This is a genomic window from Burkholderia sp. BCC1988 (genome assembly GCF_905339895.1).
Lineage (GTDB): Bacteria > Pseudomonadota > Gammaproteobacteria > Burkholderiales > Burkholderiaceae > Burkholderia.
Genome location: NZ_CAJPHA010000029.1, coordinates 1 through 57,671, shown reverse-complemented (window position 1 = coordinate 57,671; position 57,671 = coordinate 1). Strand labels below are relative to the sequence as shown.

General features: G+C 68.1%; 47 protein-coding genes (1 of these 47 running past the window's edge). 19 read left to right on the top strand and 28 right to left on the bottom strand.

Annotated features, from left to right (window positions below; all coding sequences use genetic code 11):
• On the top strand, positions 1-1,030 hold the 3' portion of the coding sequence (locus U4012_RS31445) for an MFS transporter (RefSeq protein ID WP_321803349.1). Its footprint begins 389 nt before the window's first position; the window shows 1,030 of its 1,419 coding nt (coding positions 390-1,419); its start codon lies beyond the left edge, outside the window; the stop codon is at positions 1,028-1,030.
• 328 nt (positions 1,031-1,358) lie between these two features.
• Complete coding sequence (locus U4012_RS31440; protein ID WP_321803347.1) at positions 1,359-2,720, top strand: hypothetical protein; 1,362 nt, start codon at positions 1,359-1,361, stop codon at positions 2,718-2,720.
• A gap of 120 nt (positions 2,721-2,840) precedes the next feature.
• Here the strand turns inward: U4012_RS31440 and U4012_RS31435 are convergent, their stop codons facing one another.
• The 3 genes from U4012_RS31435 to U4012_RS31425 form a co-directional block, all read right to left on the bottom strand.
• Positions 2,841-3,287: a nuclear transport factor 2 family protein gene (locus tag U4012_RS31435; protein WP_321803345.1), complete on the bottom strand. Its 447-nt coding sequence runs from the start codon at positions 3,285-3,287 to the stop codon at positions 2,841-2,843.
• Positions 3,288-3,385: 98 nt separating this feature from the next.
• Positions 3,386-5,584, bottom strand: coding sequence for a penicillin-binding protein 1A (locus U4012_RS31430; protein ID WP_321803343.1), 2,199 nt, complete (start codon positions 5,582-5,584; stop codon positions 3,386-3,388).
• Positions 5,585-5,681: 97 nt separating this feature from the next.
• Positions 5,682-7,235, bottom strand: a complete 1,554-nt coding sequence (locus U4012_RS31425) for a PLP-dependent aminotransferase family protein (RefSeq protein WP_321803341.1) — start codon at positions 7,233-7,235, stop codon at positions 5,682-5,684.
• A 126-nt stretch (positions 7,236-7,361) separates the two neighbouring features.
• Here U4012_RS31425 and U4012_RS31420 point away from each other — a divergent pair, with 126 nt between their 5' ends.
• The gene (locus U4012_RS31420; RefSeq protein WP_044847431.1) at positions 7,362-8,000 is read left to right on the top strand and encodes an FMN-binding negative transcriptional regulator; all 639 of its coding nucleotides are present in this window, start codon (positions 7,362-7,364) and stop codon (positions 7,998-8,000) included.
• A 49-nt stretch (positions 8,001-8,049) separates the two neighbouring features.
• On the opposite strand, the gene U4012_RS31415 is transcribed toward U4012_RS31420, so the two are convergent.
• Positions 8,050-8,640, bottom strand: coding sequence for a thioredoxin family protein (locus U4012_RS31415; RefSeq protein WP_321803338.1), 591 nt, complete (start codon positions 8,638-8,640; stop codon positions 8,050-8,052).
• 227 nt (positions 8,641-8,867) lie between these two features.
• Here U4012_RS31415 and U4012_RS31410 point away from each other — a divergent pair, with 227 nt between their 5' ends.
• Both U4012_RS31410 and U4012_RS31405 read left to right on the top strand, forming a co-directional pair.
• Positions 8,868-9,608, top strand: a complete 741-nt coding sequence (locus tag U4012_RS31410; RefSeq protein WP_044847429.1) for a response regulator — start codon at positions 8,868-8,870, stop codon at positions 9,606-9,608.
• Positions 9,605-10,927 carry an ATP-binding protein gene (locus tag U4012_RS31405; protein WP_044847428.1) on the top strand — a complete coding sequence of 441 codons (1,323 nt, stop codon included), beginning with the start codon at positions 9,605-9,607 and terminating at the stop codon, positions 10,925-10,927. The genes U4012_RS31410 and U4012_RS31405 overlap by 4 nt, the downstream gene beginning before the upstream one ends.
• 61 nt (positions 10,928-10,988) lie before the next feature.
• Here U4012_RS31405 and U4012_RS31400 read toward each other — a convergent pair whose 3' ends face one another.
• The 4 genes from U4012_RS31400 to U4012_RS31385 form a co-directional block, all read right to left on the bottom strand.
• On the bottom strand, positions 10,989-11,600 hold the full coding sequence (locus tag U4012_RS31400; protein WP_321803335.1) for an alpha/beta fold hydrolase: 612 nt from the start codon (positions 11,598-11,600) through the stop codon (positions 10,989-10,991).
• A 52-nt stretch (positions 11,601-11,652) separates the two neighbouring features.
• On the bottom strand, positions 11,653-12,387 hold the full coding sequence (locus tag U4012_RS31395; RefSeq protein ID WP_321803333.1) for a metallophosphoesterase family protein: 735 nt from the start codon (positions 12,385-12,387) through the stop codon (positions 11,653-11,655).
• Between the two features lie 99 nt (positions 12,388-12,486).
• Positions 12,487-13,023, bottom strand: a complete 537-nt coding sequence (locus tag U4012_RS31390) for a GNAT family protein (RefSeq protein WP_321803331.1) — start codon at positions 13,021-13,023, stop codon at positions 12,487-12,489.
• 195 nt (positions 13,024-13,218) lie between these two features.
• Complete coding sequence (locus U4012_RS31385; protein ID WP_124529968.1) at positions 13,219-13,851, bottom strand: LysE family translocator; 633 nt, start codon at positions 13,849-13,851, stop codon at positions 13,219-13,221.
• Between the two features lie 317 nt (positions 13,852-14,168).
• Here U4012_RS31385 and U4012_RS31380 point away from each other — a divergent pair, with 317 nt between their 5' ends.
• Together U4012_RS31380 and U4012_RS31375 are read left to right on the top strand one after the other, a co-directional pair.
• Positions 14,169-15,362, top strand: coding sequence for a porin (locus tag U4012_RS31380; protein WP_044847424.1), 1,194 nt, complete (start codon positions 14,169-14,171; stop codon positions 15,360-15,362).
• 656 nt (positions 15,363-16,018) lie between these two features.
• Positions 16,019-17,941, top strand: coding sequence for an SMP-30/gluconolactonase/LRE family protein (locus U4012_RS31375; RefSeq protein ID WP_321803327.1), 1,923 nt, complete (start codon positions 16,019-16,021; stop codon positions 17,939-17,941).
• Positions 17,942-17,975: 34 nt separating this feature from the next.
• Here U4012_RS31375 and U4012_RS31370 read toward each other — a convergent pair whose 3' ends face one another.
• The 6 genes from U4012_RS31370 to U4012_RS31345 form a co-directional block, all read right to left on the bottom strand.
• Positions 17,976-18,920 (bottom strand): c-type cytochrome, encoded by a 945-nt coding sequence (locus U4012_RS31370; RefSeq protein WP_321803325.1) that lies wholly within the window; start codon positions 18,918-18,920, stop codon positions 17,976-17,978.
• Positions 18,917-19,603, bottom strand: coding sequence for a c-type cytochrome (locus U4012_RS31365; protein WP_321803323.1), 687 nt, complete (start codon positions 19,601-19,603; stop codon positions 18,917-18,919). Before U4012_RS31365 ends, U4012_RS31370 begins: the two co-directional genes overlap by 4 nt.
• Positions 19,604-19,649: 46 nt before the next feature.
• Positions 19,650-20,702 (bottom strand): substrate-binding domain-containing protein, encoded by a 1,053-nt coding sequence (locus U4012_RS31360; RefSeq protein WP_321803321.1) that lies wholly within the window; start codon positions 20,700-20,702, stop codon positions 19,650-19,652.
• An 8-nt stretch (positions 20,703-20,710) separates the two neighbouring features.
• Positions 20,711-21,502: a transcriptional initiation protein Tat gene (locus U4012_RS31355; protein ID WP_321803319.1), complete on the bottom strand. Its 792-nt coding sequence runs from the start codon at positions 21,500-21,502 to the stop codon at positions 20,711-20,713.
• A 214-nt stretch (positions 21,503-21,716) separates the two neighbouring features.
• Entirely contained in the window at positions 21,717-23,012 is a 1,296-nt protein-coding gene (locus tag U4012_RS31350; RefSeq protein WP_124488660.1) for an MFS transporter, read from the bottom strand.
• A 134-nt stretch (positions 23,013-23,146) separates the two neighbouring features.
• Positions 23,147-24,610 carry a mannitol dehydrogenase family protein gene (locus tag U4012_RS31345; RefSeq protein ID WP_321803316.1) on the bottom strand — a complete coding sequence of 488 codons (1,464 nt, stop codon included), beginning with the start codon at positions 24,608-24,610 and terminating at the stop codon, positions 23,147-23,149.
• 157 nt (positions 24,611-24,767) lie between these two features.
• On the opposite strand from U4012_RS31345, the gene U4012_RS31340 reads away from it, so the two are divergent.
• The 3 genes from U4012_RS31340 to U4012_RS31330 are packed head-to-tail and all read left to right on the top strand — an operon-like array spanning position 24,768 to position 27,790.
• Positions 24,768-25,499, top strand: coding sequence for a GntR family transcriptional regulator (locus U4012_RS31340; RefSeq protein ID WP_257775278.1), 732 nt, complete (start codon positions 24,768-24,770; stop codon positions 25,497-25,499).
• Positions 25,500-25,520: 21 nt separating this feature from the next.
• The gene (gene manD, locus U4012_RS31335; RefSeq protein ID WP_321803313.1) at positions 25,521-26,729 is read left to right on the top strand and encodes a D-mannonate dehydratase ManD; all 1,209 of its coding nucleotides are present in this window, start codon (positions 25,521-25,523) and stop codon (positions 26,727-26,729) included.
• A 29-nt stretch (positions 26,730-26,758) separates the two neighbouring features.
• Positions 26,759-27,790, top strand: a complete 1,032-nt coding sequence (locus U4012_RS31330; protein WP_124921762.1) for a Zn-dependent oxidoreductase — start codon at positions 26,759-26,761, stop codon at positions 27,788-27,790.
• 69 nt (positions 27,791-27,859) lie between these two features.
• Here U4012_RS31330 and U4012_RS31325 read toward each other — a convergent pair whose 3' ends face one another.
• Complete coding sequence (locus U4012_RS31325; protein ID WP_321803310.1) at positions 27,860-30,046, bottom strand: TonB-dependent siderophore receptor; 2,187 nt, start codon at positions 30,044-30,046, stop codon at positions 27,860-27,862.
• 424 nt (positions 30,047-30,470) lie between these two features.
• Here U4012_RS31325 and U4012_RS31320 point away from each other — a divergent pair, with 424 nt between their 5' ends.
• Entirely contained in the window at positions 30,471-30,905 is a 435-nt protein-coding gene (locus U4012_RS31320) for a hypothetical protein (RefSeq protein WP_321803307.1), read from the top strand.
• 21 nt (positions 30,906-30,926) lie between these two features.
• Here the strand turns inward: U4012_RS31320 and U4012_RS31315 are convergent, their stop codons facing one another.
• The 5 genes from U4012_RS31315 to U4012_RS31295 all read right to left on the bottom strand — a co-directional run bounded on the left by U4012_RS31315 (position 30,927) and on the right by U4012_RS31295 (position 36,769).
• Positions 30,927-32,018: a porin gene (locus U4012_RS31315; RefSeq protein ID WP_059834828.1), complete on the bottom strand. Its 1,092-nt coding sequence runs from the start codon at positions 32,016-32,018 to the stop codon at positions 30,927-30,929.
• A gap of 102 nt (positions 32,019-32,120) precedes the next feature.
• Positions 32,121-33,464, bottom strand: a complete 1,344-nt coding sequence (locus U4012_RS31310; protein WP_321803304.1) for an MFS transporter — start codon at positions 33,462-33,464, stop codon at positions 32,121-32,123.
• Between the two features lie 156 nt (positions 33,465-33,620).
• Positions 33,621-34,679, bottom strand: a complete 1,059-nt coding sequence (locus U4012_RS31305) for an aromatic ring-hydroxylating dioxygenase subunit alpha (protein WP_321803302.1) — start codon at positions 34,677-34,679, stop codon at positions 33,621-33,623.
• Between the two features lie 48 nt (positions 34,680-34,727).
• On the bottom strand, positions 34,728-35,693 hold the full coding sequence (locus U4012_RS31300; RefSeq protein WP_321803300.1) for a PDR/VanB family oxidoreductase: 966 nt from the start codon (positions 35,691-35,693) through the stop codon (positions 34,728-34,730).
• Positions 35,690-36,769 (bottom strand): aromatic ring-hydroxylating oxygenase subunit alpha, encoded by a 1,080-nt coding sequence (locus tag U4012_RS31295; protein WP_044847437.1) that lies wholly within the window; start codon positions 36,767-36,769, stop codon positions 35,690-35,692. The genes U4012_RS31300 and U4012_RS31295 overlap by 4 nt, the downstream gene beginning before the upstream one ends.
• A gap of 198 nt (positions 36,770-36,967) precedes the next feature.
• Here U4012_RS31295 and U4012_RS31290 point away from each other — a divergent pair, with 198 nt between their 5' ends.
• Positions 36,968-37,456, top strand: a complete 489-nt coding sequence (locus U4012_RS31290) for a MarR family winged helix-turn-helix transcriptional regulator (protein ID WP_044847436.1) — start codon at positions 36,968-36,970, stop codon at positions 37,454-37,456.
• A gap of 69 nt (positions 37,457-37,525) precedes the next feature.
• On the opposite strand, the gene U4012_RS31285 is transcribed toward U4012_RS31290, so the two are convergent.
• Positions 37,526-38,272: a TetR/AcrR family transcriptional regulator gene (locus tag U4012_RS31285; protein WP_124488649.1), complete on the bottom strand. Its 747-nt coding sequence runs from the start codon at positions 38,270-38,272 to the stop codon at positions 37,526-37,528.
• 171 nt (positions 38,273-38,443) lie between these two features.
• Between U4012_RS31285 and U4012_RS31280 the strand changes: the two genes are divergently transcribed.
• From U4012_RS31280 to U4012_RS31250, 7 genes are all read left to right on the top strand, one after another.
• The gene (locus U4012_RS31280; protein WP_044847409.1) at positions 38,444-39,625 is read left to right on the top strand and encodes an isovaleryl-CoA dehydrogenase; all 1,182 of its coding nucleotides are present in this window, start codon (positions 38,444-38,446) and stop codon (positions 39,623-39,625) included.
• Positions 39,626-39,656: 31 nt separating this feature from the next.
• Positions 39,657-41,264, top strand: coding sequence for a carboxyl transferase domain-containing protein (locus U4012_RS31275; RefSeq protein WP_124488648.1), 1,608 nt, complete (start codon positions 39,657-39,659; stop codon positions 41,262-41,264).
• A 19-nt stretch (positions 41,265-41,283) separates the two neighbouring features.
• Entirely contained in the window at positions 41,284-42,069 is a 786-nt protein-coding gene (locus U4012_RS31270; protein ID WP_321803296.1) for an enoyl-CoA hydratase/isomerase family protein, read from the top strand.
• A 36-nt stretch (positions 42,070-42,105) separates the two neighbouring features.
• Positions 42,106-44,106, top strand: a complete 2,001-nt coding sequence (locus tag U4012_RS31265; RefSeq protein WP_321803295.1) for an acetyl/propionyl/methylcrotonyl-CoA carboxylase subunit alpha — start codon at positions 42,106-42,108, stop codon at positions 44,104-44,106.
• 254 nt (positions 44,107-44,360) lie between these two features.
• The gene (locus U4012_RS31260; protein WP_124488642.1) at positions 44,361-45,503 is read left to right on the top strand and encodes a DUF2827 domain-containing protein; all 1,143 of its coding nucleotides are present in this window, start codon (positions 44,361-44,363) and stop codon (positions 45,501-45,503) included.
• Positions 45,504-46,343: 840 nt separating this feature from the next.
• A complete protein-coding gene (locus U4012_RS31255; protein ID WP_044847404.1) occupies positions 46,344-47,147 on the top strand; it encodes an EAL domain-containing protein in 804 nt (267 codons plus the stop codon).
• A gap of 62 nt (positions 47,148-47,209) precedes the next feature.
• Positions 47,210-47,638 (top strand): hypothetical protein, encoded by a 429-nt coding sequence (locus U4012_RS31250; protein WP_321803293.1) that lies wholly within the window; start codon positions 47,210-47,212, stop codon positions 47,636-47,638.
• 86 nt (positions 47,639-47,724) lie between these two features.
• Here the strand turns inward: U4012_RS31250 and U4012_RS31245 are convergent, their stop codons facing one another.
• From U4012_RS31245 to U4012_RS31215, 7 genes are all read right to left on the bottom strand, one after another.
• The gene (locus U4012_RS31245) at positions 47,725-49,698 is read right to left on the bottom strand and encodes an FkbM family methyltransferase (protein ID WP_321803291.1); all 1,974 of its coding nucleotides are present in this window, start codon (positions 49,696-49,698) and stop codon (positions 47,725-47,727) included.
• A gap of 23 nt (positions 49,699-49,721) precedes the next feature.
• The gene (locus U4012_RS31240; protein ID WP_321803289.1) at positions 49,722-50,858 is read right to left on the bottom strand and encodes a DUF2827 family protein; all 1,137 of its coding nucleotides are present in this window, start codon (positions 50,856-50,858) and stop codon (positions 49,722-49,724) included.
• Positions 50,859-50,886: 28 nt separating this feature from the next.
• Positions 50,887-51,354: a DUF4019 domain-containing protein gene (locus tag U4012_RS31235; RefSeq protein WP_044847401.1), complete on the bottom strand. Its 468-nt coding sequence runs from the start codon at positions 51,352-51,354 to the stop codon at positions 50,887-50,889.
• A gap of 25 nt (positions 51,355-51,379) precedes the next feature.
• On the bottom strand, positions 51,380-52,534 hold the full coding sequence (locus U4012_RS31230) for a DUF2827 domain-containing protein (protein WP_124529996.1): 1,155 nt from the start codon (positions 52,532-52,534) through the stop codon (positions 51,380-51,382).
• Between the two features lie 14 nt (positions 52,535-52,548).
• Positions 52,549-53,694, bottom strand: coding sequence for a DUF2827 domain-containing protein (locus tag U4012_RS31225; RefSeq protein WP_321803286.1), 1,146 nt, complete (start codon positions 53,692-53,694; stop codon positions 52,549-52,551).
• Positions 53,695-54,093: 399 nt separating this feature from the next.
• Positions 54,094-54,756, bottom strand: a complete 663-nt coding sequence (locus tag U4012_RS31220) for an OmpA family protein (RefSeq protein WP_321803285.1) — start codon at positions 54,754-54,756, stop codon at positions 54,094-54,096.
• Between the two features lie 122 nt (positions 54,757-54,878).
• Positions 54,879-57,671: YadA family autotransporter adhesin (locus U4012_RS31215; RefSeq protein WP_321803283.1), on the bottom strand; the 2,793-nt coding region annotated here is incomplete at its 5' end.

Sequence of the window (57,671 nt, the reverse complement as noted above, 5' to 3'; positions counted from 1 at the left end):
GGACACGGCTGGCGGGCTGAACTTCTGGCGTTTCGTCGTCGGTCTCGGGCTCGGCGTCGAGATGGTGACGATCGGCACGTACATCTCCGAACTCGTGCCGAAGCAGATCCGCGGCCGCGCGTTCGCGTGCGAGCAGGCGGTCGGGTTCGTCGCGGTGCCGGTGGTCGCGTTCCTCGCGTACCTGCTCGTGCCGCACGCACCGTTCGGCCTCGACGGCTGGCGCTGGGTCGTGCTGATCGGCGCGCACGGCGCGCTGTTCGTGTGGTGGATTCGCCGCGCGCTGCCGGAGAGCCCGCGCTGGCTCGCGCAGCAGGGCCGCGTCGACGAAGCCGACCGCATCATGCGCGCGCTCGAGGCGAAGGTCGAAGCCGAATACGGCCGGCCGCTGCCGCCGCCGGCGCCCTCCGAGCCGGTGCCGCCGCGCGGCAGCTTCCGCGACATGTGGGTGCCGCCGTATCGCAGCCGCACGATCATGATGACGATCTTCAACGTGTTCCAGACGGTCGGCTTCTACGGCTTCGCGAACTGGGTGCCGACGCTGCTGATCAAGCAGGGCATCACGATCACGTCGAGTCTCATGTATTCGAGCGTGATCGCGCTCGCGGCGCCGCTCGGCCCGCTGATCGGCCTCGTGATCGCCGACCGCTTCGAGCGCAAGTCGGTGATCGTCGCGATGGCGGCGGCGATCGTCGTCTGCGGGCTGCTGTTCAGCCAGACGACGGTGGGCGCGTTCCTGATCGTGCTCGGCATCGGCCTCACGCTCGCGAGCAACATCATGTCGTATAGCTTCCACGCGTATCAGGCCGAGCTGTTCCCGACGTCGATCCGCGCGCGCGCGGTGGGCTTCGTCTACTCGTGGAGCCGCTTCTCGGCGATCTTCTCGTCGTTCGTGATCGCGGCCGTGCTGAAGGGTTTCGGCACGTTCGGCGTGTTCGCGTTCATCGCCGGCGCGATGGTGATCGTGATGGCCGCGATCGGGTTCATGGGGCCGCGCACCAAAGGCATCGCGCTCGAAACCATTTCGAAGTAGACGGGGGTTGCGCGCTCGCGTGCCGTATGCCGCACGCGCGTGAATTTCCGGGCGTTTCGTGTTGCCGGACACGCCCGGCGAAGCAACCTGCCATGCAGCGGCGCATCAAGCGGCAATGAGTTGAAACAAAGTGTGACGAAGCGCAAAACCGCGGCGAAACCGGGGAAGCGGCCCTGCCGATTCGTGTCCGCGCGGGTAGAATGAAAGACCTGACGACTCATTAGCCGCCATTGGACCGAACGCGTTGTACTGCGAACGACTCCACCGCGAAGAGGCGTCGGCGCCGGGCACATGCGTGCGGCCGGCGTGTCGATGGCTCGCGCGGGAGATGCGCCGTTCGCAACGTGCGGCGGCCGGTTCGGCCGATGGCTTCGATCGCATGATGCTCTCCGACCTGACGCGGCGGTTGTACAAGCCGCGTTGCCGTACCCTCGCGGTCGCCACGCATGTGTGGCTCGCGGCCGTTCTCCCGATCTCCGTGCTTGTCGCGCGGCCCGCCTTTGCCGCGTCCGACGTGCCGTCGGCAACTGCTATGTCATCCTCATCAACGGCTTCGGCCGCGCATTCGGCTTCGTCGGCGCATGGGTCGTCGGGAGTCGCGCCGTCGTCCGCGGCTTCGGCCGCGCGTTCGGCTTCGCCGGCGCATGGGTCGTCGGGCGTCGCGTCGTCATCCACGGCTTCGGCCGCGCATCCGGCTTCGCCGGCGCATGTGTCGTCCGGAGTCGCTCCGTCATCCGCGGCATCCGCCGCGCATCATGCGTCGCCTGCCAGCGGGGCATCCCCGGCTTCCGCCGCATCGGCAGCATCGGAGGCATCGCCTGCATCGGCAGCATCCGGCACGCCGGCAAGCGAAGCCGAAGCACCCGCACCGACGCCGCCGCGCCGGCACCCGCCGCTGTCGGCCGACGAAGCGAAGAGCGCAACCGCGCGTGCGATCGACATGCGCAAGCGCTTCACGCAGGAAGTCACGCGACGCCTGAACGTGCCCGCGAACGAGCAGCGCGCGTATGGCGTCCGCCTTCAGCAGGCGCTCGCCGATGCGGATCTCGGCGACCTGGCCGGCGAATATGTCGCGATCGTCGACCGCGCGCCGAACGTGCAGGCGCTGTTCATCTACTTCCGCGCGACGCCGACCAATGCGTGGCTGATGATCGGCGCGTCGCCGGTCGGCACCGGCTGGCCCGGAAAATACGATCACTTCCTGACGCCGCTCGGCGTGTTCCACCACTCGCCCGACAACATGGATTTCCGCGCGGAAGGCACGACGAACGACAACGGTATTCGCGGCTACGGCAAGCGCGACATGCGCATCTACGACTTCGGCTGGGTGGACGGCGAGCGCGGCTGGGGCAAGGGCGGCAAGTCGCCGATGCGCTTCCAGATGCACGCGACCGATCCCGATCGCCTCGAGCCGCTGCTCGGCATCCGGCACTCGAAAGGCTGCGTGCGGATTCCTGCTTCGCTGAACGCGTTCCTGGACCAGCACGGCATCCTCGACGACGACTACGAGGCGCGCGTCGAGGACGGCAAGTCGTTGTGGGTGCTGCGCCGCGATCGCGACGTCACGCCGATCGCCGGGCGCTACCTGGTCGTGATCGACAGCGCGCGCAAGACGCGTCCGGCATGGTCGCCGGCGCCGGGACGCAACGCATGGTCGAAGCTGCCGAAGAGCGGCGACACGGCGGACTGACGACAGCCGGTCCGCCGGCGCGACGAAGGCCGCGCGGCGTGGGCGCCGGAGTTCGACGCACTGGCCGCGACGCTCGCGGCGGCCTGAGCGCGTTGTCGGCCGCGTTCGCCGGCCGGCGCGTCAAGCGGCCGGCGCATCGTTCAGGTGGCGACGCAGGTCGCCCGCGAAATCGAACAGCGTGTAGTCGCGGAACGCGAAACGCCATGCGCCGTCGACGCGCTCGAACGCGTCGTGATAGCGGCCCGCCGCGATCGGCTGCAGCGCGAGGCCGTCGACGGCCTGCAGCACCGTGTAGTACGAGCGAGCCGTCGCGCGATGCGCGGCTTCGTCGATCTCGATGAGCGGATTCGTGATTACATGCTTCGTGCGCGGCGTGCCGCACGCGTAGCGCTTCACGCGCGCGTCGAACAGCGCGAGCAATTCATCGGCGCCGATCGTCGGCGCCGCTTCCTCGACCTTGATCCGCGCATGCCGGAACAGCGCCGCCATCCCCGGCAGGTCACCGGCGTCGAGCAGCTCCGCGTAGCGGTACAGCAGGTTCGCAATTTGGACAGCGCTGTGGGTCATGCGGCCTCCGGCATCGATGGACGGGTTGCGTCGATGATCCGCGGTGTGGGCCGGGATCGCTTCGTCCGGGTGGACGAAGCGTCTTAGTCGTGCCGCGCTCAGCGGAAAATCTTCAGCCAGTCGAACAGGCCCGGATGCGGACGCCGCCTCGGTGCCGGCGCCGGCGCGCTGCGCGGCCGGAAGTCGGGCGAGAACTGCACATGCGGGTCGATCGCACGCGCACGCAGCGCCGCATCGTAGAACGAGCCGACGATCGGCAGCGCGCTGTGCGCGCCTGCCCCCCAATAGTCGCTGCGCAGCGTCACGTTGCCGTCGTCGAAGCCGACCCACGCGCCGGCCACCAGTTGCGGATGCATCAGGATGAACCAGCCGTCCGTGTTGTCCTGCGTCGTGCCGGTCTTGCCCGCGACGTCGATGCGAATCCCGTAGCGCGAGCGGATGTCGGCACCAGTCCCGTAATCGACGACGCCACGCATCACGTCGACTAGCGTCTGTGCCGCGGCCACCGGCATCGCGCGTTCGGGCAGCGCGCTGCCGAACGCGGCGAGCACCTTGCCGTCGCGATCCTCGATGCGCGTGATCATCTGCGGCGCGACGTACACGCCGCGGTTCGCGATCGTCCCGTACGCGGACACCATTTCCTTCAGCGTGACGGGGCTCGTACCGAGCGCGAGCGACGGCACCGCGTCGAGCGGGCTTTCGCGCACGCCCATCGCACGTGCGAGCTGTGCGACCCTGGCCGCGCCTTCGCGCTGCATCACCTGCGCGGTGATGCGATTGCGCGACAGGGCGAGCGCGTCGCGCAGGGTCATCGGCGCGTCCGTCGGCGGTTCGGCATCGGTCGGGCGCCACACCGCGTGCGCGCCGATCGGGATCGCCACCGGGCGATCGACGAACGTATCGTCCGGCCGCATGCCGTCCGCGAACGCGGCGCCATAGACGAACGGCTTGAATGTCGAGCCCGGCTGGCGCCGCGCCTGCACGACGTGGTCGAACGGCTCGTTGCCGAAATCGGGGCTGCCGACCCACGCGCGAATCGCGCCGTTGCGCGGATCGAGCGCGACGAAGCCGGCCTGTACCTGCGTCTTGCGCTCGCACAACGCGCGCACGAACGCGCGATTCGCGCCGAGCTGCTTCAGCGCGGCCGCGTCGGCGAGCCCGGCGGCGCGCGCGTCGCGATAGTCGGGCGTCTGCCGGATGAAGCCGCGGAACAGGTCGTTGCGCAGCCCGCAGCCGGACGGGTTGTGCCACGCGTCATCGGCGATCGCCTGCAGGCGATCGGTTTGCTGCGTCAGCGCTTGCGTCGCCATGTCCTGCAGCTGCGCATCGAGCGTCGTGCGCACGACGAGGCCGTCCGAGTAGAGGTCGTAGTTGTTGCGGTCGGCCCAGGCGATCAGCCACTTGCGCAGCTGCACCGCGAAGTGCGGGGCCGGGCCGGGTTGCGCGGTCTGCGGCTCGAAGTCGACGCGCAGCGGGCGGCGCTGCAGTTGCGCGAGCTGCCGCGGCGACAGCATGCCCATCGCGGCCATCCGCGCGAGCACGATGTTGCGGCGCTGGACCGCGCGCTCCGGATTCAGCACCGGGTTGTAGTAGCTGTTGCCCTTCAGCATCCCGACGAGCGTCGCGCTTTCGACGATGTCGAGCTGGTCCGCCGATTTGCCGAAATAGGTGCGCGCGGCCATTTCGACGCCGTACGCGTTGTACAGGAACGGCACGGTGTTCAGGTAAGTCTCGAGAATCTCGTCCTTGCTATACACCGCCTCGATCTTGAACGCGGTAATCAGCTCCTTCACCTTGCGCGTGAGCGTCGGCGCGCGGCCGACTTCGTCCGGATACAGGTTGCGGGCGAGCTGCTGCGTGATCGTCGAGCCGCCCTGGCGGCTGCCCGAGAATGTATGCAGCCCGGCCGCGAGCGTGCGGCGCCAGTCGATGCCGTGATGCGCGTAGAAGCGGTGGTCCTCGGTCGCGATCAGCGCGTCGACCATGTGCGGCGAGATCTGCTTGAGCGGCACCCATTCGCGGTTCACGGGCCGGAACTCGGCGATCAGCTGGCCGTCGGCCGACAGCACGCGCGCCGGACGGTCGATGCGCGCCTTGCGGATGTCGCCGATGCTCGGCGTGAACGGCACGAACGCGAGCAGGACCAGCAGGCCGAGCACGGGGATTGCGGCGAGCGTCAGCGCGACGCCGCGGCGCGTCGGATGGCGCAGGCGATGCCACGCGCCGGCGCCGAGCGCGCGTGCGCCGGTACGGCAGCGAAGCCACAGATCTCGAAGATACGGCACGAAGCGATTCACGGCGGCAGGAGCGCGAGCGGAAAAGGCGCGATCCTAGCAAACCGTGCAGCGTCACCTGTGGCCAAAACGCCGGTTTTCCTGCAGGCGTTACAGACGATTACGTTTGTTGCCCGCGGACAACTTTTGGTCGCATGCGTCGCCGCGATTCCTCCGACGAATCGACGCCGGCCGCTTCGCCGACCACGTCCGCGAGCCGCTGCGCGGCCGCTTCCATCCGTGCGCGATCGAACCCGCCGAAGCCGAGCACGAGGCCGGGACGCGCGGTGCCCGGCGCGAACATCGGCGACACCGCGCGCACCGCCACGCCCGCCTGCGCGGCGCGCGCCACCACGTCGAGATCGTCGATCCCGTCCGCGAGCCACAGCACGACGTGCATCCCCTGATCGCCCGGCTGCACCCAGGCGCGCTCGCGCGGCAGCCGCGCGCCGAGCGTGTCGATCAGCAGCGCGCGCTGTTCCGCGTAGACGCCGCGCACGCGGCGGATGTGGCGGTCGAGATGGCCTTCCGCGATGAAGGCGGCGAGCACGTGCTGATCGGCGGTCGGCGCGTGGCGATCCATCAGCACGCGCGCGCCGCAGAACGCGGGCACGAGCTCGGCGGGCGCGATCACGTAGCCGAGCCGCAGCGACGGGAACAGGATCTTGCTGAACGTGCCGAGATAGATCACGTGTTCCGGATCCAGGCCTTGCAGCGACGGGAACGGATAGCCTTCGTAGCGCAGCTCGCTGTCGTAGTCGTCCTCGACCACCCATGCGCGATGTGCGCGCGCCCAGCCGAGCAGCGCGTTGCGGCGCGCCATGCTCATCGGCATCCCGAGCGGATACTGGTGCGACGGCGTGACGAACGCCGCGCGCGCGTCCGGCGCGAGACGGATGCCGGCCTCGACGTCGATGCCGTCCGCGTCGACCGGCACGCGGACCATCGCGTCGCGCCGCCCGGTGCTCTCGAGCAGCGCGGTGATGCCGCGATAGGCGGGATTCTCGACCCACGCGCGATCGTTCGGGCAGAGCAGGATCTGGCTCGCGAGGTGCAGGCCCTGTTGCGTGCCGCTCGTGATGACGACCTGCTCGGCGCTGCAGCGCACCGAGCGCGAGCGGCGCACGTAATCGGCGATCGCTTCGCGCAGCGGCAGCGCGCCTTGCGGATCCGCATAACCGGACGGCGCGCCGGCGCCGCGGGCGCGCAGGCGGTTGCCGAGCCGGCGCCAGATGTCGTCGGGCGCGGTGAGCCCGACCGGCACCGAGATCGCGAACGGCGCGGCCGGCAGCGGACGGAATTCGCGGGCGATCCGTGCAAACGTCGCGGCCGGTTCGGGCAGGCCGGCATGGGCGGCGCGCTGGCGGGCGGCGGGCGGTGCGCCAGCCGGCGGCGACGGCTCGGCCAGCGCGTTCGCGACCCGCGTGCCGGCGCCGCCGCGCGACTCCAGGAAGCCTTCGGCGACGAGTTGCGCATACGCGTCGACGACGGTCCCGCGCGCGACCTGGAGCGACGCCGCGAGCAGCCGCGTGGACGGCAGCGTGTCGCCGGGCCGCGCGTCGCCGCGGCGCACTGCGTCCCGCAACGCCTGCGCGAGCTGGCGGCTCAGGTCGCCGGCCGCGCGGTCGAGCGCGCCGAGCGACGGAATTTCGACGATCCGGGCGGTCCTGGCCATGATTCTGGTCTGCTGAAAATGTTCTAAACCGGCTCTACAGCATAAACCAGTTAGCGATCACAATCGGGGCATGACGGGCCGGTTCCGACCCGTTCCCTCCCAACCCTGTCCGACCGTGGAGCCGCCATGTATGTCCCCGCCGATTTCGCCGAATCCCGTCCCGACGTGCTGCGCGAACTGATCGTCCAGCATCCGTTCGGCACCCTCGTCACGCGCGGGAACAGCGGGCTCGACGCGAACCACCTTCCGTTCGAACTGCTGCCGGGCGACGGCGGCCTCGGCGAACTGCATGCGCACGTCGCGCGCGCGAATCCGCTCTGGCAGGACGTCGCGGACGGCGACGAGGTGCTCGTGATCTTCCGCGCCGGCGACGCGTACATCTCGCCGAACTGGTATCCGAGCAAGCACGTCGCGCATCGGCAGGTGCCGACGTGGAATTACGTGGTCGTGCATGCGCACGGCCGGATCACCGTGCGCGACGACGAGAAGTTCGTGCGCGGCGTGGTCGCGCGGCTGACGCGCACGCACGAGGCGTCGCAGCCGGCGCCGTGGAAGATGGCCGACGCGCCGAAGGACTATCTCGACACGATGCTGCAGTCGATCGTCGGGCTGCAGATCGAGATCACGCGGCTCGTCGGCAAGCGCAAGCTCGGGCAGAACAAGGCGGTCGACGACATTCGCGGCGCGGGCGACGCGCTGATCGCGGACGGGAATCTCGCGATCGGGGAGGCGATGCTGGCGGAAGCCGACGCGAAGCGCGGGTGAGTCACGGTGAATCGCACGGGGGCGCATGTCGCGCCCCCGCCGGCGCACGCTACTGCGTACGCGTCGCGCCCTTCGTCCCCATCGTTCCTTCTGCCGCCTGCGCCAGCGCCCCCCGAATCGCCGCTTCCGTCTTGTCATACCCGCCCTCGCCATACCGCGTATAGACGACCTTGCCGTTCGCGTCGATCAGGTACAGCGCGGGCCAGTACTGGTTGCCGTACGCGCGCCACGTGTCGTAGCGGTTGTCCTGCGCGACCGGATACTGGATGCCGAAGCGCCTGACCGCATCGGCGACGTTCTTCGCATCGCGTTCGAACGGATACTCGGGCGTATGCACGCCGACCACGACGAGCCCCTGGTCGCGATACTTCCGGTACCAGTCGTTCACGTACGGAATCGTATGAATGCAGTTGATGCACGAGTACGTCCAGAAATCGACCAGCACGACCTTGCCGCGCAGCTGGTCGAGCTTGAGCGGCGCGCTGTTGTGCCAGCGCTCGATGCCGGTGAAGTCGGGCGCCGGCGTGCCGGCCAGCGAGGCGGGCATGCCCGCGTCGTCGCGGGTGCCGGCGAACGCGGCGAGCCCGGCCGTGGCGGCGAGGGCGATCACGAGGGCGGCGGTCTTGAGTCTGGTCGGCATGGCGGTTCTCCGGTTCGGCCGGCCGCCGCGCGGGGGCGGCGGCCGGACAGGTTTCGACAGCCCTCATTGGGCCGCGCCGACGTATCTGCGATGTGTCCGGCAAGCCGCGCGTGTGCAATGTTGTGTGTCGTCACGGCGGCGCGATACATTGGGATACAAACGGGTGCCCGCGGTGGGGTATAAAAGCGGACATCGCCAGCCGGAACATCACGCCAACGACACCGCCCATGGACAAGATCGACCACGTACTGATCGTCGACGACGATCGCGCGATCCGCGAACTGATCGCGGACTACCTGGAGAAGAACGGCATGCGCGTGTCGCTCGCCGCGAACGGCCGCGAGATGCGCAACGCGCTCGACGACGGCGCGCCCGACCTGATCGTGCTCGACCTGATGATGCCCGGCGAGGACGGCCTCACGCTGTGCCGCGATCTGCGCGCGGGCAAGTTCCGGACGGTGCCGGTGCTGATGCTGACCGCGCGTGGCGAGGAAACCGACCGCATCATCGGTCTGGAGATGGGCGCCGACGACTATCTCGCGAAGCCGTTCGCGGTGCGCGAGCTGCTCGCGCGGATCCGCTCGGTGCTGCGCCGCGCGCGCATGCTGCCGCCCGGCATGCAGGTGACGGAGTCGGCCGCGATGCTCGCGTTCGGCGAATGGCGGCTCGACACGACGGGGCGTCACCTGCTCGACGCCGAAGGCACGCTGGTCGCGTTGAGCGGCGCCGAATACCGGCTGTTGCGCGTGTTCCTCGACAATCCGCAGCGCGTGCTGACGCGCGACCAGTTGCTCAACCTCACGCAGGGCCGGCAGTCCGATCCGTTCGACCGGTCGATCGACCTGCTCGTGAGCCGGCTGCGCCAGCGCCTGCGCGACGGCGCGCGCGAGCCGCGCTACATCAAGACGCTGCGCAACGAGGGCTACGTGTTCTCGTCGGCGGTGACCGCGGTCGAAGGCGACGCATGAGCGCGCGCACCCCGTGGCACTGGCCGCGCTCGCTGTTCGCGCGGCTCGCGCTGATCCTGTGCGTGGGCCTCGCGCTCGCGCAGACGCTGTCGTTCTGGCTCACGGTCACCGAGCGCGACCAGGCGACCACCAACCTGATGATGGGCTACATCGAACGCGAGGTCGCGAGTTCGGTCGCGCTGCTCGATCACCTGCCGCCCGACCAGCGTGCCGCGTGGCTGCCGCGTCTCGCACGGCGCAGCTACGCGTTCATCCTCGGGCCCGGCGAGACGGGCACGCCGCCGGAGGCGCGGCTCTCGGCGCGCGTCGAGCGCTCGATCTCGGACGGCATCGGCGGCGACTATCCGCTGACGGCGAACGCGATCCCCGGCGATCGCGAACATCTGCAGGTGCATCTGCGCCTGACCGACGGCTCGCCGCTGACGATCGACATCCACCCGATGTCCACGGTGCCGCTGTCGGGCTGGCTGCCGGTCGTGCTCGCGCTGCAGCTCGCGGTGCTGGCCGCGTGCTGCTGGCTCGCGGTGCGGCTCGCGACGCGGCCGCTGAAGCAGCTCGCGCAGGCGGCCGACGCGCTCGGCCCCGACCTGAAGGGCGAACGCCTGAACGAGGACGGGCCGTCCGAAGTCGCGCGTGCCGCGCGCGCGTTCAACGCGATGCAGGACCGCATCGCGCAGTACATGGCCGAGCGCATGCAGATCCTCGCGTCGATCTCGCACGACCTGCAGACGCCGATCACGCGGATGCGGCTGCGCGTCGACGTGATGGACGACGACGCGCAGGGCGCGAAGCTGCGCCAGGACCTGCTCGAGATGGAGCATCTGGTGAAGGAAGGCGTCGCGTATGCGCGCACGCTGCACGGCACGGAAGAGGCCGCGCGCCGCATCGATCTCGATGCGCTGCTCGACAGCATCGTGTGCGACTACACGGATGCGGGGCAGGACGTCGCGCTGCATGGCGGCGGCCCGCTCGCGCTCGTCACGCGGCCGAAGGCGCTGCGCCGGATCGTCGGCAACCTCGTCGACAACGCGCTGAAGTTCGCGGGCGCGGCCGAGATCGACGTGCAGGCGGCGCCGGGCGGCGGCGCGGTCATCGCGGTGCTCGATCGCGGGCCGGGCATTCCGGACGATCAGCTCGACGCGGTGTTCGAACCGTTCCGGCGCGTGGAGACGTCGCGCAATCGCGAGACGGGCGGCACGGGGCTCGGCCTCGCGATCGCGCGGCAGCTTGCGCTCGCGATGGGCGGCACGCTCACGTTGCGCAACCGGCCGGACGGCGGTGGGCTCGAAGCGCGGTTGACGCTGGTGAACGCGACCTGACGCGACGCCGTGTAATGCGGCGTCGAGCGCGTCGCGGGCTTCGGGGTCGAAGCGGGCTGCGTTACACGCGCTGCAGATGCGCGTCGACGAGCGGCGCGAGCGTTTCGGCATGCACGGCCGCGAGATCGTGCCGGGCGCCCGGCACCACGTGCAGCCGTGCATCGGGCAGCCGTTCGAGCAGGCGTTTGCCTGCCGCGACCGGGCTGATCGGATCGTCGTCGCCCCACAGCAGCAGCGTCGGCTGCGCGATGCGGCCGATGCCCTGCGACAGGTCGGCGCGCAACGTCAGGAACCAGTCGGGCAATTGCGGGTTCGCTTGCGCGAAGCCGGCGCGCCAGTCCTGCGCGCCGAGCCCCTGCATGTCGAGGCCGCCCGACGTGACCGTCAGCACCAGGTGCGTGACGAGCGGCGCACGTTCGAGTGCCGCGCGCATCGCGATCACGCCGCCCATCGATTGCGCGATCACGGCGGTCGGCCGGTCGATCGCGCTCAGCACATGGCGCACGAGACCGTCGAAGTCGTCGACGGCCGGATCGCGCGGCGTGTCGCCGAAGCCCGGATAGCCGACGATCCGACGCTCGGCCGGATGCGCGAGGCGGCTCGCGAGCGGTTGCCAGAAGGCGGTGCTGCCCGATGCGCCGGGCAGGAACAGCAGTTGTGACGGAACGGGCATGACGGATCGGCTTTCTGGTGAAGGAAGCGGGTGAATGGAAGGCGGCGATGCGTCAGCACCGGCCGGTGCGCAGCGCGACGCTCCAGTCGTCGCGGCCGCGCGATGCCGCGGTGGCGGCGGCCGTATGCCAGTCGTATTCGACCGCATGGAATTCGGCGTGCCAGCCGGCCGGCGTGCGCGACACCATCGCGTAGCGCGCATGCGGCGAACCCGTTTCGATCCGGTGCGGGTGCGGTAGATCGTCCGCGTACGCCTGCAGCCCGACGCTGCCGGGGTTGACGATGAGCCGGCCGTCGTCGAGTTTCGCGAGGCGCGGCACATGCGTATGGCCGCACAGAATCAGCGAGGCCGTCTCGTCGCCCGCGCGCTGCGCGATTTCATCGGGCGTCGCCGCGCGGCAGCCGTCGGGCGTGACCGTTTCGAGGAAGTAGACGAGGTCGCTGGCAGGCGTGCCGTGCACCATCAGCACATCGTCGCCGAGCGTCAGGCGCTCGGGCAGCGCGGCGATCCATGCGCGATGGTCGTCGCGCAGCGTGTCGTGCGCCCAGCGGTCGGACAGCCGCATCGTGTCGCGATCACCGGTCAGCAGTTGCCGTTCGTGATTGCCCTTGATGGTCGGCAGGTCGAGCGCGATCAGGCGGTCGGCCGTTGCGGCAGGATGGAGCGCGCCCGACACGATGTCGCCGAGGTTGACGATCACGTCGGCGCCGCGGCGGCGCACGTCGTCGAGCACCGCGTCGAGCGCGGCGAGGTTGCCGTGGATGTCGGACAGCGCGGCGATTTTCATGGCGAAGGAGTCGAAGCGGGGAACGGCGATTGTCGCGAATTCGCCGCGGGTCGTCCATTCGCGTCGACGGCGTGCGGATCGGCGCGTCGCGTCGGCCCGTCAGTCGGTCGCGAGGCGCGCGTACAGCGCGAAATCGCCCGGCGCGCCGCGCACCATCCGGTATGCGCGCAGCAATCCTTCGTACCGGTAGCCGCATTTCTGCAGCACGCGCGCGGAGCCGGCATTGCTGGTCAGCACGACGCCCTGGATCCGCATGAAGCCGCCTTCGGCGAACGCCCACGCGGTGACGCTCGCGCACAGCGCGCTCGCGATGCCGCGCCCCCAGTGCGACGGCGCGAGGTCGTACGCGATCTCGGCCGAGCGGTTCGCGGTGGATACCGTATGCAGCCCGATGGTCCCGGCGAGCGCGCCCGACGCGTCGTCGACGATCGCGAGGCGGCGGATCGAATCCGGATGAGCCGATTCGATGCCGTCGAACAGCGGCAGCAGATCGTCGCGCGCATGCAGGTTCCAGCTCGTGTGGCGGACGACGTCGGGATTCGACAGGTACGCGAACCACGTATCGAGATCCGCGCGGTCGAGCTGGCGGAGCGACAGGCCGGGGAAACCGGAGCGGGGAGGGACATCGATTCTCATCGCGAGCCTGTTGAGACCGTTGCGGGCAATGCGACCCGCGCGAACGGCGCTCCTGAAGCGCCCGAAGCGCCCGAAGCACCCGAAGCACGCGAAGCACCCGAAGCACCCGAAGCACCCGAAGCACCCGAAGCGCTCGAAGCGCTCGAAGCGCTCGAAGCGCTCGAAGCGCCCGAAGTGCCGCGCATGCCGATGCTCCTACGCAGCATGCCGCCGATACAGCGCGAGCGATCCCGCCAGCGCGAGCAGCATCGCACCGCACGTGCGTTCGAGCCACAGCGCGCCCGAGCGCTTCAGCAGCCGCATAGCGCGCGCGCCGAGCAGCGCGTAGCCGAACATTACGGCGCCGTCGAGCAGCGCGAACGTGACCGCGAGCGCGACGTATTGCGGCGCGAGCGGGGCGGCCGGATCGAGGAACTGCGGCAGGAACGCGGAGAAGAACAGATAGCCCTTCGGATTCGTCACCGCGGTCAGGAAGCTCTTCGCGAAGATCGACGCGTTGCGTTCGTACGCCGCGCCGCCATGCGCAACGGCGACGTCGAGCGAGCCCTTCGACGTGAGCAGCCGGATGCCGACGTACGCGAGATAGGCGGCGCCGAGCCATTTCACCACCGAGAACCAGAACGCCGAGGCCATCAGCAGCGCGCCGAGGCCGAGCGCGACCGCGACGATCAGCACGAAGTCGGACAGCATCGCGCCGGCGAAGCCGTAGGCCGCGCGGCGCACGCCGTAGCGCGAGCCGTTGGTCAGTGCGAGCAGCACGGTCGGGCCGGGCGTCGCGATCCCGACGAACGCGACGGCGGCGAAGATCAGCAGGGTCGATTGATGCATGCCGAAGACTCCCGGTGGAAGGCGGGTGCCCGATTATCGGGCGCGCGGCCTCGCGCTGTACAGGGACGTCCGCCGCGCGAACGATTATCTCGATTTTGGCAAGAAGCTGTTTTCATTATTGCGCTATCGACCGGAACCGGTTCCAACTACCATGGCGGCCGCGGCGGGCATGCTGGCCGCGACGTCGCGCGCGCGTTTCGCATGCGCGCGTTCCCGTGTGCGGACGCCGCCGGCCTCGCCATGCCGGTGGATCTCGCCGACCGCACGCGCTACTCGCATAGAACAACGGGTTCACCGCCCGGAGACGCTAAAAAACCATGAACAAGCAACTGATCGCAGCACCGCTGCTGCTCTCGCTCGCGGGCATCGCCTCCGCGCAAAGCTCCGTCACGCTGTACGGCATCGTCGATGCGGGCGTGACCTATCGCAGCAACGAACGGGTCGGCTCGCCGGGCGCCTATACCGGGCACTCGGACGTCGCCCTGACCACCGGCAACCTGTCCGGCAGCCGCTGGGGCATCAAGGGCGCCGAGGATCTCGGCGGCGGGATGCGCGCGCTGTTCGTGCTCGAGAACGGCTTCGACATCACCAACGGCACGTCGGGCCAGGGCGGCCGCCAGTTCGGCCGGCAGGCGTTCGTCGGCGTCGGCAGCGACCGCTACGGCACGGTCACGCTCGGTCGCCAGTACACGTCGCTCGACGACTTCGTGAGCCCGGTCGGCCCGTCGTCGTTCATCGGCGGCTTCGGCGCGCATCCGGGCGACATCGACGACCTCGACCAGACCGCGCGCGTCGACAGCTCGATCAAGTACACGAGCGCGAACTACGCGGGCTTCACGTTCGGCGCGCTGTACGGCTTCGGCAGCCAGCCGGGCAGCATGAAGCAGCGCAACACGTGGAGCGTCGGCGCGGCGTACGCGGCGGGGCCGCTGCGCGTGGGCGTCGGCTACGAGCGTTCGGACAACAGCAAGACGGGCGCGACCGACCCGACCGCCGGCAAGTGGCGGAGCACCGACGACGGCCTGTTCAACTCGTCGATCAACGAAGGCTATGCGAGCGCGCAGTCGCAGCAGATCATCGCGACCGGCGCGACGTACGACTTCGGCCCGGCCGTGGTCGGGGTGAACTACAGCAACGTGCAGTACCGCAGCGGTGCCCAGTCGCTGTTCAGCGGTCATGCGACGTTCAACGTCGCGGGCGTGTTCACGCGCTGGAACGTGCAGCCGCAGACGCAACTGTTCGCAGGCTACAGCTACACGCGCGGCAGCGACGTCGACGGCATCGACAACCGCGCGCAGTATCACAACGTCACGCTCGGTGCGGTTTACGACCTGTCGAAGCGCACCAGCGTGTACCTGCTCGGCGCGTACCAGCATGCGTCGGGCACGACGCTCGACGCGCTCGGCCGGCCGGTGGCGGCGACCGCATCGGTGTCGGACAAGGCGAACGGCCACTCGTCCGACTCGCGATCGCAGGCGATCGTCAGCCTCGGGCTGCGTCAGAAGTTCTGATGGCATGCGCAGCCAGTGGCCCACACTCGATGCGGGCCACCGGCTGCGCGACGTGTACCCAATCCTGTCGTATCCGGGCGGCTCGGACGGCGCGATGCCCGACGGCCCGCACCGGAGCGCATCGCCTTCACGTTCGGCCGGCGTGCGGCCTTCCCGGTTGACCTGCGGCCGTGTCTCCTTCCGCCGAATTCTCGGCACCTCTTCCGGGCTGCCTGCATCGGCAACGGCATTCCGTCGCGCATCTCTTATTTCACTTCTTCACGATTTCCCGGCAATACGGATGCGGCCCGCGCGTCCGGTGACGTGATGTCGCATGCACCGAACAATATTTTTTCTTTCATTTTAATTTCGATTTGTAATCATTGAATCGACTTGCCGGCAATGGGAATTCAATGCGCGTGAATCAGAAAAAATGACGTATTTGTATTGGGCGATTCGGAATAAAGTGCCGAAGACCGCGGATCGCGAGAGCGCTGCCTGGCGGGGATCCGCGGTGCGACTTCCGGATCGGTCCATCTTCAGTCAGCCGGCGTCGCGCGGTAAAGGAACGCAATGAACAATTCGACATGCAATTGAACCGGTTTTTTAAAAAATCACCGATATTTCATACGCGGCGAATTAGAGTGTCGAAAAACGATCGTCCGGGAGCATCATTCATGTTATCGAAACAAATTCGCGCGGCATTGCTTGGATTGTGCATGGCAATGCTGGCGCCGGTCAGTCACGCACAAGCGCAATACACGACGGACTGGCTCGCGAACACGTTCGGCACGCTCGCCGCGCACGTCGGCAACGGCGCGCGCTCGCTGTGGGTCGCCCCCGAGGGCGTGATCTATACGGCGTCACGCTGGGACGAGAACGCGGGCGGCGTCGCGATCTACCAGAACGGGCAGACGCTCGGCACGATCGGCATCCATGACGAATTCCAGGGCGGCGCGATCACCGGCAACGCGAACGCGCTGTTCGTCGCGCTCGGCTACAACCGCACGTTCGGCAGCGGCTCGGTCGGCCGCTACAACCGCAGCACGAACCAGCGCGACCTGCGCATTCCGGTCAGCACGTGGACCGGCATCCAGTACGCGGACGTGATCACGGGCCTCGCGACGACCGGCAACCTGCTGTACGCGAGCGACTTCTACGGCAATCGCGTGCGCGTCTACACGACGGACGGCGTGTGGCAGCGCGACATCAGCGTATCGGGGCCCGGCGCGCTGGCGCTCGACGCGGCCGGCAACCTGTGGGTCGCGCGCAAGAGCGCGGGCGTCGTCGCGCAGTTCAGCCCGACGGGCACGGCGATGAGCACGATCCAGATGGCGGCCCGTGCGCGGCCGGCATCGCTGTATTTCGATGCGCCGCGCGGGCAGTTGCTGGTGGGCGACGAAGGCCCCGACATGAACATCAAGATCTACACGCTCGCGGGCCAGCCCGTGCAGCTCGGCACGTTCGGCGTGCAGGGCGGCTATCTCGACACGACGTCGGGCATCAAGGGGCAGGTCGGCGACAAGCGCTTCACGCGCGTCGCAGGCATCGGCAAGGACGCGGCCGGCAACCTGTACGTGCTGAACAACGCGTGGGGCGGCGGCTGGGATCTCGGGCGCAACGGCAGCACCGACCTGCATTCGTATAACCCGACGGGCGCGCTGCAATGGAAGCTGCAGGCGCTGAACTTCGAGGGCGCCGCCGCGCCCGATCCGGCGACCGACGGTGCGTTCTTCTACAGCGGCAACAACGTGTACACCGGCACCGCGGGCGGCACGTTCGTCGCGAACACGATCGATCCGTTCAGCTATCCGAAGGACCCGCGCCTCGACATGAACGACTACCAGCGTGGCCAGCATTTCGGCCAGCTCGCGCTGGTAAAGGGCACCCGGATGCTCGTCGCGACCGGGCAGAACCCGGGCAACTACAACCTCTATCACTTCAACGGCGCGAGCGGCTACATCGCGATTCCGGACGGCTCGATTCCCGGCAAGCCGTTCAACACGACGCTGCAGGTAACGGCCGGTTTCTCGCTCGACGACAACGGCGACGTGTGGGCCGGGCTCGATCGCACCAACAACATCTCGCACTATCCGATGACGGGTTTCGACGCGGCCGGGAAGGCGACATGGGGCAAGCCGGTGCAGATTCCGATTCCGCGCACCGTGCTGCCGCTCACGCGGATCATCTACCAGGCCGACAGCGACACGATGATCCTCGCGCAGGGCATCTCGGGCAGCTGGGACTGGACCGCGATGAACGGGCACATCGAGGTCTATCGCGGCTGGATGGCCGGCAACACGAGCACGCCGAACGTGGCGATCAACCTGACGAGCACGAATCCGAAATCGATGGCGGCGGCCGGCCACTACCTGTTCGTCGGCTACGTGCACACGGTGCCGAACGTCGACGTGTTCGACCTGAACACCGGCAGCCTCGTCACCACGCTGACGAACTCGAACACGTCGGCGATGGACGTCGGCAACGACGTCGACTCGATGTACGGCATCCGTGCGTACCTGCGGTCGACCGGCGAATACGTGATCACGAAGGACAACTACAACGGGTCGAGCCTCGTCGTGTATCGCTGGCGTCCGTGATGGTGCAAGCGGCGCCGCCCGCGCCGGCCAGGTCTCATGGCGCGCCGAGCACGCGGCCGTTCACCTCGCGTCCGTACATCGAGTCGGGCGTGTCGTGGAATTTCGCGCGGGTGTCCTGCACCGAGCCGGTGAAGCGCGGGTCCTGCGGGCGTTCGTGGCTGTCCATGAAGGTCGCGACGTCCCATGCTTCCTGATCGGTCAGCGTGCCGCCGAGCCCGAGCGGCATGTTGGCCTTCACGAAGCCGGCCGCGTTGCGGATGTCGCCCATCCCCGCGCCCCAGTTGAACGAGCGTGCGCCCCAGAGCGCCGGAAAGACCGGCTTGCCGCCGCTCGATTGTCCCTGGCCGTCCGCGCCATGACACAGCGCGCAGTGCTGCGTGTAGACGGCGGCGCCGCGCGCGTAGTCGGCTTTTTGCGCGGGCGGCGGCAGTTTCGGGAAACCCTGGCCGGGCAGTTTCGCGCCGACCGGCGCGCCCTGCGCGAGCCAGTACGAATAGGTTTCGAGCGCAACGAGAATCGGATCGCCGGCCGGCGGCGCCTTGCCGTTCATGCTGAATCTGAAGCAACCCTGCAAGCGTTCGGCGAACGTGTTCACGTGGCCGTTCTTGATGCGGTAGGCCGGGTACAGCAGGTAGGCGGCCCACATCGGGCCCGAATCGGGCCGGCGGCCCGCGTCGAGGTGGCAGCTCGCGCAGGTCAGCTTGTTGCCGACGTACTTGCCCGCGAGCTCGGGTGTGTGCAGGAAGATCTGCTCGCCGAGCTTCACGGTCTTGCCGAAGTCGTCGGCGGGTATCGCGGATTCGGGCGGCGGCGTGAACGGCTTCGCCGTCGTCGTCGTCGCGGGAACGGTGGCCGCGGCGGAGGCGGAAGCGGCGGCGGGGGCGTCCTGCGGCGCGGCCGCGCACGCGAGCGCGGGCAGCCAGGCCGCACCGAGCAGCGCGGCACGCGCGCCGCGGACCACCATCGAGCGGTCGATCATCGTTGTTCTCCGTTCGCGGCGCCGCCGCGCGCATAGTAGGCGGCCACCGCGTCGATATCCGCGTCGGACAGCTTGCCGGCAATCATCGGCATCAGCGCCATCGGGCCGGGCGCGCGCGTGCCGCGCTTCCAGCCGTTCAGCTGGCCCGCGATGTACGCGGCCGGCTGGCCGGCGAGCGGCGGAAACGCTGTGCCTACGCCGAGGCCGCCCGCGCCGTGGCATTGCGCACAGGCGGGCAGGCCCTGCGACCAGCGTCCGCGCGTCGCGAGCCACGCGCCGGTGTTCGCCGGGTCGATCGACGCGGCGTCGGAAGCGGCAATGGCGGGCGCCGCGGGCAGGCTCGCGAAGTACGCCGAGACCGCGTCGCGATCGCGCGGCGACAGCAGTTTCGCGAGCGGCTGCATGACCGGATTCTGGCGGCTGCCGTCGGCGAACGCGGCGAGTTGAGCCGAAAGATAGGCGGCATGTGTGCCGGCGAGCCGCGGAAAGCCTGCGGCCGCGTTGCCTTCGCCCTGGGCGCCGTGGCAGCCGATGCATGCAGCCACGCCCGTCGTCGTGCCCCGGGTGGCGATGGTCTTGCCGAGCGCGACGTCGTCCGCGCGCGCATTGCCGGCCAGGAGCGCTGCCGCGGCGAGCAGCAGCGGCGCGAACCGGCGTCGCGGTGTGTCGACCGAATCGTTCACGGGTCCCCTCCTTGTTGTCTGTCTTGTGGCGTGTGCAATCGCGTGGTCAGCCCGCGTCGGGCCGGTCTTGCCGTGGCGCAAGCTGCGGTGTCGGTGCCGTCGCGTCGTATTGCCCGAAGCCATAGCGCGCGAAAATCCGGAACGCCTCGGGCGACCGGATGTACGCGAGCCACGCGCGTGCGGCTTCCGGATGCGGCGCGTGCTTCACCATCGCTCCTGCATAGATCGCCGTCGTATTGTGCGCGGGCGGAGTGTCGATGTGCATCAGCGGATGCCCGACCTGTTCCTGGAACGCCGCTTCCGATTGCCACAGCACGCCGGCGTCGGCGCGTCCCTGCATCAGGAACAGCGCGGTTTCCCGATGATGGATGTGCGTGAGCTCGGCCGTGCCGGCGCGCACCTTGTCGTCGTAGACGGTGCGAGCGAGCGTATCGCCGCCGGCTTTCACGAGCGATGCGCGGATCTGCCGCGCGACGCCTTCGAACGCCGGGTTCGGCATCGCGAGCTTCACGTCGGGCCGCGCGAGATCGCTCAGCGACGCGATGTGCTTCGGATTGCCCGCGCGCACCATGATCGTCAACTGGTTGGTCACGTAGGGCACGGCCGGACCGTCGAGCGTGCCGTCCGCGATCAGTTCGTCGATCTTGCCGAGCCCGGCGAAATACGCGTCGGGCCCGACCGTCCACGTCATGTTGCCGACGGTGATCGTGCCGCCCGCGTGGATCTGCTTCACGAGCAGGCCGGGCGGGATCGTTTCCCAGTAGATGCGGCCGCGGTATTCCGGATGGTCGGTCTCGAACTGCGCGACGAGCGGCGCCATCGCGAAGAAGTAGTTGCCGCCAACGTACAGCACGAGCTTCGGCGCGGTGAGGTCGCCGTGAAAATCTGCGAGCACGTCGACCTGCGGCACCGTGAATTCGAGGCCGCGGTTCGTCGCGTCGTTGTTGCGGCCGTCCTGCCACGGCGGAAAGACGCTGCTTGAAGCATCGGCCGGGGCGGCAAGCGACAGCGCCGACGCGCAGCAGAGCGGGGCCAGCGTGGCGGAAAGCGCCGTGAGCCACCGGCGTCGCCACGGAGAACGCGTGCGGATCGATGTCATCGGGCGCCTCACTTCGCGTAAGTGAAACCGGCGTGCTGCAGCTCGGGCAGCGTACCGACCACGCCCGGCGTGACGATCGCCGACGGAATCACGTGGTTGGTCAGGTCGGCGGCGAGCGCGTCGAGCGGGAGCTTGTCCGGATTCGCATTCGCGCGGTCGAGCCGTTCCGCGAGCTCCCAGATCGCGTTGTGGCACGCCAGGAACACGACGCCGCGCTGCTGCAGCGCGGCGATGCTGTTGTCGTGCGACGAGAACGCGCCATCAGGTAGTTCGTGATCCTTCGCGTCTTTCGACTGCGCGGGTTTCGCGGCGAGCAGCGTGTTGGTCGCGAACGCGGTGCCGGCGAATGTCGCGAGGCCGTATTTGTCCCACGCGGCCGGATCGAACAGCGCAAGATGCGCGGCGCCGTGCGTGGCCGACACGACGAGGAAATCCGGGTGACCAAACCCCCAGACCTGCGCGTTCAGCGCATTGCGCATCAGGTTCAGCCACAGGCCGCCGAGCTCGGTGTTGTCCCACACCTGCTTCGGGCCGCCGCGATAGCCGATCACTTCCATGAGTGCCGCGTGATCCCATTGATCGGGGCGCTCGACGATCATCGGCACCGTCTTGAAGTCGCGTCGTCTCGGCGTGGCCGCGAGGCGGCGGGTGAGGTCGGCGAGGCGCGTCGCGCCGCCGGCCAGCAGCGCGCCGGATTCGGGCGTCGCAGCCTGCGCGGTGCGCGCGGCGCCGAGCAGCGCCGTGGCGGCCGCGAGGCCGAGTGTCTTGAGCGCGCCGCGGCGCGCATCCCGGTCGGACATCGAACTCTCCCATATCGTTTTCGTGGGGGCGTGCCGCTGCGCCGTGCCGCTGCGCAGCGTCGCCATCGCGTAGCCAGTCTAGAGGCGCGTGATCGACAGCGGAAATCGCGATATCGGATGGGAGATATTCGAGGGTGCGATGATTGGATGAAACGACAAGGCCGCGCGGTGCCGACTCATGCGGCGCCGCGCGGCCTTCGTCAGCCTTGAAAGGTCAGTGTGCGGTGCGTTCGCGCAGCACTTCCGACGGCCGGGCGTTGCGCACGAACACGCCGGCCAGCACCGCGCCCGCGAGTGCGATCGCGCCGGCCAGCACGAACGCGGACGCGAACGAGCCGCTGCGCTCGACGATGAAGCCAGTCACTGCCGGCCCGATCACGCCCGACAGGCTGCCCATGCAATGCAGGAAGCCGCTGACGCCGCCGACGCGCGCCGGATGCACGACATCCTGAACGATCGCCCAATAGATCGCACCCGTCACGTACAGGAAGAACAGCGACACCGACATCAGCGCAACCGCGCCTTGCGTCGACTGCACGGCGCCCGCGACGGCCACGCACGCGCCGGCGCCGAGCAGGCAGGTGACGAGCACGATCCGGCGCGACAGCAGCAGGTTGCCGGTGAGCCGGTACAGCGCATCCGAGATCGCGCCGCCGCACGCGAGGCCGACCGTGCCGACGAGCCAGGGCACGACGGTGGCGACGCTCATCTCCTTGATGTTCAGATGGTGCGCACGCACGAGGTAGCTCGGGAACCAGCTCAGGAAGAAGAACAGCACGTAGTTGTAGCTGAAGAACGCGGCGGCCGTCGCGAGGATGCGCGGCTGGCGCACGTAGTGCGACAGCGTGTGTGCGGGCGTTGCGGGGCCGGCGGCGGCACCTGCGTGGGGGGGCGCAGCGGCGGGTGTCGCTGCGGGCGCACCCGCCGCGCCGCCGACCGGCGTGGCCGGACGGTCCGAGGTCGACATCATCCACACGACGACCCACACGAGCCCGATCGCACATACGATCCAGAACGCCGGTCGCCAGCCGAACTGCGCGGCCAGCAGGCCGACGATCGGCCCGGCGATCGCGCCGCCGAGCGGCGAGCCGGCGCTGAGCAGGCCCATCGCGGTCGCGGCGGCGTCGCGCGGCAGCCAGTTGTTGACCATCTTGTTCGCGGCCGAGCACAGCGGCCCTTCGGCCATACCGAACAGCAGCCGCACGATCAGCAGGCTCACGAAGCCGACGGTGAGCGCGGTCATTCCGCAGAACACTGACCACAGCCCGACCGACAGCACGTATACGAGCTTCGGCCCGAGCCGGTCGGACGCGAGCCCGCCGATGAAATTGAACAGCGCGTAGCCGATGAAGAACGTGCTGAAGACGAGGCCCATCTGCGCGGCGTCGATGCCGAGATCGGTCTGCACGATCGGCGCGACGATCGACAGCGCGACGCGGTCGAGATAGTTGATGCCATACACCAGGAACAGCAGGAATACCGTGAACCACGCCTGCGACTTCTGCTTCATGTCCGTCTCCTTCGTACCGGTGGGCCGGCCGTCATGGTTGTCTTGTCGATCGTTTGCCGCGTCGGCATGTGCGTCGGCGGGCAGGGCACTGCGCGGTTCGCTCAGGAGTCCTGCGAACCGGGGTAAGCGGTCGTTCAGCGCGCGTACAACGGTGCGAGCAGCCCATCGGTGCCGCTCGCGCGAAGCGTCGCGAGATGGGCACCGATGCGCGTGATCACTGCATCGGGCCATGCCGCCGAACCGGCGAGCGCGAGGCTGCCGAGGGCGGCCCGAACCGCGCGGGTGGCATCGCCGGCTGCCGACAGCGCCGCGCCGAGTTCGGCCGCGCCCGGATCGCTGACCGCGAGCGCGCGGCCCGATTCGTCGCGCGCGGTGGCGAGGTAGTGCAGCCAGAGCGCGAGCGCGCGTTCCAGATAGGGCCGCTCGACGCCGGCCCGCGCGCTTTCGGCGAGCGCGGGAAGCCAGCGCAGCGGCACCTTCTGCGTGCCGTCCATCGCGATTTGTTCGGTGCGATGCGCGAGCGTCGGATTGCGGAAGCGCTGCACGAGCGTCGCGCAATAGCCGTGCGCGTCGTATCCGGAAGGCACGTCGACGGTCGCGAGCAGGTCGCGCGTCATCACGCCGTCGACGAGCGCCGCGATCGCCGGATCGGCCATCGCGTCGGACACCGTCGCGCGGCCGCGCAACTGTCCCGCATACGCGATCGCCGAATGCGAGCCGTTCAGCAGCCGCAGCTTCATCGTTTCGTAGGGCCGCACGTCGCCGACGAGGTGCGCGCCGGCGTCTTCCCAGCGCGGGCGCGGGCCGGCGAAGCGATCCTCGATCACCCATTGCGAGAACGGCTCGCAGACGATCGCAGCCGCGTCGCGCGCGCCGAGATGGGCGTGCGCCCAGTCGAGCGATTCGGGCGTCGCGGCCGGCACGATCCGGTCGACCATGCTGTTCGGGAACGCGACGTCGTCGCGGATGCGCCGCGCGAGCGCGCCGTCGATGCGTTCCGCGTAGTCGATCAGCAGCGCGCGCAGCGTGTCGCCGTTCGACGTCATGTTGTCGCAGCAGACGACGGTCAGCGGCGCATGGGCCGGCCGCAGGCGCAGGCCGGCCGCGATCACGCCGAGCGCGGTGCGCGGCGTGCTGGGCGTCGCGAGATCCTGCCGGATCGCGGGATCGTCGGTATCGAGACCGCCGCCGGGGCGGCGGCAATAGCCTTTCTCGGTGACGGTCAGGCTGACGATCGACACGGCCGGATCGGCGATCAGCGCCAGTAGCGCGGGCAGCGATTCGGGCGCGAACAGCGCGTCGTGCACCGCACCGACGATGCGCGCGCGCGCGCCTTGGCCATCGCATTCGATCACCGTATACAGGTGATCCTGCGCGGCGAGCAGGTCGACGGTATGGCGCCGCCGCAGTTCGACGCCGACGATGCCCCAGCGCAGGTCGCCCTGTTCGAGCACCGTTTCCGTATGCAGCGCTTGGTGCGCGCGATGGAACGCGCCGAGGCCGAGATGGACGATACCCGTGCGAACCGCCTGCCGGTCATAACCGGGACGGCCTGTGCCGGGCGGCGCGGTGCGCAGAAAATCGGGGGCAGATGACATGACAGTCGGCAACGGTTTGTACCATGGTAGATGCTGGAATGCTTGCAGGTTATTTCGAGTTTTACAGCGAAGTTATCGGTGTAAACGCTAGATCGCCTGAAATCGACTGCTTATGTACCATGGTAGATATCGATATCAAGTCGGATCCATCGCAACCATGAGCGAAACGGCAGCACTGGAAGAAGCGGACGTCGTGGTCACGGCGTTGCAGGGGTTCTCGCTGGACGAGAGCCGGTCGTATACGGAGCAGGTGCATGCGCTGCTGCGCCACGCGATCGTGCGCGGCGCGCTGCCGCCGCGCACCGCGCTGTCGGAGGCGGTGATCTCCACGACGATCAAGGTCAGCCGCACGCCGGTGCGCGAAGCGTTCGCGCAGCTCGCCGACGAGCGGCTCGTGCAGATCATCCGGAAGGTCGGCACGCTGGTCGCGCCGATTCCGGTGTCGATCCTCGAGGAAGGGCGCTTCGCGCGCAGCACGCTCGAATGCGCGAACCATGTCGAGCTCGCGCAGAAGATCACGCCGGCGCAGCTCGCGGAGCTGTCGCGGATCATCGACGCGCAGCGCGAGGCGGTGGCCGCGGGCGACGTCGAAGCGTTCTTCGATCTCGACGAGGCAATGCACGGCCGGATGTTCGCGTTCGCGGGCCGGCCGCACGTGTGGGAAATGCTGCAGCCGATGAAGCGCCAGTTCGACCGTGTGCGCTGGCTGCTGCTCGATCGCGTCGAGGATCACGCGCGCCGCGCGCTGCAGGAACACGAACAGATCCTCGCGCACATCGCGTCGCGCAACATGGCGCTGCTCGGCGCATCGGTCGCGGCGCACGTCGACCGGATCGGCTCGCATCTGCCGGAAGTGCGCAGCCGCGCGCCCCATTACTTTGTCGACTGAAACGCCCGCTGGAGGAGCGCAGTGAAAATCGAACGCTTGCAGACCATCGTCACGTGTCCGGGCCGGAATTTCGTGACGGTGAAGATCGTGACCGACGAAGGCGTCTACGGTCTCGGCGACGCGACGCTCAACGGGCGTGAGCTCGCGGTGCGCGCGTACCTGGAAGACCACGTGTTTCCGTGCCTCGTCGGACGCGACCCGCGCAACATCGAGGACATCTGGCAATACCTGTATCGCGGCGCGTACTGGCGGCGCGGGCCCGTGACGATGACGGCGATCGCCGCGATCGACATGGCGCTGTGGGACATCCTGGGCAAGCTCGCGGGCATGCCCGTCTATCGGTTGCTCGGCGGCAAGAGCCGCGACGGCCTGATGGTGTATGGCCACGCGAACGGGCGCGATCACGAGGAAGCGGTCGACGCGGTGCGCGCGCACATCGAGGCCGGCTATCGCGCGATCCGCGTGCAGTCCGGTGTGCCGGGGCTCGACAAGGTGTACGGTGTCGGCAAGACGGCCGGCGCGTACGAGCCCGCCGAGAAGGGGCTGCCGCCCGAGGAGCCGTGGGACACCGCGCTCTACCTGCGCCACACGCCGGAACTGTTCCGCAAGGTGCGCGACGCGGTCGGCGATGCGCCGCACCTGCTCCACGACGCACATCACAGGCTCACGCCGATCGAGGCCGCGCGGCTCGGCCGCGATCTCGAGCCGCATCGCCTGTTCTGGCTCGAGGACGCGACACCCGCGGAGAACCAGGACGCGTTCCGCCTGATCCGCCAGCACACGACGACGCCGCTCGCGGTCGGCGAGGTATTCAACTCGATCTGGGATTGCAAGGACCTGATCCGCGACCAGCTGATCGACTACATCCGCGCGACCATCGTGCACGCGGGCGGCATCACCCACGTACGGCGCATCGCCGACTACGCGGCGATGTACCAGGTGCGCACCGGTTTCCACGGCGCGACCGACCTGTCGCCCGTCTGCATGGCGGCGGCCGTGAACTTCGGGCTGTGGGCGCCGAACTTCGGCATCCAGGAACTGATGCCGCACAGCGCGCTGACCGACGAAGTGTTTCCGCACAGCTACCGCTTCGAGGACGGCTATCTCGTGATGGACGACGTGCCGGGCCTCGGCGTCGACATCGACGAGACGCTGGCCGCGAAATATCCGTACGAGCGCGCGTACCTGCCGGTCGCCCGGTTGCGCGACGGATCGATGTGGAACTGGTGAGCGCCGAAGACCAGAAGGAGAGAACCGAAATGTTGAGCGTCGTTGTCGATCGTCCGAACAGCATGGGCGTGCGCGAAGTGCCGCTGCCCGTGCCCGCCGCCGGAGAAGTGCGCGTGAAGGTGCGCTATGCGGGCATCTGCGGGTCGGACCTGCACATCTTTCACGGCAAGAATCCGTTCGTGTCGTATCCGCGCATCATCGGCCACGAGTTCGTCGGCACGATCGAGTCGGTCGGCGCGGGCGTCGACGCCGCGCGGCTCGGCGAGACCGTCGCGGTCGATCCGGTGATCAGCTGCGGGCATTGCCACGCGTGCACGATCGGCCGGCGCAACGTCTGCCGGCACCTGACCGTGCTCGGCGTGCATCGCGACGGCGGCTTCAGCCAGTACACGTGTGTGCCGGCCGGCAATGCGTACCGGATTCCGGACGCGATCGCCGAACCCTGCGCGGCGATCGTCGAGCCGTTCGCGGTGGCCGCGAACGCGACGTCGCGCACCGGCGTGCTGCCGGGCGACGTCGCGTTGATCTATGGCGCCGGCACGGTCGGGCTGACGATCCTGCAGGTGCTCAAGCGCGTGTATGGCATTCGCGCATTCATTACCGACCGGCTCGACGCACGGCTTCAGCTCGCGCGCAAGTGCGGCGCGGCCGAGGACGAAATCATCGACACGAGCGTCGAGTCGTTGCCCGACGCGCTGGAAAAGCGCGGTGTCGACGGCGGCCCGACGCTGATCTTCGATGCGGTCTGCCATCCGTCGATTCTCGAGGAGGCCGTGCGGATCGCCGCGCCGGCCGGCCGGATCGGCGTGCTCGGGTTTTCGTCTGAGCCGTCGGCGATCGTGCAGGCGGAGCTGACGAAGAAGGAGTTGACGCTCGCGGCATCGCGGCTGAACTGCGCGATGTTCCCGCAGGTGATCGACTGGATTGCTCGCGGGCTGATCCAGCCGGAGCACATCGTTACGCACAAGGTGGGCTTTCGCGACGTCGCGCAGGCGTTCGAGATGGCCGAGCGCAATCCCGAGAAAAGCTGCAAGATCCTGCTCGATTTCGCGGGCGGCTGAGATCGGCTCGTGTCGCCGGCCGGGGCGCGTGGCACGGCCCCGGCCCCGGCCACCCGGCGCGAAGATGCGTCAGAACGACACCGTCGTCGTCAGCGTGACGAGCCGCGGCTCGCCGACCGCGACGATCAGGTTGCTGTTGCTCGACGGGTAGTAGGTCTTGTCGAGCAGGTTCTTCACGTTGAGCTGGATGCGCGTCGGGAACTTGCCGATCGTCGTTTCGTAGGCCGCGAACGCATCGACGGTCACGTAGCCGGGCAGCGTGAAGCTGTTCGCGGTGTCGCCGGGCCGTGCGCTGACGAGCCGCGCGCCGCCGCCGAAGCGCCAGCGCCCCGGGAGGTTCGCGATCGCCGTGTCGTACACCGCGAACAGGCTGCCGGTGTGGCGCGCGACGTTGACGAGCGGCGTGTTGCTGTCGCGGTCGTTCGCGTTCGTGTACGCATAGCTGCCGATCAGGCTCAGGTGCCGCGTGAGCTGCCCCGCGACGTCGAGTTCGATGCCGCGCGAGCGCGCGGTGCCGATCGTCGACGTGATGTCGTTGACCGTGACCGCGACGTTGCGCTTGTCGATCTGGTAGGCCGCGAGCGTGCCGGTGATGCCGGGCTTCAGGCTGAACTTCAGGCCGGCTTCCAGCACGCGGCCGAATTCCGGCGCGAGCGGCGCGGCCACGTTGGACGCGACGTTCGGCTTGAACGAACGGCTCACGTTCGCATACGCGGTCAGCGACGGCGTGAGCGCATACGCGAGCCCGAACTGCGGCAGCCACACGTTGCCGTGCGAGCGGTCGGCGAACACGAACGGCCGCCCCATTCCCGATTCCTGCTGCCAGTCCTCCCAGCGCAGCCCGCCGACCGCGGTGAGCCGGTCGGTGATCTTCACCGAGTCCTGCACGATCATCGAGTACGTGTGGACCTTCGAGAGCGAATCGCTCTGCTTCGTGCTCACCGTGCCGCCGGGCGCGAGCAGGCCGTAGACGGGATCGTAGAGATCGAAGCCCTTTGTCGCGGTGCCGCGGATCGTGTCGCCGCGGAAGCTGCGCTGCCGCTCGTATTCGCCGCCGACATAGAGCGCGTGGCTCATCCCCGCGAGCGTCAGGTTGCCGAGCAGGCCGAGCGTCGCGATCTGGTCGGAGTCGTTGCGTCCGAGGTTCGCGTCGGACGAGCGCGACAGCGCGCCGGTCGTGCTGTTGAAAGCGGTCGCGCGGGCGATGTATTGATCGTAGCGGTCGCGGCCCCAGCCGTAGGTCGCGCGCACGCGCCATGCGTCGGAGAAGCGGTGTTCGACGCGCGCGCGCAGCGTTTCCTGGATGCCGCCGCTTTGCGCCCACGCTTCCTCGTAGCGGCGATAGCGCAGCGCATCGTCGGGGCGGCCGTTCACGAGCACCGTTCCGCGATCGAACGGCATCGTGTAGTCGACGTACTGGTAGCTGACGTCGATCGACGTGTTCGCGTCGTGCCACGACAGCGCGGGCGCGATCAGCGCATTGCGCTCGCGGCCGAAGCTGCGCCAGTAGCGGCTCGTGTCGTATTCGCCGGTGAGCCGGAACGCGAGCGTGCCGCCCGCGACCTGGCCCGGCTTGCCGAGCGGGCCGGTCAGGTCGAACTGCGCGCTGCTGCCGCCGTGGCTCGTGCGCGAGGCCGAGATCGAGCCGCCGAACGTGTCCTCCGGCTTGCGCGTGACGAGGTTGATCACGCCGCCCGGGTCCTGCATCCCGTACAGCAGCGAAGCCGGGCCCTTCAGCACTTCGACGCGGTCGATCGTCGCGAGGTAGCTGTGCAGCACCGGCGTGCGCACGCCGTCGACGAGCACGGAGCCGTCGTTGTTCGAGCCGAAGCCGCGCTTGATGAACGCGTCGCGCGTGCCGCCGAGCGTGTTGGTCTGCGTGACGCCGCTGATGTTGCCGAGCACGTCGTCGAGCGAGCGCGCCTGCTGGTCCTGCATCACGCTGCTGCTGACCACGGCGACCGATTGCGGAATCTCCTTGAGCGGGCGATCGTCGCCGCCGGCGACGCTGCTCGTGCGCGGCTGGTAGCCGACGGTCGGATCGACGGCTGACGATGCGCTGACGCTGATCGTCGGCAGTTCGCGTTGGGGGCGCGCGGGTGTCGACGAGGGCGAGGACGTGGCCGCCGAAGCCGTGGCGGCAGGTTCGGCATCCGCATGCGCGCCGCTTGCGACGCAAAGCGTGATCAGGGCAGGCAGGCTCGCGCGCCACGGACGAAGCGTCCGGGCGCGGTGGGGCGTTCGGCGGGATGGCATGAATCGATGAATGGACGGAGTGCTAAGGACGATGACGCGGACCGCGGCGCCTTTACTGCGTCGCGCGGAGGATGCGCATGATATACGTAATGAGAATCGTTTGCAATTGTAAAGAGACCGATGCGGACCGGGCATCGCGATTGCCGGGCCGCCGGCCGTCTGCTACCGTAGCGCCCAAAATCAAACGCAGTGAAATTCAATGAGAGCCGGGGGCCGCACCATGTCATCTTCCTGTTACGTCGCGTGCCGCACGACGTCGCGCACCGCAGCCGACCACGCGGGTGCTGAAGTGATCGCAGCCGTGTTCCACGATTCGAACGATTGACGCAACGGCCGCACGATCATTCTCGGGTGTTTCGCCGGGCAGCCGGCGAAGCGCCGCGATCGATTACTTCAACCACCACGCTTGACGGGAGACCACCCAATGAAAAAGAGTTCCGCGCCGTTCATGACGGCCGCGCTGGCTGCCTGCGCGCTGCTGGCGGGCGTTCACCAGAGCGGCTACGCCGCGCCCGCGATCGACGCGCACTACGCCACCGTGATCGAGGCCTACACGCAGGACATGGCTGCCGCGAAGACGAAATACGACGGCAGGCGCCTCGCGTTCGTCGGCGCGGTGATGCGGATGGGCAGCGACCCGGGCGGTACGTACTTCGGTGCGTTGACGGCCGACGGCGAGCAGTTCGACACGCATTTCGACGCGGCCGACCAGGCCGCGTTGAAACCGAAATTCCCGGGCGGCGAGATCAAGCCGTTCACGGCGTCCGCGAATTTCCGCTTCAGCTGCGTGAACGAAGGTTATATCGACGCGCCGGTGCTGCCCGGGCTGAAGCTGTCGCATTGCCGGCTCGCCGATTGATCGAGGTGCGGTGTCCGGCGTTCAGAACTTCTGCTGGATGCCGGCCATCACGCCGAGCTGATTCATCCCGGTGCCGACCGTCCCGCCGGCCGCGACCGCGTTCGCGGCCAGCGCGCTGTTGAACATGTAGCCCACCGACGTATAGACGGTCGTCCGCTTCGACAGGAAATAGTTCGCGCGCCCGACGACCAGCGTCGCGTTCGTGCCTTCCTTGTTTTCGCGGCGTTGCAGGTAGCGCACGCCCTGCAGGTCGAGTGCGAGGTAGGGCGTCGCGTAGTACGTGCCGCCCGCGAACACGATGTCGGCCTGCAGATGTTCGGCCGCCGCGAGGTTGCGGCGGATCCACCCGGCGCCGAGTTTCGCGGGGCCGATCTTCACGTAGCCGGCGACGATGTCGCGCGTGTCGGTGTAGGCCGGATTGTTCAGCGGCGCGAGCGCGCCGCCGCCGCCGCGCATCACGTCGTGCGACGCGGCCAGCCCGAAATTGCTCGCGTCATACGCGAGCATCGCCGTGTATTGGCGGCACGCGACGATGTCACCGGGCACCTGTCCGGCGCAGCCCGTCGCCGACGGTCCCGCCGGTCCGGCCGCGTCGCGGCCGAAGCTGTAGGTCGCGCCGAGCGTCACGCCGTGGAACGTGCCCTTGTAGCCGATCGCATTGTCGCTGCGCGCGTTCGGCAGATACGAGTCGAAATCCGCCATCGAATGAATCGACGGGCCGATCACGTCGGCATTGGTCAGCACGATCATCGACATGTTCATCTGGCGACCGAGGGTCAGCGCGCCGAACGGGCTGTTTACGCCCACGTTGGCCTGCCGCCCGAACAGGCGCCCGCCGTAGTTCAGCGCGCCGGTGCCCGGCTGGAAGCCGTTTTCGAGCACGAAGAAGGCCTGGTAGCCGCCGCCGAGATCCTCCGTGCCTCTCAGGCCCCAGCGTGACGGCACTTCGCCGGTCAGCGTCGGCATCCCGGTGAACGATCCGCCGCGAGCGGCGTTGTTGTAGTAGGACACGCCGGTATCGATGATCCCGTACAGCGTGACGCTGCTTTGCGCGCAGGCCGGTCCGGCCAGCGCCATCGCCGTCGCGAGTGCGACGCCCAGTTTCGTTTTCATGGCTGTCTCCAAACAGTATGTAGATGTACTTATCGATTTTTTTATTGCCCCGGACCTGACCGGGATGCCGACGGGTATCGGCATGACTGCGGGTGTCGCGTGTTACGAGATCGCCGGATCGCGTTGCCGGTGCGGCGCCGCGACACGCGCGCCCGCCACGGCGACGGCGATCGCCGCGCCGGCCATCGGCACGAGGAACGCGAAATAGAGATGGGGCACGGACCAGCCGTCGTCCAGCAGCGCGCCGACCGTCATTGGCGACAGGATCGCGCCGAGGCGGCCGATGCCGACCGCGAGACCGATGCCGGTCGTGCGGATCTCGGCGGGATAGGGCGTTGGCGACAGCGCGTACATGCCGGCCACGCACGCGTTGATCACGGCGCCGAGGAACACCGCGACGATCATCCCGGTGCCGAGCGAGCCGGTGTTCGCGCCGAACGCGACCATCAGTGCGCCGCCCAGCAACAGCGTCGCGCCCAGCAGGCTGCGCAGGCCGAACCGGGTCGACAGCAGGCTGAACAGCGACGCGCCCGCGATGCCGCCGAGGTTGAGCAGCACGCCGCCGGTCACACCCTGCGAGGCCGACAGGCCGGCCTGGACCAGCAGCTTCGGCGTCCAGCTGACGACGAAATAGAAGCTGCCCATCACGAGGAAGAATGCGACCCACAGCGCGATCGTGCGACGCGTGAGCGGCGCGCGCAGCACGGCTGTCCAACTTGAGGCGGGGCTCGCCGTGTCGATGGATGCGCTCGCGGCCGGCAGCGCATCGATCGGCGCGCGCTTCATTCTCGCGAGGATGCGGTTGATCTTCTGCAGCGCGTCGTCCGGACGTCGCGCCAGCAGGAAGTCGAGCGATTCCGGCAGCAGTGCGAGCACCATCGGGATCGCCATCAAGGTCAGGATGCCGCCGAACGCGAACACGCTGCGCCATCCCCATACCGACAGCAGGTAACCGGCGAGAACGCCGCCGGCGGTGGCGCCGATCGCGTAGCCGGTCGACTGCATGCCGATCGCGGCGCTGCGCCATTTGTTCGATGCGTATTCGCCGCTGATGACGGTCAGGCTTGCGAGCATCCCGCCGATGCCGAGCCCCGTATAGGCACGCGCGACGGCGAGTTGCAACGTGCTGTGCGTGGCCGCACAGGCCAGCATGCCGGTCGAGATCACGGCGAGGCAGAGCAGGATGATGCGGCGGCGGCCGACGCGGTCGGCCAGCGGGGCGATCAGCACCGAGCCGATCCCCATGCCGGCCAGCCCGGCGCTCAGCAGCAGGCCGATTTCCTTGCCGCTCAGTTTCCACTCGGCCGCCAGGTGCGGCGCGGCAAACGCGATGGCCAGCACGTCGAAGCCGTCGAGCATGTTCAGCACGACGCAGGCCGTGACCGCCATCGTCTGGAACGCGCTCATCGGGGACGCGTCGATCGTATTGCGGATATTTTCGCTCACGTCAAAGATCCTTGATAAAAATAGTATGACTAATCGAATGGGATGAAATCGAAGCCGGCCGCGGCGAATGGGACGAAAGCGAATGCGTGGATTGACGGGCAATCCGGGGAACGCCCGTCGCGGCCGGCTCGCGTCGTTCGCGCGCCGGGGCGAGGGTTACGCGGGGTCGGGCTGCAGCAGCCGCTCGATCACGCGCCGCGCGCGATTGGGGCCCGCGTCGACATGAATGTCGATCTGGCGGCAGTCCGGAAACCGCAACTGATTCCGGTATTGCGCTTCGATCACGGTCTTGTCTTCGTCGAACGTCGCCGCGGATTGCTCGATGACCGTTTGCGCGACGCGTTCGACGTCGTGTTGCGGATTGGTCGCGACGGTCCAGAAGTAGTGCGTCGTCGTTTCCGTCTCGGGCGTGATGCCGTGGAAGCCGCGCATGTGAAAACCGCCGCGCGCCGGGTCGTGAAGGTCGCCGGTGCCTGCGTCCATCGCGCCGGTCCAGATCCGGATATGCGACACGTGGAATTCGATTTCCTGCCAGCGGTCGACGCGGCCCGCGAACGGCCACGCGGCCGTGTAGGTCGGCGGCGGGTCGGACGCCGGCATCCGGCGGACCAGCGTCACCGTGTCGCCTTCGCTGCTGACGCGGGTTTCCGCGCCCATATGCAGCGGCGCGTTACCGCCGATCGTTTTCAGATGAACGTAGCCGAGGTGGCTCAGGTCCATCAGGTTGTCGTGAATCAGCTGATACGGCGCGTCGTAATGGTAGTGGCCGCCGCCGAACCGGTATTGCGGATCCGTGTGGAACGCATAGCGCGGCGGCGCGCAGGTCGGTTGGGCGTGCGCGTCGGCGCCGATCCAGATCCATACGATCGCGTCCTGCTCCCGCACCGGATACGACGCCACGCATGCCTTCGCCGGAATGCGTTCCTGGCCGGGAATCTCCACGCAGGTGCCGCCGCGGTCGAACAGCAGCCCGTGATAGCCGCAGCGCAGGCCGCGCGCCTCGAGCGAGCCGCACGACAGCGGCAGCGACTTGTGGCAACAGCGATCCTCCAGCGCGCCGACTTCCCCGGACGGCAACCGGAACAGCACGACCGGACGGCCGAGCAGCGTGCGGGCGACGGGTCGGTCCGTCAGTTCGGATGACAGCGCGGCGACCCACCATCGGTCGACCGGGAATTGAGCAGTACTGATGGGTGCCTGGGCAGGTCGTTCCATTGATCGTCTCCAGTATTGTGGTTGGCCGCCGCGTATCGGGCGGTCCGTCTACAGATCGAGGACCAGCAGGTTGCTTCGCGATCGGGAGCAGCACGGCATGAACTGGTCGCCGGCCGCTTGTTCCGCTTCCGTCAGATACGAATCGCGATGATCGGGCTCGCCTTCGAGCACGCGCGTCATGCAGGTGCCGCATACGCCTTGTTCGCACGACGTCAGCACGTCGATGCCGTTGGCCGCCAGCGCCGCGATGACCGTGCATTCGGCCGGCACGTCGATCACCTTGCCGCTGCTCGCGATCCGGACCTTAAACGCGCGATCCGCGCCGGACGACGCAACCGCGCCGCCGAAGAACTCGTAGTGCAGCCGCGCTTCGGCCCAGTTGCGCTCGCGCGCGGCGTTCAGCACTGCATCCATGAAGCCGCGCGGGCCGCATACATACAGGTGCGTGCCGTCCGGCGCGGCGGCGAGCACCGCGGCGAGGTCGAAGCGTTGCGCGGGGTCGCCGTCGTCGACGTGGAAGCGGACGCGATCATGGAACCCGGCAGCGTTGATCCGCTCGACGAAGGCCATGCGATCGGTCGAACGCGCGCAGTAGTGCATGTCGAACGGCAGGCCGGACGAGAACAGCCGTTCGGCCATGCTGAGGATCGGCGTCACGCCGATTCCGCCGGCGAGCAACAGGTGGTGCGGGGCGTCGGGCGCGAGCGGGAATTGATTGCGCGGCATGCCGATCCGCACGGTATCGCCTTGCCGGACTTCGTCGTGAATCGCGCGCGACCCGCCGCGGCCGTCGGCATCGCGCAGCACCGCGATCTGGTAGCGATCGCCGTGCTCCGGGTGGTTGCACAGCGAGTACTGGCGCACGAGCCCGCCCGGCAGATGCACGTCGATATGGGCGCCGGCGTCGAAGCGCGGCAGGGGCGAACCGTCATCGCTGACGAATTCGAAGCCGCAGATGTCGCGCGCTTCCTGCCACTTGCGGGCCACGCGGACCGTCAGCGTCGCGGCGCTCATGACGCCTCCTTGATCTGCGCGACCGGAATCACGGGCCGCTGCGGGCTCGCCGCATTTTCTTCGGCGAGCAGCCGCTCGATCACCTTGCGCGACAGCACGCCGCCGGCGTCGATGTTGAGCTTGAGCAGCTTGCGCTCCGGCCACTGCTCGAGGTTGAGCTGCTGGCGCTCGAGCATCTCGAGATCCTCGGCGAAGATCTTGCCCTGGCCTTCGCGGATCTCGGCGGTCAGCGCGTGATCGTCGGGCCGGAAGTTGCGCGCCATCCCCCAGAAGTACCAGATCGAGGTGTCCGTCTCCGGTGTGATGAAGTCGACCACGATCGACGACGCCTTCAGCTCCGCCGGCGCGTCGTAGCCGCCGTGGCCCGCATGCGCGACGCCCACTTCGATCATCACGTGGCTCGGCGGCGTGAAGCGGCAGATCTGCCAGCGGTCGACCGGCACGTCGTCGGCGAGGCCGTTGCCGCGCAGCGCCATCCGCCAGAACGGCGGCGGCATCACGTTCTCCATGAAGCGGCTGGTGACGACTTCGTCGCCATTGCTGGTGGTCTTCGGCGCGGCTTCGTCGATTTCCTTCTGGCCGATGCTCGTTGCATGCACGTAGGTCTCGTGCGTGAGGTCCATCAGGTTGTCGATCATCAGCCGGTAGTCGCAACGGATGTGATACAGGCCGCCGCCGTGCGCCCAGGCCGGATCTTCGGCCCATTGCAGCGCGGGCAGCCTCGCGGGATCGGCTTCGGACGCGTCGCCCGGCCAGACCCACACGAATCCGTACCGTTCGACCACCGGAAAGCTGCGGATCGGCGGGAAGCCGCCGACGCGCTGGCCCGGCATGCCGGCCGTCTTGCCGTTGCAGCCCATTTCGAGCCCGTGATAGCCGCACACGAGCACGCCGTCACGCACGAAACCCAGCGACAGCGGCGCACCGCGGTGCGGGCAGAAATCCTCGAGCGCGGCGACCCGGCCGTCCGCCGCGCGGTAGAACACCATCGATTCGTTGCAAATCTTGCGTCCCAGCGGCTTGCCGTCGATCTCGTCGGGCGTGCAGGCCACATACCAAGCGTTCTTGAGAAACACGTTGTTCGTCTCCTTCAGGGCGGTGCCGCCGGTACGCGGCAACTCGTCATTCCGTGTACTGAATGTGATTCAGTGTACTAATTGAGATTGGCTGGAGCAAGGCGAGCGGTATACTGGTTTTCCCGGGAAATGGCGCGAGGCAGCGCCATGCCGTCGGCGCACGCAACGGCGTGCGCCGCCTATGTCATCGACTCATTCATGGAAAAAACGAATCCCGCCGACACGCCGGTTTTCCCGCTCGACCTGTACGACGAGCCCGGGCACCTGATCCGGCGCGCGCACCAGATCGCGGTCGCGATGTTCTACGAGAAGCTGGGCCGGGACGTGACGCCGGTGCAGTACGCGGTCCTGCGGATGCTCTACGAGTGCCCGGGGCTCGATCAGGTGACGCTCGCGCAGCGGGTGGCGCTCGACACGTCGACCACTGCCGATCTCGCGGTCCGGCTCGAGGCGAAAGGATTGATTGTCCGCGAAGTGCTGCCGCGGCGTCAGCGGCGCCTGCTGCTGACGCCGGCGGGCGTCGAGCTGCTCACGCACCTGATTCCGTCGGTGAAGGAATTGCGTGCCGGCCTGTTCGACGGCATGGGCGAGGACGATTCGCAGGAACTGATGCGCCTGTTGCGCAAGTTCGTCCATCTGAATAACGAGCAGAGCCGCGCGCCGCTGCGGGTGAGCGAGGAATCGTAGCGGTTGGACTCGGCTCGATGGAGCAGGTGATGCGGCAAGGCGCCAGGCCCGCCGCACCGCCTGCCGGCGTCACGCGCGTGACGCTTCGCCTTCCAGCCGCCGCACCGCTTCCGCGACTTCGTTCCTGAAGCGCACCAGCGCCGCCTGCTCCGGCGCGGGCGGCTGCACGGCCGCCCACAGCATGTCGATCAGCTGCGTGGCCGTCGTTTCCGTATCGAGCTTGCGGTGCCCGAGGATCGCATCCCACAGCACGTGCTCGATCGGCCCGAACACCATCGAGCGCAGCAGGCTCAGCGGCATGTCGCGGCGCACCTGCCCGGCCGCCTGGCCGCGCGCGAGCACGTCCATCAGCGGCGCCGTGTAGCGGCGCTGCAGTGCGGTGAGCTCGTCGCTCAGCGCATGCTGCTTCGCACGTCCCTCCGACAGCACCAGCGCGCACAGCCCCGTGCCGTTCACGAGCATCAGCCGCAAGTGCGTGCGCACGATGAACGCGAACTGCTGTTGCACCGGCGCGTCCTGCGGCATCCCGAGTTCGAACGCGGCAATGATTTCGTCATACCAGTCGGCGATCACACGCGCGCACAGCTCGCGCTTGCCGCGGAAGTAGCTGAACACCGTCGCCTCCGACACGCCGACGCGCTGCGCGATCTCGGCGGCCGTCGCATGCTCGTAGCCCTTTTCGGCGAACACTTCGCGGCCGGCGCGCAGGATGTCCTGCACGCGCTGCTGGGACTTGCGCCCGGCGGGGGCGCGCGACGGCTCGGCGCGATCGGCTTTGGCGGTGGCGGTCATGGTGTCGGCGGTAGCGGCTGTCATCTCGCAATGATATCTGAGTGTCACTCAAAAAACTATTGACGGCAAGCCGGACGAGGCGCGAAACTGTGCAAAATTTCCGCTGTATTGGCTTAATGAATCGACGCATTGATCCGATTTGAGCGAAACTCAGAAATCGGCGCGTGCGACCCACTTTCTGGAGACGGAGGAGACATGATCAACCTGCCCGGTGTGCAATTCATGCTCGGTGAGGACATCGAGATGCTGCGCGACGCCGTCGCGACGTTCGCGGCGAAGGAAATCACGCCGCGCGCGGCGGAGGTCGACCGCACCGACCAGTTTCCGATGGATCTGTGGAAGAAGTTCGGCGATCTCGGCGTGCTCGGCATGACGGTCGCCGAGGAATACGGCGGCGCGAACATGGGCTACACCGCGCACATGGTCGCGATGGAGGAGATCTCGCGCGCATCGGCATCGATCGGCCTGTCGTACGGCGCGCACTCGAACCTGTGCGTGAACCAGATCCACCGCAACGGCACCGACGCGCAGAAGCAGAAGTACCTGCCGAAGCTCGTGTCGGGCGAACACATCGGCGCGCTCGCGATGAGCGAGCCGAACGCGGGCTCCGACGTCGTCAGCATGAAGCTGCGTGCGGACAAGCGCGGCGACCGTTACGTGCTCAACGGCACGAAGATGTGGATCACCAACGGCCCCGACTGCGACACGCTCGTCGTCTACGCGAAGACGGACCTCGACGCCGGCCCGCGCGGCATTACCGCATTCATCGTCGAGAAGGGGATGAAGGGCTTCTCGGTCGCGCAGAAGCTCGACAAGCTCGGCATGCGCGGGTCGCACACGGGCGAACTCGTGTTCCAGGACGTCGAGGTGCCGGAGGAGAACATCCTCGGCCAGCTCAACGGCGGCGTGAAGGTGCTGATGAGCGGCCTCGACTACGAACGCGCGGTGCTGTCGGGCGGCCCGACGGGCATCATGGCCGCGTGTCTCGACGCGGTGGTGCCGTATATCCACGACCGCAAGCAGTTCGGCCAGTCGATCGGCGAATTCCAGCTGATCCAGGGCAAGGTCGCCGACATGTACACCACGTTCCAGGCGTGCCGCGCGTACCTGTACGCGGTCGGCCGCCATCTCGACTCGGCGGGCAGCGACCACATCCGCCAGGTGCGCAAGGACTGCGCGGGCGTGATCCTCTACACGGCAGAGAAGGCGACGTGGATGGCCGGCGAGGCGATCCAGATCCTCGGCGGCAACGGCTACATCAACGAATACCCGGTCGGCCGTCTGTGGCGCGACGCGAAGCTCTACGAGATCGGCGCCGGCACGAGCGAGATCCGCCGGATGCTGATCGGCCGCGAGCTGTTCGCGGAAACGATGTAACGCCCCACGTCACGCGAACGGAGCCCCGTCGATGCCGATCATCGAATCGAAACTGAACCCGCGTTCGGAAGAATTCCGCGCGAACGCCGCGGCGCTGGAGGCGGTCGTCGCCGACCTGCGCGCGAAGATCGAACAGCTCGCGCAAGGCGGCGGCCCGGCCGCGCGCGACAAGCACCTGTCGCGCGGCAAGCTGCTGCCGCGCGACCGCATCGCGCAACTGCTCGATCCGGGTGCGCCGTTCCTCGAGCTGTCGCAGCTCGCCGCGAACGGCATGTACAACGACGACGCGCCGGGCGCGGGCGTGATCACCGGCATCGGCCGGATCGCAGGCCGCGAGTGCGTGATCGTGTGCAACGACGCGACGGTCAAGGGCGGCACCTACTACCCGATGACCGTGAAGAAGCACGTGCGCGCGCAGGAAATCGCCGCGGAAAACCGGCTGCCGTGCGTGTATCTCGTCGATTCGGGCGGCGCGAACCTGCCGAACCAGGACGACGTGTTTCCCGATCGCGACCACTTCGGCCGCATCTTCTTCAACCAGGCGACGATGTCCGCCGCGGGGATCGCGCAGATCGCGGTCGTGATGGGCTCGTGCACGGCGGGCGGCGCGTATGTGCCGGCGATGAGCGACGAGTCGATCATCGTGAAGAACCAGGGCACGATTTTCCTCGGCGGCCCGCCGCTCGTGAAGGCCGCGACCGGCGAGGAAGTGAGCGCCGAGGACCTCGGCGGCGGCGACGTGCACACGCGCCTGTCGGGCGTGGCCGACCACCTCGCGCAGAACGACGCGCATGCGCTGTCGATCGCGCGCAACATCGTCGGTCACCTCGCGCCGAAGATCGCGTCGCCGGTGGCGCTGCGCGAACCGAAGCCGCCGCGCTACGACGCGAAAAGCCTGTACGGCGTGATCCCGGTCGACACGCGCAAGCCGTTCGACGTGCGCGAGGTGATCGCGCGCATCGTCGATGATTCGGAGTTCGACGAATTCAAGGCGCGCTTCGGCACGACGCTCGTCACGGGCTTCGCGCACATCTGGGGCCATCCGGTCGGGATCGTCGCGAACAACGGCATCCTGTTCTCCGAATCGGCCGTGAAGGGCGCGCATTTCATCGAGCTGTGCTGCCAGCGCAAGATTCCGCTCGTGTTCCTGCAGAACATCACGGGCTTCATGGTTGGCCGCAAGTACGAGAACGAAGGCATCGCACGTCATGGCGCGAAGATGGTCACGGCCGTGTCGAACGCGAAGGTGCCGAAGTTCACGGTGATCATCGGCGGCTCGTTCGGCGCCGGCAACTACGGGATGTGCGGCCGTGCGTTCGGCCCGCGTTTCCTGTGGATGTGGCCGAACGCGCGGATCTCGGTGATGGGCGGCGAGCAGGCCGCGTCGGTGCTCGCGACCGTGCGCCGCGACGGCATCGAGGCAAAGGGCGGCGCGTGGTCGGCCGAGGACGAAGAGGCATTCAAGCAGCCGATCCGCGACCAGTACGAGCGCCAGGGGCATCCGTACTACGCGAGTGCGCGCTTGTGGGACGACGGCGTGATCGACCCCGCGCAGACGCGCGACGTGCTGGGCCTCGGCCTCGCCGCGTCGATGAACGCGCCGATCGACGACACGCGCTTCGGCGTGTTCCGCATGTAACGGCCGGGAGGGCTGACCGATGCGATACGAAACGATCAAGGTAAGCGAAGCCGGCCGCGTGGCAACCGTCACGCTCGCGCGGCCCGACGTGCGCAACGCGTTCAACGAGACGACGATCGCCGAGCTGACCACCGCGTTCGAGTGGCTCGACGCGCACGCCGGCGTGCGTGCGATCGTGCTCGCCGCGGAAGGCGCGGCGTTCTGCGCGGGCGCGGACCTGAACTGGATGAAGAAGATGGCCGGTTACTCGGACGACGAGAACCGCGCCGACGCGCGCAAGCTCGCGCGCATGCTCGAGGCGATCCATCGCTGCGGCAAGCCGGTGATCGCGCGCGTGCACGGCGATGCGTATGCGGGCGGCGTGGGTCTCGTCGCGGCGGCCGACATCGCGATTGCCGCCGACGGCGTGAAGTTCTGCCTGTCCGAAGCGCGGCTCGGGCTGATTCCCGCGACGATCGCGCCGTACGTCGTGCGGGCGATGGGCGAGCGCGCGGCACGCCGCTACTTCACGACGGCCGAGGTGTTCGACAGTGCGCGCGCCGCGTCGCTCGGCTTCATTCACGACGCAGTGCCGCCCGATGCGCTCGACGAAACGGTCGCGAAGCTGGCCGCGACGCTCGTCGCGAACGGCCCCGACGCCGTGCAGGCGTGCAAGCGGCTCGTCGCCGACGTGGCCGGCCGGCCGCTCGACGCGACGCTGATCGAGCAGACGGCCGACTGGATCGCGCGCACCCGCGCCGGCGCGGAAGCGCGCGAAGGGATCGCGTCCTTCCTCGAGAAACGCACGCCTTCGTGGCGTGAATGACGGCGTGCCCCTAACTTTCCGGACGACATCGAAGCCATGTTCGACAAGATTCTGATCGCCAACCGCGGTGAAATCGCCTGCCGCGTCGCCGCGACGTGCAAACGTCTCGGGATCGCGAGCGTCGCCGTCTATTCCGACGCGGACGCGAACGCGAAGCACGTCGCCGCATGCGACGAAGCCGTGCACATCGGCGGCGCGGCGGCCGCGGACAGCTACCTGCGCATCGAGCGCATCATCGAGGCCGCGCGCGCGACCGGTGCGCAGGCCATCCATCCGGGCTACGGCTTCCTGTCGGAGAACGAGGATTTCGCGCATGCCTGCGAGGCGGCCGGCATCGCGTTCATCGGGCCGCCGGTCGACGCGATCGCGGCGATGGGCTCGAAGGCTGCCGCCAAGGCGCTGATGCACGCGGCCGCGGTACCGCTCGTGCCCGGCTATCACGGCGACGACCAGGACGCGGCGAACCTGCATCTCGAAGCCGACGAGATCGGCTACCCGGTGCTGCTGAAGGCGAGCGCGGGCGGCGGCGGCAAGGGCATGCGCGTGGTCGAGCGCTCCGAGGACTTCCCGGCGGCGCTCGCGTCGTGCCAGCGCGAGGCCGCGAGCAGCTTCGGCAACGACCGCGTGCTGATCGAGAAATACCTGACGCGCCCGCGTCACGTCGAAGTGCAGGTGTTCGGCGACACGCACGGCAACACCGTCTACCTGTTCGATCGCGACTGTTCGGTGCAGCGTCGTCACCAGAAGGTGCTCGAGGAAGCGCCGGCGCCGGGGCTGCATGAAGACGTGCGCCAGGCGATGGGCGAGGCGGCCGTCGCGGCCGCGCGCGCGGTGAATTACGTCGGTGCGGGCACCGTCGAGTTCATCATGACGGGCGAAGCGTTCTACTTCATGGAAATGAACACGCGCCTGCAGGTCGAGCATCCGGTCACCGAGATGGTCACGGGGCTCGATCTCGTCGAATGGCAGCTGCGCGTCGCAGCGGGCGAGCCGCTGCCGCTGAAGCAGGACGAACTGCGCGTGCAGGGTCATGCGATCGAGGCGCGTCTTTACGCGGAGAATCCGGCGCGCGGCTTCCTGCCGTCCACCGGCACGCTGAAGCACCTGCGGCTGCCGGAAGGCGTCGAGTTCGCGATCGGCGCGCCGGTGCGTGTCGACAGCGGCGTGCGCGAGGGCGACGCGATCACGCCGTTCTACGATCCGATGATCGCGAAGCTGATCGTGCACGGCGCGGACCGCGCGGAAGCGCTCGGCCGGATGCTGCGCGCGCTGCGGGCCTGCGAGGTGGTGGGTCTGCACACGAATGCCGCGTTCCTGCAGCGGATCGTCACCTGCGAGCCGTTTGCGAGCGCCGATCTCGACACGGGCCTGATCGAGCGCAACCACGATGCGCTGTTCGCGCCGCAACAGCCGCCGCGCGCGACGCTCGCGCTGGCCTGCGCGGCACTGCTCGCGCGCGAACGCGGCGCGGCCTCGCGGGAAGGCGTGTCGCCGTGGGGCGCGCTGCCGGACTGGCGGCTGAACGGCGGCTATCGCCGCACGCTCGAATGGCATGCGCCCGATCGCGAAGCGGACGTGACGGTCACCTACGAGGACGACGGCGGCAGCACGCGCCTCGCCACCGGCGACGCGGCCGCGCAGCCGTTCGCATGGTCGCGCGGCGCGACGCCGCTCGACTTCGACGTGACGCTCGACGGCGTGCGCAGCAGCGGCCGCGTGTATGCGGACGGCGACAGTTTCCACGTGTTCACGCAGGGTGTCGCCGAGACCTTCGAATGGCGCAACGTGCTCGCGCACGCGGGCGATGCCGAGCATGGCGGCGGCCGCCTCACTGCGCCGATGCCCGGCAAGGTGATCGCGGTGCTGGTCGAGCCGGGCCAGAAGGTCGAGGCCGGCACGCCGCTGATCGTGCTGGAGGCGATGAAGATGGAGCACACGATCGGCGCGCCCGGCGCGGGTGTGGTCGCGGAAGTGCTGTACGGCGTCGGCGACCAGGTCGCCGATGGCGCGCAGTTGCTGATGATGGCGGAAGGCTGATCGCGGCGTGTGCCGCGCACGGGCCGGCGTGGCGCCTCGCGGCGCGGCGCCGGCCTCGTCGCATTTCGCATCCGGCCGTCGGCGATGGCGCGCATGGCCAGGCCCGCACGGTGCGGACGACGGCTCTCGGCCGCATCGCGTATGACCATGCCTGACAGTCTGGCGGCCGGCGCTCCGCTAGACTGGCGGATTGCTCACGTGGCCATTGCCGTGAGCTACACTGCATCCATTCAATCACGCCCCCCGCCGACGAGATGAAGTCTCCTGCCCTGAACGGCCTGCGCATCGGTATCACGATCGGCCTGCGCGCCCCCGACGAAAGCCTGTGGATCAACGGCATCAAGCAGAACGCGTTGTTTCTCGCGAAGTTGTTGATGGCGTCGCCGCATGGGTATCGCGTGACGCTGGTCAACACGACCGACGTGGCGCTTACCGACGCGCTGCCTTGGGATCGCCGCGTATACGACACGCGCGCGTTCGCCGACATGAAGGATGCCCTCGACGTGGTGATCGAGCTGGGCGGTCAGATCGACGGCGAGCAGACGGCCTACCTGAAGGCGCGCGGCGCGAAGATCGTCAGCTACTGCTGCGGCTTCGAGTACATCACCTCGATGGAATCGATACTGTTCGGCCGCCGCATGTGGGATTCGCTGTTCATCAACCGCGGCTACGACGAATTGTGGGCCATTCCGCAGATCGCGGAGTCGTCGCTGCCGTTCCTGCAGTCGCTGCGCCGTTGCCCGGGGCGCGTCGTGCCGTTCGTGTGGGACCCGATGTGTCTGGAGGCGCGTGCGCAATCGCTGCCGGAGCGTGGCGAATACCGGCCGCGCAGCGAACCGGGCAAGCGGCTGACGGTGATGGAGCCGAACCACAACGTCGTGAAGTTCTGCATGTATCCGATGCTGATCATCGACGAGGCGTATCGCCGCGATCCCGACGCGATCTGCTTCACGCACGTGACGAACGCCGATCGCCTCGCGCACAACAGCCCCGAGTTCGTGACGCTGATGAACTACCTGGACATCGTGCGCGCGGGCAAGGCGAGCTTCGTCGGGCGTTTCGACACGCCGTTGTTCCTGGCCGACATGACCGACATCGTCGTGTCGCATCAATGGGCGAACCCGCTCAACTATTTCTATTTCGACGTGTGCTGGCAGGGTTATCCGCTCGTGCACAACGCGAGCCTCGTGCCGGACCTCGGCTACTACTATCCTGGCAACGACGTGCAGAAGGGCACCGAGGCGCTGCTGCACGTGCTGCATACGCACGACGACGACTGGCAAGGGTATGCGCGGCGGCAGCGCGAGATCCTGCGCCGCTATACGTCGGCGAACCCCGCCCTCGTCGCCGACTACGACGCGCTGCTCGCGAACCTGATCGGCGCGACCGCGGCATAAGGCTGCACGACGCGGCACGCGCCGCCGCCTGCGGCCCGCGGCCCGCGGCCCGCGGCCGCATTCGATCGCGATTTGCGCGATCGAATGCGGTCGGCTTGATCCCGCCGCATGCCGTCAACGGGTTGTCCCGGGTTAATGTCTGAAGAAATGAGCCGTTAAAAAAGAAACCGCCGAACCGGGGAGATTCGACGGTTTTTGAAGGCACGAATTTGACGGCTCCGAGGGAAGTCCGTCAAAAATAATTTTATAGGTTAACTAGTCGGAAAGATTGTTAAATATCTTTCGATGGATGGTTGCCGTATAATTCGACTTAATTATTGTCGTTCAAGTCAGTCGGATTATCATTCAAATATTTTCAATATCGTTTGAAACGGCAAAATTGAATTCTGTGGAGACCGAATGCGTCGTCGCAACGCAATGGCTGCACGGTTTGCCAGCGGCTGCGAGGAATCCGGCCGTCGGGTCCGGGTAGCGTTTCGCTGGCGCGCATTTGTCATATGATATTTCAAACATCCGATTTTTGAAACGGGCCTTGCGATAAATTGATTCACCCGAAGATGTTCGGGTGGGGCAAATAACCAGTATCGATCGGAGTATCGTCGACGTTTTTGTGTAACCTGTCGCACTGTTGTCGATGTGCGCGTGTGGTGTATTTTCGGTGTTTGAATATCATTGACAATATCTGATTTGACGGCACGCCGGAATAAAAAGTACGCTCCCGAAAAAGATCGAAAAAGAGGTTGGGCCGGGTAGGCGGTGGTGCGCGTCGTGGTCGGCTCGCGCCACATGTATCGAGAGCGCGGGCCGTCATCGGCGGTCCGACAATTGCCGGAGCGCCGGATGAATGCGGTCGAACCTCGCCTGGAGGCGAACAGCGTAGCGAATCGGGACGAGATCGATCTCGTATTCGGCGCGCCTGACGATCACCCCGACCTTGCGTCGGTACGCAGTTTCGTCGAAAGCCGGCTCGGATTCGCGCGAGAGCCGGTTTGCCGCGCGGATTTGTCGGGCGGCGTGCTGTATCACGAATGCCTCGCGCGGCTGCGCTGGGGCGCGCGCGATGTCTTGCCGCCGCTCGCGTTCCTGCCGCGCCTCGAATCGCTCGGGCTGATGCGCTGGTTCGACCGGCTCGTGGTGGGCCGGACGATCGACGCGCTGCGCGCCGATCCGAAGGCCGTGTACGGCTGCAACGTCACGGCGACGAGCGCGGTCGTGGACGACGCGTGGCTCGCCCTGTTCAGGCGGCTCGAGCGCGAGCCGTCGGTCGCGGCGCGGCTGGTCGTCGAAATCACCGAGACGGGGCCGCTGAACCCCGTCGCGGGCCGGTCGTTCGTGAACCGGTTTCGCCAGGCCGGGTGCCGCGTCGCGATCGACGATTTCGGCGTCGGCTTCAGCGCGCTGAACAACCTGGTGGTCGGCAACCCCGACATCGTGAAGCTCGACAGGTCGGTCCTGTCGCTGATCAAGCGCAACGCGATCGGGCGCTACCAGTTTCGCCGGCTGATCGCGTTCGCGCACGAAAGCGCGCGGCACGTCGTCGTCGAAGGCGTGGAGAACGAGATCGACCGGCAGATCATCCTGGATTCCGGCGTCTCATGGGCGCAGGGCATCCGCTTTACATGGCGGTCACCGGCCGCCGCATGACGCTGCGGCGCGGGCGCGGCGCGCCGGCATCGGACAACGAAGAATTGAATAGGGGCGTGGGCATGGCGGCGACGAAGAAGGCCGGGCACGGAACGGGCACGCAGGCGGCCGATGCGCGCGAGCTCGTCGCGATCGCCGAACTGGCCGAGATGCTGGAGCAACTCGGCGCCGACACGATTGACGCGACCGTTGCACCGGTCGACGTCATGCCGTTTCTCGACGGCCTGAAGGACGTCTCGCAACACATTCACCGGATGAAACCGCTCGATGCCGACGGTCGCGAGCGCGCGGCGCGACACTATTTCGCCGGTGTGTTCGCGGGCGCTTGCGGCGACGATTCGGCGATCGCGTGCGGCGTATCGGGCAGCCTGGCGCAACAGGCCGGCGATGTCGGCCCCGCGGCGGCACGTTGTTTCGCGAGGCTTGCGCGCATCGGCCGGCGACATGGCCGTGCGTTCGCCGAGCGACGCGGGCAGCGCGTGCCGGCTTGACGCCGGTTCGTGCATCACGTCCTCGTCAGGTTCTCGTCACGCTCCTCAGGAGTACTACCGCTTGCGTCGCGCGGCAAGGTCACTCGTCAATCCTTCCCGAAGCCACCCAGGACGAGCGCCAGCGCGCGGTCGACCGCATCGTCCCAGCGGCCCGGATGCGCGGCGCGCACGATCCGGATGCCCGGGTACAGCGCGGTACGCGAGCCGGTTTCCCAGCGCGCATCGGCTTTCGGGCTCAGCAGCAGGACGGCCGGCACACCTAGCGCGCCGGCCAGGTGGATGTGCGCGGTGCAGGTGGTGACCACGGCGTCCATCGCGAGCATCAGTGCGGCCAGATCGCTGAAATCGCCGATCGCGTGATGCGGGAACGTGACCGCCAGATCCGACGGCTCGGACTGCGCGGCGATGTCGCGGTTGATGCAGTACGCGGCATGGCCGCGCAGCCGCGCGAGCGGCGCGAGGTCGCGCAGGCTGGCCGCGCGCAGGAAGCGCGCATCGCTTTCGTCGCGGCCGCGCCAGTTGAGGCCGATGCGGCGCGTGCCCGGTGCGCTGCCATCGCGCGCGACGCGTTCGCGCCATGCCGCCGCCCGTTCGGGCGGGCACGACAGGTAGGCGGCCGGCGCACCGGCCGGTGCCGGCGCGTAGCCGAACTGCGCGGCCAGCACCAGGAACGAACACCAGTAGTCGTGAGCGATCTGCGACGTGTCGACCCACGCGCCGTGTGCGGCGACGACTTCGATGCGCGGGAACGTATGGCGCATCAGGTCGGCCAGCGCGGCGGGGACGATGACCGTCACCGCCACGCCGTCGAGCGCGTCGAGCGCATGCAGGTAGCGCGCGTACTGGAGCTGGTCGCCGACCCCGCCGTAGCTGATCACGAGCAGCCGCTTGCCGTGCAGCGGCTGGCCGTCGTAGAGCCGTTCCGTCGGCAGCCCGAACCGTGCGGCCGTGAGCACGTTCTCGCTGGCGATGGTCGCGCGCGCGGCTTCGTCGCGCCGGCCGGCACGCAGCAGGAGCGCCGAGCGCGCGAGTTCGACGCGCCCGCGCAGCGCGTCGGGCAGCGCGGCCGGTTCGCCGATGCGTTCGAGTGCCGCGAGCCCGGCATCGGGCGCGCCGGCGAAGCCGTAGCACGACGCGAGCTGGAACGCGATCGCATCGTCGTCGAGGCCCCGGCCGCGCGCGCACAGCCAGCGGGCGATCGCGTGGCCCCATTCGCAGCGGGATTCGTGGTCGAGCGCGCAGTTCCAGTGCGTTTCGGGCGCGTCGTCGGTCTCGGCTGACACGGCGGCATTCGCGTCATCGTCTGCGCGGGCGGATACGCGGCCGACGGGCTCGCCCGAGATGAACAGGCGTTGCCGGTCCCAGCGCGGGTTCGGCACGCACAACAGATTCGGCCCGTCGAACCGGTAGAACGTGTAATCGAGGCCGGCGAACGTATCGATGACGCGTGCGTCATCCGCGTTCCGGCAGGCGATCCAGCACCACGGCAGATGCGTTTCGATCAGCAGGCGCGCGCCGTGCAGCGCGTCGATCTCCATCCCGTCGATGTCGAGCTTCAGGAAATCGAGGCGCGGCAGGCCGAGCGAATCGAGCCTGACGGTCGGGGCGGGCGTGCCGTCGGCCGCGTGCGCGTCGACGCGTGCGGCCGGTTCGGCGCCGGCGGGGTGCCCGCCGTCTGCGTCGGGCACCGTCATCGTGCCGTTGCGGCTCGCGAGCCCCATGTTCAGCAGATGAAGGTTGTCGAGCTGGTTGAGCGCGACGGTGCCACCGAGCGCATGGAACAGCGTGCGCCGCGGCTCGAACGCATGGACGTGGCCGCCGCGATCGCGCAAGCGCTGCGCGATCGGCACGCAGACGAGTCCCGCATTGGCCCCGCCGTCCACCGCGAGCGCGCCGTCGGGCAACTGGTCGATCACCTGCATGATCGTGTCGAGCTCGCCCTGGTTGTGCGGCCGGCCGGTCTCGAGCAGCGCGTCGGCCTGCCGCGTGCTATGCCGGTCGATGACGAACGGGCCGTGGATCGAATCGATCACGACGAAGTGGCGGACGGTGTGCTTCATGAACGGAGGGCGAACGGGCGCGGTCAGCCGAGCGCGCGCCCGGCGAACAGGCGCTGGATCTGCCCGGAATACGCGCGGACGTTGTGGTCGGCGAGCGTGTCGACCTGCTGCAGGCAGCGGCGGGCCGCTGCCGCGTAGTCGTCGAGCCGCGCGTCGTGCGTCTGCGCGGCGGTCGCGATCGCGCGTGCCGCGTCGAAGATCTCGAAGTCCGGGTAGTAATAGCCGACGTCGCGCAGGAACGGCGAGTTGTGCACGAGCGGATAGTTGCCGTACAGCGCGTCGTACAGCAGGTAGTTCAGGCCGTTTTCCCAATGGTGCGACACGACGATGTCGGTGTGATGCGCGGCCCACGCGACGAACGGCGCGCGCACGTCGGCCGTCGCCTTGCCGTCGCGCACCATCTCGAGCCCGAGCGCGAGATGCTTGAAGGCGACGTTTTCCTTCTTGTCGAACGTGTTGGTCATGTACACGTGTTCGACGAGCTCCGGATGCTCGACATAGCACGCGTTCGCGGCCAGCATCGGCACGATCGAACTCTTCACGACGTTCAGGTTCGGCTCGAAGAACGCGATGCGCTTGGCCGGACCGTGGTTGCGGTAGCCGAAGCGCGCCTTCAGCTCGGGGTCGGCGTCGAGGCTGCGTTCGATGAAGTACGGCGACCAGATGTGCGGCAGCTCGATCACCGGCGCGCGATATACGGCCTGGAAGTAGGCCGCGCACGTGTGCATGTGCTGCGGGTTGGTCCAGATCTCGTCGAACTGCACGCGGTTCGGGTTCGGCCGCCAGTTGTTCTTCTCGAAATTGATCGTCTCGACCGCGATCACGTAGTCGTTGCCGAAGCGGTACGACACGCACTTGCCGCCGCGCCGGCGCACCGCGTCCGTGTGCGACGGGTCGACGAACGCGTTCATCTCGATCAGCAGGTCGGTCTGGTGGACGATCGCCGACAGCGGGCGCAGCGCGTCGCCGAACGCGTCCATCATCAGCGCCTGCGGGTAGTCGGCGATGCCGTCGTCGTGCGCGAGCCACACTTCGCCGATCAGCGGCGAGCGTTTCAGCAGCATGTACAGGTACACGCAATGCTGGTTCGCGCCGTTGTACCAGATCGACTGCGTCGCGTCGCGCTGCACGTTCATCGTAATCGCGACATTGATTTTCATCGGCGGCTCCGGGCGGACGGTGCGCGGTTCAAGGCGTGTAGTTCTGCGACTGGCGCGGCACGTAGCCGGTCAGGTGCCAGAGGCCGTCGTCGTCGAGGCGAAAGCTCAGCTTTTCGTATACGGTCGTCCCGGTCGTGAGCGTCGTCGCATAGTCGACATTCGCATAAAGGCCGTCGGGCATCGACGATGAATTCGTGTAGCGAATCCGCGTGATCTGCGCCCAGCCGCGATGGCTGACCATGCCGACCGACTGGCGCGCGCGCTGCATGTCCGCCGCGAACTGGTCCTGCTTGATGCGCGCCTTCACGAACCCGGCGGAGCCGGTCCACACCGCGCCGTACTGACCGGCGTCGAGCTGTTTGAAGACTGCATCTGCATCGCGCAGCAGCGCGTCCGCCGATTCGTCGCCGGATTGCGCATGTGCGCCGATCGCGATCGAGGCGACGGCGCAGCCGATCAGCCATTTCGTGCGGGAGAGAGGCGGGTGTGCGTTCATGTCGGAGTCCGGAGAAGGTGGCGCGTCAAGCGTCGCGATAGAGCGACGCGATCGCGTCGGAATACGCGGCGACGTTGTCGGGGTTGTAGATGCTGACCGAGTCGAGCACGTGCTTCGATTGCTCGCGGTATGCATCGAGATTCGCGTCGTGTTCGGCAAATGCCCGCAGCAGCGCGCGGCCGCCGGCCTGGCAGTCGAAGTCCGGATAGAAATACCCGGCCTTGCCGAGGAACGGCGAGTTGTGGATCAGCGGATAGTCGCCGTACAGCAGTTCGTAGTACAGGTAGTTCTGCGCGTTTTCCCACGTGTGCGACACCACCGCGTCGCCGTAGGCGGCCATGAACTCGTACACCGCGTAGCGGCTTTCGAACGTCGTGATCCCGTGGTTCACGATGTCGAGACTCTTCGCGAAATGAACGAACGTCGTATGTTCCTTCAGGTGCAGCGTATTGCACACGCGCACGAATTCGACGAAATCGGGCTTCGCGCGATACGCTTCCTCGGTCACCAGCATCGGGATGATGCTCGTCTTCACCATGCAGATGTTCGGCTCGAACATCGTCACGCGCCAGCGCGGCTTGCCGGGCTGATAGCCGAACGACAAACCGGCGCCGAGCGTCGCGCGTGCCTTGTCGAACAGCATCGGATGCCAGATGTGCGGGACGATCGTCACCGGCGCGCGCAGGCCCGTCTGGTAATAGTGCAGGCACGAGCGCTCGAATTCCGGAATCGTCCAGACCGCGTCGTACGGCGCGCCCGAGAACAGGAAGCCCGACGGCTTGTCGAACATCGCGCGTTCGATGTCGATCACGTAGTCGTTGCCGACCCGCATCGTGACGACCTTGCCGCCGCGGTCGCGGAACGCTCGCAGGTAGTCGGCGCCGAACTGCGCGCTCATTTCGATCAGCACGTCGCAGCGCTCGAGCGCTTCGTCCATCGACAGCAGCGGCACGTCCCATTCGCCGAGCATCATCTGCGGATCGGCGAGCTGTTCGCCGCCGTTCACCATCACGGCTTCCGCGACGAGCGGCGACTGGCGCAGCAACAGGATCAGCAGCAGGCAGTTCTGGAAGATGCCGTTTTCCCACAGCGACTGGCCGGCGCCGCGCACGAACAGCGACACGCCGACGACGAGACGCTTGCCCTCGCCGGGCGCTTGACGGGCATTGGAGTCCGACATGCGTATTCTCCGGTTCAGGCGACCAGACGCGAGACGAACGCGTCGAGGTTCGCGGGGTTGTCGATCGAGACCGACCGCAGCAGCCGGTCGGCTTTCGCGCGGTAGTCGTCGAGCTGCTCGTCGTGATGCAGCCAGGCATCGAGCAGCACGCGGCCGCCCGCGGCGGAATCGAAGTCCGGGTAGTAGTAGCCTGCGTCGCCGATCAGCGTCGAGTTGTGGATCAGCGGATAGCCGCCGTACAGCACGTCGTAGTACAGATAGTTCTGCGCGTTTTCCCAGTGGTGGGACACGACGGCGTCCGCATGGCGCGCCATGAAGCCCGGCAGGTCGATGCGCGGCTCGAACGTCGCCTTGTGCTGGCGCACGAGGTCGAGGCTGTTCGCGAAGTGCAAGAAGGTCGGATGGGCCTTCATGTGCATCGAGTTGACGACGAACAGATGCTGCACGGCGTCCGGATGCGCGCGGTAGAGCTCGTCGCACGCGAGCATCGGGTAGTGGCAGGACTTCACGACCGAGATGTTCGGCTCGAGCGTGGCGAGATTCCACGGGCGACGGCCGGGCCGATAGCCGAACATCAGGCCTTCGCTCGCCAGCGCGGCGATGCGGCGATCGAGGAAGTACGGCGACCAGATATGCGGCATCAGGTGCACCGGCGCGCGCAACAGGGTTTGCAGCATCGGTGCGCCGGTCTTCTCGTACTGCGGCAGCAGCCATACTTCGTCGAACGGCGTGTCGTTGAAGATGTGCCCCGACGGCTTGCCGAAGATCGGTGTTTCACCCAGGCCGGCGTAGACGTGTCCGCAGAAGAAGGCGACGAGTTTCTTGCCGAGCGCCTTCATGTGCCTGCGCCATTCGAGCGGCAATTGCGCGCCCATCTCGATCACGACGTCGAGGTCGTGCGTGACGTCGGAAGGCTTCACGAGCGGCACGTCGAGGCCGTCGAGATCGAGCCCGGCCGGAAACGCGTTGGCGTCGCCGCCGTTCAGGAAATAGACGGGGCCGACGCGATCGGAGCGCTTGAGCATCATCGCGAGGAACGCGATGTTCTGGTGAATGCCGTTTTCCCAGATCGCCTGGCCGTCCCGCGCAAACAGCGAGATGCCGACGGCCGGCCGTTGCTTGCGGGTGCCGCCCGAGGCGGCTTGATTGATGTCCGTCACCGGTTGGTTTCCTCTGCGGCGTCGTGCGTTCGGCCGTGGCCGCGAAACGGCGCGCCGTGGATTGTCGTGGTTGTGTTCGCGCCGGCGCGCGCCGGAATATGAGTCGAGCGGCGCGGATCGCGGGGCGGCCGCCGGATTCCGGTGTGTCGTCGGGCGGGTCACGGCGCGCGACGCGGGCGGAACGCCTCGGCAGCTGTCTGCGGCGATTGTGGCACGGAAGGCGCCGTTTTGTGGAGGGGGCCTGACGAACTTTGACATAGCCGCCCGCGCGGGAGCCGGGGCCCCGGCGAAGCGGGGTCGGTGCGGTCGGGTGGGGTGGCCGCCGGGGCGGCTGCGCGTTGCCGGTCGAGGCCGTCGCGTGCGGGCGCGGGGTGCGCCGGGGCCGCGACGGCCGGCTGCTCAGCGCTGCAGCGAGATCTCGACGCGGCGGTTGCTCGCGCGGCCTTCGGCCGTCGCGTTGGACGCGACCGGATCGGCACTGCCGCGGCCCGTGACCGACACGGCCTGCGCTTTCAGTCCGTGTGCCTTCAGGTAGCTTGCGACGGTTTCCGCGCGGCGCTTCGACAGCGCGAGATTGGCGGCGTCGTTGCCGACCGAATCCGTATGGCCGGTGACCGTCACCTGCGTGTACGTGCGGTCTTCGCGTTCGTTCAGCAGCTTGTCGAGCGACGCGCGCGCGGCCGGCGTGAGCGTGGCCAGGCCCGTCGCGAACAGCGCGTCGCCCGCGAGGTTGACGTGTTCGACCGCGGCGGGCGCGGGGGCCGGCTCCGCCGCAGCTTGGGCCGGCGCGGCGCCGCACTGGAACACCAGCGTCGCGGGATCGGAATTGTCGCGCAGCGCGCGGGCGGAATCGACGACGCGCACCGGCTGGTCGCCGCAGATCTTGCGGGCGGCCTTCATGCAGGTCTGCGGACCGGACAGCAGGCCGTGGCAGTCCACCTGGAAGGTGCGCACGCCGTCGCGCGGCTGCAGTTCGGAGGCGCTGAAGGTCGGGCCGGATGCGGTCGAGCACGCGGCGAGGGCCAGCGCGGAAAGCGCGAGCGCAAGAGCGAGTTTGTTCACGGTTACGTCCTCAATACTTGGGTTGACTGAAGCCCGCCGCGCGTTGCGCGGCGGGCTCGTCCTGCCGTCGGGGCCCCCTGGCGCCGCCGGCTCGCGAGCCGGCGGCGTGGCGGCGCGACGGGTTACTTCCACTGGTACAGCATGCCGGCGCCGATCACCTTCTGACCGCCGCTGAAGCCGCCGTTGATCGACGCCTTCAGGTTCTCCGTGATGCGCGCCTGCATGTTGACCGCCATCGCCTTCTGGCCGAGGAAGGTCGACGTGCCGATACCCATCCCGAAGTTGGCGTCGCGATCGAGCTGCGGGATCGACGCCATCGCGCCGACGGCCGCGATACCCTGCTTCGCCATCTGGTCGGTCTGCTGCAGTTGCGAACCCAGCGCGTTGATCTGCCCTTGCTGGCCGGACAAGGCGGTCGACAGCGTCGTCTGCACCTGCGTCAGCTGGTTCACGTTCACCGCGTCGGTGCCTTGCGTACCCGGCGCGACGTTCGTGATCTGGCGCTGCTGCGTGTCGCTGCCGACCGACACCACGTTCGAGCGACCGCCGTCGTTCGAATTCGCGCCGATCGCCACCGAGTTCGAGCCGGCGGTGACGGTCGGCCGGTCGGTACCGGTGCCGTTCATGTCGGCCGCGATGGCGGTGTTGTTCGTCGCACGCGTCGTGTTGTTGTTGATCGTGGTCGACAACTGGTTCACCTGATCGCCGAGGTTCGTCACGCCGGTCGACAGCGAAGCCACCGTGCTGTTCGTCGTGCTCAGGCCGGTCGACAGCGAGCCGATGCCGGTCGACGTCGACGTGGACAGCGACGTCAGGTTGCTGTTCGTCGAGCTGAGGCCCGTCGACAGCGAGTTGATCGCCGTCGAGGTCGACGTGGACAACGACGTGAGATTGCTGTTCGTCGAGCTGAGGCCCGTGGACAGCGAACCGATGCCGGTCGACAGCGACGCGATGTTCGACGCGGTCGACGTGGACAGGCTGTTGACCGCCTGGTTCGTCGCGTTGAGCTGGCTGCCGTTGATCGCGTCCGTGCTGGTGGCCGATACCCGGCCTGCCGCGACGTTCGTGATCTGGCGTTCCGCGCCCGGTGCGCCGACGCTGAAGACGCCCACTGGCGAGGTGCCGTAGACCGGGTACGTGATGCCGCCCACGGTGACGGTGGACACGCCGACAGCGTTGCTCGTGGTCGAATTGGCGCCCATCGCGATCGAGTTGGCGACATTGGCCTGCGCGTTCGTGCCGAACGCGAGGGCGTCGGTTGCCGTGGCCTTCGCATTCGAGCCGTAGGCCTGGGCGCCGATCGCGCTGGCCGTCGCCTGATTGCCGAGCGCGATCGTGTTGTCCGCGGTGGCCTGGTTTGCGCTGCCGAGGGCGAGCGCGCTGTTGCCGGTTGCCGTGTTCGCGTTGCCGAGTGCCACTGCGCCGGTGCCGGTCGCCGTGTCGTTCGCACCCAGCGCCACTGCGCCGGTGCCCGTTGCGACGCTCGGGTCGCCGATCGCGACCGCGCCGTCGCCGCTCGCCGTGTTGCCGGAGCCGATCGACACCGCCTTGCCGCCGGTGGCCGATGCGTTCTGGCCGATGGCGACCGCGCCCGCCGTCTGCGCGTTCGAACCGTCGCCGACTGCCACGCTGCTGGCGCCTGCCGCGCTGGCGTTCACGCCGGCTGCCAGCGAGTTGACGCCCGTCGCGCCGTCGTTGGCGTAGTTGCCTTGCTGCGTGCCGTTGTCGTTGACGCTGTAGTAGTGCGTCTTCGCGGCTTCGATCGCGGTCGAGGTCGAGGTGGACAGCGACGTGATCGAGCTGGTTGCCGTCGAGAGACCCGTCGAGGTCGACGTGGACAGCGACAGGATCGTGCTGGTGGCCGTCGAGAGACCAGTCGAGGTCGACGTGGACAACGAGTTGATCGAGCTGGTTGCCGACGACAGGCCGGTCGAGGTCGACGTGGACAGCGAGCTGATCGAGCTGGTCGCCGACGAGAGGCCGGTCGACGTCGAAGTCGACAGCGAGGCGACCGAGCTGTCGGTCGAGCTCAGGCCCGTCGACAGCGACGTGACGCTGCTTGCGGTCGACGTGGACAACGACGTCAGCGAGCTGTTGGTCGAGCTGAGGCTGGTGGACAGCGAGCCGATCGAGCTGGTCGCGGACGACAGGCCCGTCGAGGTCGAGGTCGACAGCGAGCTGATCGAGCTGGTTGCCGAGGACAGGCCGGTCGATGTCGAAGTCGACAGCGATGCCACGGTGCTATCGGTCGAACTCAGGCCCGTGGACAACGAGTTGATGCCCGTCGAAGTCGAGGTCGAGAGCGAGCTGATCGAGCTGGTTGCCGACGAGAGGCCGGTCGACGTGGAGGTCGACAGCGAGGCGACCGAGCTATCGGTCGAGCTGAGGCCCGTCGACAATGAGCTGATACCCGTCGAGGTCGAGGTCGAGAGTGAGCTGATCGAGCTGGTTGCCGACGAGAGGCCGGTCGACGTGGAGGTCGACAGGGACGCGACCGAGCTGTCGGTCGAGCTGAGGCCGGTCGACAGCGAGCTGATCCCTGTCGAAGTCGAAGTGGACAACGAGCCGATCGAGCTGTTAGCCGAGGACAGGCCAGTCGACGTGGAGGTCGACAGCGAAGCGACCGAGCTATCGGTCGAGCTCAGGCCGGTCGACAGCGAGCTGATACCCGTCGAGGTCGAGGTGGACAGCGAGCCGATCGAGCTGGTTGCCGACGAGAGGCCAGTCGACGTCGACGTCGACAGCGAAGCCACCGAGCTATCGGTCGAGCTCAGGCCGGTCGACAACGAGCTGATGCCGGTCGAGGTCGACGTGGACAGCGAACTGATCGAGCTGGTCGCCGACGAGAGGCCGGTCGACGTGGAGGTCGACAGCGAAGCGACCGAGCTATCGGTCGAGCTCAGGCCCGTCGACAA

Coding starts and splice junctions, on each gene's coding strand:
- U4012_RS31380 (WP_044847424.1), top strand. CDS start 14,169: ATGAACAAGCAACTGATCGCAGCACCGCTGCTGCTCTCGCTCGCGGGC.
- U4012_RS31320 (WP_321803307.1), top strand. CDS start 30,471: ATGAAAAAGAGTTCCGCGCCGTTCATGACGGCCGCGCTGGCTGCCTGC.
- U4012_RS31245 (WP_321803291.1), bottom strand. CDS start 49,698: ATGAAGCACACCGTCCGCCACTTCGTCGTGATCGATTCGATCCACGGC.
- U4012_RS31265 (WP_321803295.1), top strand. CDS start 42,106: ATGTTCGACAAGATTCTGATCGCCAACCGCGGTGAAATCGCCTGCCGC.
- U4012_RS31440 (WP_321803347.1), top strand. CDS start 1,359: ATGCGCCGTTCGCAACGTGCGGCGGCCGGTTCGGCCGATGGCTTCGAT.
- U4012_RS31405 (WP_044847428.1), top strand. CDS start 9,605: ATGAGCGCGCGCACCCCGTGGCACTGGCCGCGCTCGCTGTTCGCGCGG.
- U4012_RS31400 (WP_321803335.1), bottom strand. CDS start 11,600: ATGCCCGTTCCGTCACAACTGCTGTTCCTGCCCGGCGCATCGGGCAGC.
- U4012_RS31275 (WP_124488648.1), top strand. CDS start 39,657: ATGCCGATCATCGAATCGAAACTGAACCCGCGTTCGGAAGAATTCCGC.
- U4012_RS31345 (WP_321803316.1), bottom strand. CDS start 24,610: ATGTCATCTGCCCCCGATTTTCTGCGCACCGCGCCGCCCGGCACAGGC.
- U4012_RS31300 (WP_321803300.1), bottom strand. CDS start 35,693: ATGAGCGCCGCGACGCTGACGGTCCGCGTGGCCCGCAAGTGGCAGGAA.
- U4012_RS31395 (WP_321803333.1), bottom strand. CDS start 12,387: ATGAAAATCGCCGCGCTGTCCGACATCCACGGCAACCTCGCCGCGCTC.
- U4012_RS31235 (WP_044847401.1), bottom strand. CDS start 51,354: ATGAACGCACACCCGCCTCTCTCCCGCACGAAATGGCTGATCGGCTGC.
- U4012_RS31305 (WP_321803302.1), bottom strand. CDS start 34,679: ATGGAACGACCTGCCCAGGCACCCATCAGTACTGCTCAATTCCCGGTC.
- U4012_RS31415 (WP_321803338.1), bottom strand. CDS start 8,640: ATGCCGACCAGACTCAAGACCGCCGCCCTCGTGATCGCCCTCGCCGCC.
- U4012_RS31260 (WP_124488642.1), top strand. CDS start 44,361: ATGAAGTCTCCTGCCCTGAACGGCCTGCGCATCGGTATCACGATCGGC.
- U4012_RS31330 (WP_124921762.1), top strand. CDS start 26,759: ATGTTGAGCGTCGTTGTCGATCGTCCGAACAGCATGGGCGTGCGCGAA.
- U4012_RS31350 (WP_124488660.1), bottom strand. CDS start 23,012: ATGAAGCAGAAGTCGCAGGCGTGGTTCACGGTATTCCTGCTGTTCCTG.
- U4012_RS31290 (WP_044847436.1), top strand. CDS start 36,968: ATGGAAAAAACGAATCCCGCCGACACGCCGGTTTTCCCGCTCGACCTG.
- U4012_RS31240 (WP_321803289.1), bottom strand. CDS start 50,858: ATGAAAATCAATGTCGCGATTACGATGAACGTGCAGCGCGACGCGACG.
- U4012_RS31255 (WP_044847404.1), top strand. CDS start 46,344: ATGAATGCGGTCGAACCTCGCCTGGAGGCGAACAGCGTAGCGAATCGG.
- U4012_RS31280 (WP_044847409.1), top strand. CDS start 38,444: ATGATCAACCTGCCCGGTGTGCAATTCATGCTCGGTGAGGACATCGAG.
- U4012_RS31355 (WP_321803319.1), bottom strand. CDS start 21,502: ATGTCCGACCGGGATGCGCGCCGCGGCGCGCTCAAGACACTCGGCCTC.
- U4012_RS31375 (WP_321803327.1), top strand. CDS start 16,019: ATGTTATCGAAACAAATTCGCGCGGCATTGCTTGGATTGTGCATGGCA.
- U4012_RS31370 (WP_321803325.1), bottom strand. CDS start 18,920: ATGATCGACCGCTCGATGGTGGTCCGCGGCGCGCGTGCCGCGCTGCTC.
- U4012_RS31285 (WP_124488649.1), bottom strand. CDS start 38,272: ATGACAGCCGCTACCGCCGACACCATGACCGCCACCGCCAAAGCCGAT.
- U4012_RS31410 (WP_044847429.1), top strand. CDS start 8,868: ATGGACAAGATCGACCACGTACTGATCGTCGACGACGATCGCGCGATC.
- U4012_RS31250 (WP_321803293.1), top strand. CDS start 47,210: ATGGCGGCGACGAAGAAGGCCGGGCACGGAACGGGCACGCAGGCGGCC.
- U4012_RS31360 (WP_321803321.1), bottom strand. CDS start 20,702: ATGACATCGATCCGCACGCGTTCTCCGTGGCGACGCCGGTGGCTCACG.
- U4012_RS31230 (WP_124529996.1), bottom strand. CDS start 52,534: ATGTCGGACTCCAATGCCCGTCAAGCGCCCGGCGAGGGCAAGCGTCTC.
- U4012_RS31385 (WP_124529968.1), bottom strand. CDS start 13,851: ATGCATCAATCGACCCTGCTGATCTTCGCCGCCGTCGCGTTCGTCGGG.
- U4012_RS31390 (WP_321803331.1), bottom strand. CDS start 13,023: ATGAGAATCGATGTCCCTCCCCGCTCCGGTTTCCCCGGCCTGTCGCTC.
- U4012_RS31435 (WP_321803345.1), bottom strand. CDS start 3,287: ATGACCCACAGCGCTGTCCAAATTGCGAACCTGCTGTACCGCTACGCG.
- U4012_RS31315 (WP_059834828.1), bottom strand. CDS start 32,018: ATGAAAACGAAACTGGGCGTCGCACTCGCGACGGCGATGGCGCTGGCC.
- U4012_RS31325 (WP_321803310.1), bottom strand. CDS start 30,046: ATGCCATCCCGCCGAACGCCCCACCGCGCCCGGACGCTTCGTCCGTGG.
- U4012_RS31270 (WP_321803296.1), top strand. CDS start 41,284: ATGCGATACGAAACGATCAAGGTAAGCGAAGCCGGCCGCGTGGCAACC.
- U4012_RS31425 (WP_321803341.1), bottom strand. CDS start 7,235: ATGGCCAGGACCGCCCGGATCGTCGAAATTCCGTCGCTCGGCGCGCTC.
- U4012_RS31340 (WP_257775278.1), top strand. CDS start 24,768: ATGAGCGAAACGGCAGCACTGGAAGAAGCGGACGTCGTGGTCACGGCG.
- U4012_RS31420 (WP_044847431.1), top strand. CDS start 7,362: ATGTATGTCCCCGCCGATTTCGCCGAATCCCGTCCCGACGTGCTGCGC.